Source organism: Salinibacillus xinjiangensis (assembly GCF_009649735.1).
Classification (GTDB): Bacteria; Bacillota; Bacilli; order Bacillales; family Alkalibacillaceae; genus Salinibacillus; species Salinibacillus xinjiangensis.
The window spans coordinates 461103-518773 of record NZ_WJNH01000002.1; the positions used below are offsets into that span (position 1 = coordinate 461103).

Here is a 57671-nt window from a genome sequence, read left to right on the forward strand (position 1 = left end):
AGCGAGCACTGTGGTCTATAGGATAAGCGGTTCCCCCAGGGGGGTTCGGCTACTCATAGTGAATAGACCTCACCCTAATAACTTTGTCGGGCTAATAGGGGGGTCTATTTTTCATGTCGATCGTGTTTGATTAACGTCACAATCAACGTGAGCAATCCGATAAGAAAGGTGCCAAATGCGAACAACACCATAAGCGTCTCAAATATGCTCAGAGGCATCACCCCCTTTCATCGGGGTTGAGCCGACCCACCCTAAAAGAACGTTATCCTTATTTTATTATACCATAAAAGGTTGGACAAGAACAAATGTTCGTTTGTGCAGCATGGTCGGGCGTTGATGATATGTCGCGAGAATTTGGCGTGGGGGGCCGTGGCGTGGATGCTGAAGATTGTGTCGAGGATGCTGAAGTTTATGGTGATTCTGCTAAAGATTATAAAATTATGATGAAGTTTTGAATAAATGCTGAAGTTAGGCTCCCACTCGCTAAAGAATGGAATGAACCTGCTGAAATATAGAAGGGTTATGCTGAAGTGAGAACGGGAAATGCTGAACCGCTTTCATTAGCGCCATCCATTAATGTTTTTAAGATAGAGCGAGTTTTTTCTAATGTGCGTGCCTTTAAATAAGCTCCAAATAGAAATAAAAATGTAACAGCTGCCGATTTCTCTATCTAATCTTGCTCGATAAAACAGGATAGCCTAATTTTTCGACGATTTCTCCTAAATCCTCTGCAGTTACCGCAGATTCATCAAAGTTTACTAGAATTAAAGAGTACCTTTGCCTCCTGAACAGCTGACTGCTTGCTTAAGGCTCCTTCTATTTTTTTAATGCATGACGGACGAGTTAATTCTTCTAATTGAATTTTCACTGTCTTTCATATTTGATCTATCCTTTTCTTTTTCTATCTTGATTTTAAGGGGAGATGGGAGAAAGTTCTTTGACATGCATCAATAGAAACATAAAAATTGGGCTATACCTAAATGAATTAGGTATAGCCCTATCATGTGATTATCGAAACCAAACCGCATTCTCATCCATATGTACAAACGGAATATCAGTATCAATCTCACCTTTAATTCGGTCTTGCTCAATATTTTTGCCATCCAGCCATGCCGCAAAATCAAACTCGACTGGTTCTTGATCTCCTCCCAGCACAAACCAACCCTTCATTTCTTGCGGAAAGTAGGCTGAGGTATGAATGGTACCTGCCCAGCTTTTGTAATCATTAGAAAATACACCTTTATCCGAATCATTCATGAAACGAAAAGCATCATAAGCCTCTGAAAACATAGCTTGATGCTTTTGTATATTTTCCATTCTGCGATAGGAATCAACAAGATGATTGCGGTTTTCTTTTTTCATGATTTCAAAATGATTGGTGCAAACATTGGACTGTCTTACTTCCACACCACGTGGTGATGCCTCGACAACATAGGTTTCACCGCTTTGGTCATATACGATATAGCTAAAGGAATGGCGATGGGGAATCTCCTTCAGCATCTCAACGGCTTCCTCAACATTGGCACAGGTCTCTAAAATGATTCGGCCAATCATACAACAAATAAACCCATCACCAGGCTTTTTTCGGTGCATAAAATTGTAGCCAAGGACAAGCCCCTTCTCGTTCATTCCATCTGACCTTCCCGTGATCCGTTGAGAGGGGCCCATGATGGCATAGCCTCGATCTGTTGGTTGATATAAAACATAACGTCCTTCATAGGTTTTCGGATGATAATCATAGTTTCGAATAAAATAATTGTCCCCGGTCACAATCGAACAGCCTGATTTGACATATTTGACCCGATATCCACCAAACTCTTTTAATACCCGGTCCACCGGCCAATCTAGTGCATCCCTTAGTCCCTCAAGCTCATCCCAAATGCCAGGGGCAAATTTGGTTATGACCTCTTTGGTTTCTTGTACGTTAATAAAGAAACGAGGCTTTCTCACCTTCCATTGTCGTTCTCGGTTTTTTAGAATCAATGAGTTTTTCAACTCTTCTCCTTGCTTATAGCCAAAATCATAATGAGTACCACGGAACTGCAAGATATCACTATGTACTGATTTCATGATTGATCCCTCTTTTGCTGAAATAATGGTATTTATAATGTTAACTGAATTAATTGTGAAAAGAAAGATTAAAAAAGCCCGCCCACCACAAATGGTAGACAGGCATCTTATGTATCTCTTTATCTCTCAAAAAATTCTTTTGCCTTCTGGAGATATGGGATATCTTCATCAAGCATGTCGTCCTCGTGATAGATGGCATCCACTGGGCATACCGCTTCGCAGGCTCCACAGTCAATACAAATATCAGGATCGATATAGAATTGATCTTTACCTTCTTCTATACAGTCAACCGGGCAAACGTCCACACATTCCCCAGCCTTTTCGTCCTTACATGGTGCTGTTATCACAAAAGCCATTCCATTCACTCCCTATCTATGAAGTTATCTAATCTTGACGTATCCATACCGTTTAAAAATATCACTGAACTTGACTCATATCAACTATGATGCCTATTTTCTTTTTGGAAAAACGGTAATCATTTTCCCAATTAACACATAAAGGATGATGATAGGAATTACGTTCACAAGCCCATTCGTACCCACATTGTGCTTTAAAAGTGTATATAGAATTAATGGTATGGTCAGTGCAAACGTTGTCATTTTCCAAAGCTGCTGATAAATAAGCTTTCGATTGAATATCATTTTGAGAAGATAGGAACCCAACGCTAAAAGCGAAATTCCGGCTACAGACAAAAAAATGATCAAAAATGGATACATAACCACTAATTGCAGGATATACATGCTTCGCGGGATATCGGTGTTTCCCTCAAAATGAATCACTGACTGAATGACATCAGGTAAAAATAACAGAAACAATAGAATGACGATATACGTAATCGTATTACGCATACTCACTCGATTTAGTCGAAATAATGCTTCTTTCTTAGGTAACAAAAAGCTATTTTTTAAAGAAACGAAAAATTCCACTTCTGGCCCCTCCCAACAAGGCGATCAACTCTATTTTACCTATAAATAAGGTGCCTGTCACTGAACAGGCACCTCAATTTGTTATTTCCGTTGAAAAAGTCGCTTAAGACCTTGCTTTGGTGTAGGAAAAGCGTTCATTTCGGTATACTCGGAATAAGCGTTTTTCCCTTTCTTTTTGGATTCGTATAACGCTTGGTCTGCCTCCTTCATAAGGGCATCTCTCGTTTTATCCGTTGATGAATAATAGGATATCCCAATACTAGTTGTAATTGAAAGCTTACGGTCACCTATGGTCATGGGTTCATCCATTTTATTTAGTATACGCTGAGCAATGCTTCTCGCATCGCCTTTCTCCTCAAGCTCAGGTAACACAATCTGGAATTCATCTCCACCCATCCTCGACACTGTATCCGTATTCCGTACACAGCCCCTGATCCGCTCAGCAAACTCCTTTAAAACCTCATCCCCAACATCATGGCCATACATGTCATTCAGACTCTTAAAGTCATCACAATCTAAAATAAATAATCCGGTTATATTCCCTTTACGATTGGATAGATTCATAGCAATTTCAACCTGTTGTTCAAAAAAGGTTCGGTTAGGTAGACCTGTTAGTTCATCAAATAAAGCCATCGTCGCCAACTCTTGTTCTTTTTCTTTACGCTCGGTAATATCACGGGATACGATAACAACTTGTTCAACTTCTCCCTTAGCGTTTACGACAGGTCCAGCCTTTGCATGGACCCAAATAAATTCACCATTTTTGTTTAATCGACGATAATCAATTTCGCGTGCTTCCTTTGACTCCATAATTTGTGTGAAAAAGTTTTCAACTGCAGCCATATCCTCTAAGTGAACAAAAGAAAGAAAGGATTTGCCGAGAAAGAAGCTTGGTTCAATATCGAGAATTTGTTTATGTGAAGGTGAAGCATACTCAATCTTCCCATTTTTATCGATGATCCTAATAAGGTCATTAGAATTTTCGACAATGAGACGATAACGATTTTCGGCCTCTGTCAATTGGTCTCGAAGCTTTTCTATGTTTGCTACATCCTTATAAACGGCAATTCCACCCTTCATCTCGCCATCTTCCATAATCGGTGCGTAGGAGGATAACACACGGATAGTTTTCCTCTGCTTTGTCTTATGCTCTGATTGGTGAGCTTCGATGACTTCTCCCTGTTTTAATCGCCTTAAAATGGATTCGAATTCTTCCTGTTCTTTTGGAGTAAGTATGCTTGCGTTTGGGTCTGATTGCAATTCTTCCATCGTCCATCCAAACATGTTAATGAAACTAGGATTTACCGTTAAGTAATCTCCGTTTTCATCAAAGGAAAAGACGGCATCGGCAACGTGATGAAAAAGTTGTTCAAGCTCCTCCTTCGTTCGTCTTAGCTCCTTTTCTCTTTGCTTCCTCTCTGTAATATCACTAGTCACAGCAATAATATGCTCACAGTTCCCCTCATCATCAAAGATGGGAGTTACCTTAGATTCAACCCAAAATTTTTTGTCCGTATCTTCAGGAAAAGCAAGCCTACTCTCATAGATTAAACTGTCTTTTGTTTCAATCGCTTCTTGGTATTTTTCTACAATGGTTTTAGCTGATGAAGACGGCATTAAGTCTTCTACTTTTTTACCACTATAATTTGTTGGATAGTGAAGAAGTTCAATTGCCTTTTGGTTCACTGTCACATAACGAAAGGAACCATCATCCTCAACCGAAATTAAAAACACCATATCCGAAATACTATTAAAAATTAAATCTAAATGTTTAATATTCCTAAGTTTTTCAAACATCTCAAGACTCCCCAATTATTAATGTTTATCTTTTACACTACTGTTAGTGAAGTACCAGTCGGTCGTTTTCATTTAGATGTGCTTTAATTTGAAACTGATTTGACTTTAAGGTATGTTGCACATTGCCTATTTTCAAGACCGTACCTTCCCACGCTTCCCCGATGATTATTTTTTGATCATGGGGAACTGAAATGACGGTTTTCGCCCCACTTTCAGATCCCACTTCATTGACGTTGACCCCGAGACGACCGTAAACCTCTCCCCCACGAACCATTCCTGCCACCTTTAGCTCTCCTCCAGCATGGATTTTCGTTTGAACACTGCCATGTCCAATAATATGAATATCCCCACTGCAGTAAAGGACGCTGTTCGATACATCTGAGATCGTAATGTAGGAATGAGGCTCCATTGGTAATTGTGACAGTTGATGTAATTGGTTCATTTTATCTGCTAACGCTGTCAGTTTTTCCATCGTTACGACCTGGTTAGATAGAGAAAGAAATATTTGATTTAGAGAAACAGATATGAAAGACCAATTTTCATGACCTAGGTATTTTTCACCCTTTGCCACAACTGCTTGATATTTTCTAGCTAATGGTAGGAAACTTTTAAACTTCTTCTCCAATAAAAGGCTAATGATCGGCTGTAGCCCATATATGGATAAATCCTGTGTGTAGCTTCCCTCATTGATTTGCTTAATCATGTTTACCATTTTTTCTAATTGTTCTTGTAAAATTCCTAGTAAATGACCTAATTCGGCTATAAAGATATTATTTTTGCCAGCAGCTAATTTAGCTCCCACTACATTCCCTCTAGCTACGATTGAGTGAGAGGTATTAACTGTTGCTTGTTTAATGGATTTGTGAACATAAATATCGCCGCCAGCCTCGACGTACATATGGTCATTGACGGCCCCTACAATTTCCACATCACCGTTAAAGCGAATATTTCCAGAGGTTAAATCGACATTTCCGTGATGAATAATTTTTGGTATGATCTCCGCTTTTATCCGCTGTCCTCTTTGCTCTATCGAAGGCCGCCCCGACTCTGTGGCGACTAATTTACCGTCCACTTCTACTACTCCACGTCCTAACAGCAATTGGATAGGAAATGTACGCTTAGGCGCGATTGGCTCATTCGTGACTGTAATACCTGGTTTTTCAGTAGTTGGAGGATGGACGTGAGCGATGATTCTCCCTTTTTCAACTGTAGGAATAAAGGTCGTTTCTCTAAAATCCACTCTTCCCGATTCATCCTCTACTAAGCCATTTCTTGTATCTATATCTACCTTTATTTCTAGCCAGCCATGATTGCCCTGCTCTACTTGTTTACCTTTAGCGATTACGTATTTACCCTTTGTGGTCGTTTGTAAAGCATTAATAATTTCTCCGTGAACAATTCCATATGTGACATGTAGATCCTTTAATTTTCCTACTACTTGTTCATATGTTAGGGTGTTATGAACTTCCTGTGTCTCTTCTAGGGTGAGGGAAATATGCTCAGCAGGCTCTACGTCTTTCACTTTACGTTTCATTAAATAGCCTGGTTCAACTTCTAAGACAGCTTCCACTTTATCTTGATCAAGGGTAATTTTCCAATTGGTTTCTTGCTCTAAACTATTCTCCTCTATTTTAACCTGTAGCTGGTCCTTTTCCGAAATAATTGTACTGTTATCTTTTACCACCTGCTGATTTTTCATTAACTGTATACCAGTCCCAATGGAAACCGTTGAATAATGAGAGTTAGAATCTCGAACAAAAATTTGATTGTTTTTTACCCATGCCTTGCCATTTAAGTTCGGGTCCGTGGAGTCCTGCTGTCCTAAGGGAAGGATTGTAGAGTTACTTTTTGTAGGCTTTCTTTTTAATTTCACAACTGCTTGCCTTCTTCCTAACCCCACAAATCCATTCGATTCTTCCTGCAAAACCTCAATTTTCACTTCACTTCGTGGAACCTGTAAAGATTTCAAACCCAAATGGATTGCTTCATCCCTTATTTTTCCCTTTAAAAACATTACTTGGCATAATTCTTCCCCCTAGAATGAGACATCAATTAATATTTTTGTACCTTTGAATAAATGTTTAGGAGTCGGTCAAGTTCTTGGCTGATGGCAACAATTTTTTCTCCTGTTAAATGATCGGTTTTATATAAGGAATAGAGTTCCTTCCGTTTATCCTCTATACACTTCTTTATTTTCCATTGTGTAAGGTCTGATATTTTCATGGTCCTATTCCACCTTCCTAGTAGAATGATTTAATAGGAAACCGTTCCTATTTTTTGAGTTGAATGACTGAAATCGTAGGACGCTTATATTTACAATACATTTGTCCATTGGAATAGATAGGATATAGCAATACATATCTCGTTAATTTTTTCATGAATGGATCCTGTCTTGTATCGGCATAAAACACGCTTACCCATCTTGAATTTCTGTCTAAGGTGTTAAGTCGATGAATATTTACTAGAGTATGAATGAGGGCTAAAGCCTCCTCATAATCCTCCAATTGTAATGGGTATATCATCTAGTCCTCTCCTTTACTAATGTGTAGCTATTTGTTCATTTTCAATTATTTGTCTTATCTGGTTTGTCTGTAACGGTTTATAAAAGTAGTAACCTTGAAACAAATGGCATCCCTTTTCTTTTAAAAAGGTATACTGAAGTTCTGTTTCTACTCCCTCAGCCACTACATCCATGTTTAACGTCCCAGCTAGTGATATGATGGTTGAAAGAATCGCTTTGGCTTTTCCATCTTCTGGATTTAAATTCATCACAAATGATTTATCTATTTTCAGGCGATCAACCGGTAATTGATGGAGATATTGTAAGGAAGAATATCCAGTCCCAAAATCATCTACAGCAATACTCAGACCTAAATCCTTCAATTGGTGGAGCTTCTTAATGCTATCTTCTATATCAAATACATTTAGGTTCTCAGTGATTTCGATTTGTAGACAACTCGGATGCAATTTTGTCTCTGTAAGTACTTTTTTAATAGTGGAAATAAACTGACCATCTGTTAATTGCGCTGGTGAAATGTTAATATGTAAGCTCATCGTTGGATAGTCTTCTTGAATGGTCTTGGTAAAATGGCATGCTTCCTGTAAAATCCATTTCCCTAGCTCAAAGATCAGATCATTTTCTTCAGCCATCTTTATAATCTGTTCAGGTGATATAAAATGATACCTAGGATGTTTCCATCGTAGAAGCGCTTCAATAGCCACCATTTCTTCGTTACTATTAAGAATAGGTTGATAGACTAAATACAATTCCTCAGCCTTCATGGCACTGCGTAAATCATTGATTAGCTTTTGATCCTCGCCCATACGATATAAATACATAAACTCACCACTTCCGTCCGTTGTTTGATTTGATGAGTTTATTTTGCCTGATATTGGTTGTCTTTCCTATCACCCATCGTTCTTATGTTTTGCTATTTTTGGATAATAGGAGTAGATTCCTATAGGCAAAAAAAGAACCTATCCTTTTAAATGAAGGATAGGTTCTTTACCTATTTAACAAGTGTTTCTCTGTTTGTTGCGCTATGTTGGTAGACTTTCGCAATCGCTTGTGCACGGTCGGTTACATTAAGTTTATGGAAGATATTTGTTACATGGTTTTTCACGGTATGGTCACTTATAAATAACTCGGAAGCAATCTCTTTATTACTATATCCTTGAATCACTAGATTTAGGACTTCCTTTTCCCGCTTCGAAATTGAAATATCCTTTGGAATCGAATCGATTAAATTTTTTCTTCCTTCCTGTGACGAGCTAGAAAGCTCAATCGTCACTTCTAGGGCATCCTGTTTCGAAACATACATTTTAAATTCAGATTTCCATTGATTTTGAACTGCACGTATGGAATCTAGCTTCTTTACATCTCGATTTGACTTTATGTAGGACCAAACGAGATATAAGAACTGACTCTCTTCACGGAACTTTGCATCATCTAGCTCCGGATTAGCCTCTAAACTTTGAAGTCGTTTAAATTCGTGAATAAATCCTAATGTAGGATGCCTAGTGAGAACCTCATGTAGGATTGTTTCCTCAATGCTCTTTAACTTAGCGGCATCTATAACCGGCTGTAGTTCATTGTAAGAATAGCCCTTCCAGATGAGGAAATCCTTGAGCAATTGCTGTTCCTCTTGAATAGAAGCAAATTCAACCGGTTGATGCTGAGAAATACTTAAATAAAGTGATTGAATCACTTTATCCGTTTTATCAGCCTCCTCGGTATTTTTGGAAATAATCACTCCTGTAGCCATGGCTAAATTGGATAAGAAATGGCTAATCTCATCCCATTTTTCAAACCCTTCAGCACCAATAGCTAAGCACCCTAAGACCTCATCCTGATAATGAATCGGAATGATGAATGCCTGATCTTCTCGATGTGAAGGCTTAATAAGGGTTGGGCTTAATTGTTTGGATTGCCCATCAGAATGAAAATACCTTTGAGCAAGCTCCGAACCCATTTGTTGAATCTCATCTCCATGTAATCCCCTAGAGATTACTGTTGCTTGGCTCTTACCATGGTTAGGCTTAAGGATGACAAAGGAAAAAGGAGTATTCGTTAGATTAATACTGATATCAACAAGTACAAATAAAACACGCTTTACATCCTTCATCGTCGTCATCAACTGTAAAATATCGTTGAAGGTAGAAATCTGCAAATCATATTGATTTAATTTCCCTTCTAAATGCTGCTTTTGTAAGTGTATAGTTACAAGTTGAGCAAGCCACTCACCAAAGCTTTGAAATTCATTCTGTTTGATTTCCCGCTCAAAGCTACCAGCGAATAGAACTCCAATTGTATGATCATCATGAATTAATGGATAAGCAACGATACTAACTGGCTTAAGACCATTCGCCATAAAAAAAGCAACTCTAGGGTCTTTAGATACATCCTTCCAAAGCTTCCCTTTACCTAAAGCTACAACTTCTCCTAAGAATCCTTCACCCGTTGAAAACTTCTTATTTTCAATCGAAACTTCATCAGGTCCACAAAAGAACTGAATTGAAAAATAATCGGTTTTCGTTCGTTCTGCTACGCCAATAAAACCTAGTTTCCCTTTCTCTTTTACCCGTCTTAAAAGGGTCGTCATTGATAAATGCTTGGTTGCTACATCTTTAAGCGTTTCTTGTATCAAAGAAGAGGAATGAATAGAATCATTTGTATCAGCTTCAAAATGCTTCGCAATCATCTGGCAAAGTGAGCCAATCCGCTCAAGCATTTGATTTTTTTCCTCATCCGTTACCTCAGGAACTTCATCAATAACCGATTTTAAGTCTTTGGATGGATCATTTTGCTCAAAAACTTGATGGATAAACTTTCTAGTACCCTCGTCAATGACGAAGCTTGTCCAAAGATAATATTTTTGACTGGTATTAACCGCAATAGGTGCGACAAAGGTTTTGATTCCAGGTTGAAAATCATAAATAATCGGACTTGAAATATTATGAAACTGCCCAATAATCCGTTTTCGCTCTTCAACTAGATCTTTTTGATCCAACAGGAAATCTACAAACCTAGAATCTCCGGAACGTCTAGTAACTTCCTCTCCCTGTTCATTCGATATCACAATCTGAATCCCTAGGAAGTTGGAAAAAGCATCTTGTAAAGTCTGAAGGTTTTTTTCCTTCTTTTCCATTAAACCTCAACCCCATGAACCAGCTCTGGCTGATTATAGTGATAAATGGCGGTAGCCCCTTTTCCGATTACTTCAACAATATTTAAGGACACAAGATGCTCCAGTATTTTTTCTAAATCTTCAGCCTTCCTTCCTAATCGAACAGAAAGGCCGTCCACAGTTTCATACGCGTATGGGTTGTTTTCAAAATATAATGTACATTCTAACTGTAAGGGTAACATCGCTTGAGGACCATTCATGTTTCATTCCTCCTAAACTAACCGAATGAACGGCTTTTCATCAATTTTTTCAACAAGCAGTGGTTCGGAAATAGTACCATTCGGCGTTTTAGTAATTTGTAAAAACTGATAATTTCCGTCTACCCAAGTACGTATCACACCATTACTAGATCGCTCCACAAAACCAGACGTTTCCTCACCTAACTCTTTAAAGTTGGTAAAGACTAGCGTGCTCACACCTAACGAACTAATTTTGGCTACTTCAACCCCGAAATACAGCTTCACAAATTCGCTACCCCTTTGTGAGGCAATCGTATTTAAATCATAATAAACAAACCATTTTTCACCGTTTGCAACGCCCTGCTCGATCATTGAGAAAATCTGTTCATTCATGACACGTCGATATTGCTCATTATCTAAATCAGATACATTGATGATTGCGTCTTTGTATTCTTTAGGTACATTACGGCGATAATGCTCAACGAAGGTAATGTTGCCTTCTTTTACAATTTGGGCTAAATCCAAGTCATATTTTTTGAAGTTCGATTCTAGTTCTGAAATAGTGGTTAGGCTAGAAAGGAAAATTAATAGTTTTTGACCTGCTTTAATTCGCCCCGACTTAATAGCAGTTACAATATACCTGTAATTGGATTTGCTGTTTGTATCAATGGTAAAGGTAGCTCCATCATGAATCCCTCCACCAAGGATTCGATCCATCGCTGGTATAGCAGTTGGGACAGTGTCTACAGGTGCTGTAATCACTTCATCCTCCACCATCGAAAGGGCAGGAATGAGGTAAATTCCTTCATCTGTAATTCGATATAGGTGTTCGCCCTCTTGTATTCTACTTCCGCGCATTTTGGTCACTTCCAAGGTTCGCTTTCGGTAGTTTTTGGAGTAAGGCTTTAAGGTAAGGGTAATGACACCATCCACTAGATAATTAATGAAAGAAACGTTTTCCTCTTCCACAGATGTCATTTCCTTTAGTAGAATTGAAGTTAATTGATACTTACGTAAGGTATTCCGGAATGAGTAAATCACCTTTCTCTGTTCCTCAATCGATGCGTAGGAATATTGAAATAAACTAATGCTGTCGACCACAATTCGTTTGCATCCGATTTCATGGATAAGGTGCTCAAACAGACCATCTGGTTTCATCATTTGATCCATAAGAACCTCAGGAGATAATGTAATGACGCGAAGTTTATTTTCCTCTTCAAGCTTACGAATATCCCATCCAAATGCTTTCATATCCTTATATATTTGATCAGGGAACTCTTCAAATGTGATATAAATACCAGGCTCGTCATGCTGAACAGCCCCCTGATATAAAAACTGCATTCCTAAGAGTGTTTTCCCAGTTCCCGGAAAACCCTCTACTATAACTGTATTCCCTCTAGGTATGCCACCATATAAAACCCGGTCTAACCCATTAACACCTGTATTCACAACATTGTTGTTCATAGTGGGCCTCCTAACTCATGTGCAAAATCATAGTTAACTAGATTATATACTAGAAATGGAAGAAAGTATATCTTTTAAAAATTCAGGTTTCATGCCTCCCATTGCCAAAATTATGTATTTTTGTTACAATATAATTCCAATATTCAGACTCTTTATTGCTTCTTTTTTCTTCTAACATACATCTGTTTCTGAGCTTGTACAACCATCCACAACAAGTGATTAGTTTTATTTTCATTTCATAAATATTAAATAGGCAATTATTCGGAAGGAGTGAGTTTATTTGAAAAGAATTTTATTCAATGAACTGGAAGAACCGTGTAAAAAATGTGAGGGAAAGGGTTACGTTGAGAACTTCTCCAATTACTTCCAAGAGATATTAGAGGATCTAGAATTACGATACCCGACCTATGAACAGGCCATGGCCATTGCCCGAGATAAATTTGGTGAAGAAATCTCTGAAGAAATTTGTCCTGAATGTAATGGAAACAAGGTCGTTCCAAACCAGAATGGTCAAGTACTTATATCGAACAAGGATCTAATTGTTGAGTTTTTGCAAAAACAGAATTTGATTTAATCTCTTTATGTAAAGAGGAGGTAAACTGGGCAATCAATCGTTACCTCAAAACAACCTCACATTTCCTCAAAATTTCCTCCCTCTTTATTGTCTTCTTTTTCCATAAGCCTTAAGATACAACTAGAGGTGAAAACAATGGAAAAAAGAATTGCTGTTTCATTCAGCGGAGGAAAAGACTCCACACTCGCATTACACCGCATAATCCAATCCCATGACCGGAAAGTTGATTGTCTATTTACAACCGTTACTGAGAACTATCAACGGACAAGCATGCATGGAGTAAGAGAATCACTTCTAGAACAACAAGCTCAAGCCATGCAAATACCGTTACGGAAAATCACCATTCCTTCCACCTGCACAAACGAAATCTATGAGTCTATCATGGGCGACGCTATTCAAAAGCTGGTTGATGATGGAGTCACACATATGATGTTTGGCGACATTCATTTAAAGGATGTCAAAGAATATCGTGAGAACATGCTGAGCCGTACACCTATTAAACCCATCTTTCCTATTTGGGGTGAAAAAACGGATGATTTAATGGATGAATTTTTGAACCTTGGTTATAAAACTGTCTCTACTTGTGTCGATAGCAAGCAGTTAGACCCTGCATTTGTCGGTAGAGTCATAGATGATCAATTCATTAAAGATCTTCCTAATGATGTGGATCCTTGTGGAGAAAACGGTGAGTTTCATACGTTTGTGTTTGATGGACCATTGTTTCAAAAGCCTATCCATTTTTCCGTTTCTGATGAACGAACGGTTAGAAAGGATCTATTTACGGGGGAAGACCGGTTTTATTATGTTGATTTACGACCGGAATGAATGAGGAAAGCTCCATTTGTGGATGGAGCTTTTTTTGATGCTTTTTCGGTTGCTTGGCATGGTGTGACTTGGGTGTGTTCAGCATTTTGTTCGTTAGGTCTAGCAAATGTGAAATGAACTTTAGCAGGCCACAGTGATTCTTCAGCAAACTCAACCGTAACTTTAGCACTCAGAGCAACCTTCAGCAATTTGCCCAGTACTTTTTAGCATATAACCATAAAACTTCAGCACTTGCGCCGCGCCACCGCCGCGCCCGCGACCCGCATCACACAGCACCACCCCCCAACCCACAGAATTGCCTACACCCTCAAACTATATTAAGATAAACTCAAATCAAAATCACGCTTAGAATGAGGTGGAAAGATGCAATTAAAAAACTGGCTCCAGCAATCAAATTATACGGTTGTTTTCACCGGAGCAGGCATGTCAACAGAAAGTGGCTTACCTGACTTCCGATCATCTAGTGGAGTTTGGAAGAAAAAGGATCCCAGTAAAATAGCAAGCACTGAGGCTTTAAATGATAATGTACAGGAATTCATTGATTTTTATCGCGAACGAGTGCTTGGGGTGAAGGAATACAAGCCACATCAGGGACATTACATTCTGGCGGAATGGGAGCAGCAAGGTTTGGTCCAGTCTATCATCACTCAAAATGTCGATGGGTTTCATCAGGAGGCTGGCTCGAAGCGTGTGGCAGAGCTCCACGGTACTTTGCAAAAGCTGCATTGCCAAACCTGCGGAAAGGTTTACAGTAGTGAGCAATATGTTCATGAAGAATATGAATGTGAGTGTGGTGGGATTTTACGTCCGTCTGTGGTTTTATTTGGTGAGTCCCTGCCGCAGGATGCTTTTCAGCTAGCCTATGAGGAGTCGGAAAAGGCTGAATTATTTATTGTACTTGGCTCTTCTTTATCGGTTACTCCGGCCAATCAATTTCCATTGATTGCAAAGGAAATTGGGGCAAGGTTGGTCATCGTCAATCGGGATGAAACAGAATTTGACAGATTTGCCGATTTGGTCATCCACAATCAACCTGTAGGGGAACTTTTAGCAGAACTTAAATAAAAAGAATATGGGTTTCTATCAATTAAATAGAAACCCTTTCTATTGTCCATTAATTCACTCGTTTTGGACCCATCCAATGCATTTCCCGCAAGCGAAATTTTTGTAGTTTACCAGTAGCTGTTTTGGGTAAGGCATCCACAAATTCTACGGCTTTTGGGGCCTTAAAATGGGCCATGTTCGACCGGCAATACTCAATAATTTCTGATTCTGAAACGTTAGCATTTGGCTGTAAAACGATAATTGCCTTTGGTACCTCACCCCACGTATCATTAGGGATGGCAATTACAGCAGCCTCCATGACAGCTGGATGTTTATATAAAACCCCTTCTACCTCTGTGGAAGAAATATTCTCACCACCAGAAATGATCATATCCTTTGCCCTATCTCGAATTTCGACATATCCATCTGGATATGTCACAGCTAAGTCACCCGTGTGGAACCACCCATCCCGAATAGCTTCAGCCGTTTTTTCAGGATTTTTATAATAACCATCCATGACGACATTCCCGCGAGTAATAATTTCTCCTAGCTCTTTCCCATCCCACCTTACTTCCTCTCCATTTTGACGAACCACCTTTGTTTCTCCATTAAAAGCTAGTTCAATACCTTGTCTAGCTTTAATCGTCGCCTGCTCATCTGCGGATATAGAGTCAAATTCTTTTTTCCACTCACAATAAAGAATAAATGGTGAGGTTTCGGTTAAACCGTAAACATGGATCATATTTAACCCAAGGATTTCCTGTGCCTTGTGAATGAGTGCTGCTGCAGGTGGTGCACCAGCAGTCGCCATTCTTGGATTGGTTTGAATCTTTGTTTCCTTTGCCTTTGGATCATTTACTAGCATATTAATCACTGTAGGTGCCCCACATAATAAGGAGATATTTTTCTTTTCAAAAAGATCTAAAATTACAGGTGGGTCTACCTTTCGTAAGCAAACATGAGTGGCTCCTGCTGCTGTGATGGCCCAGACGCCACCCCATCCGTTGGCATGAAACATTGGCAGGGTATGAAGATAGACATCATCATGCTGAACACCGAGGTGATACATGAAATTAGCTGCATTTAAATAATTCGCACGGTGGTTGAGCATGACTCCTTTAGGTTTTGATGTCGTTCCACTAGTATAATTGAGCGTAAGTAACTGGTTTTCATCTATTTCAACATCAGGAGGATCTACATCTGATGGAATCTTCCCGAAAAATTCTTCATAGTCCATCCCTTCAAGAGTGGTTGATTGTCCTTCCACTGATACAACAATATTTTGCTTTAGGGTAAGGTTTTCCGCCACTTCCTCAATCGGTCCGGTAAATTCTTCGTCAACAATTAACATTTTCGCATCACTATGATTGATAATATATTCTAAATCCTCAGCCGATAGACGATAATTAAGTGGTACCATCGCTGCTCCAAGCTGTGTAATCCCATAGAAGCATTCCAACATATAATGTGTATTCGGAAGCATCACCGCTACATGATCTCCCTTACCAATCCCTTCCTTTTGAAGGGCAGCCGATAACTGATCCGCTCTTTTTGCGAACTCTTGATAGGTAAATTGCTTATCACCATCTATGATTGCAACCTTATCTGGATAATATTTGACTGCACGACGTTTCCAATCTAATGGAGTTAGAGAAGCAAACAAATCTAACAACTCCTTTCTTGTAAAGAATTTACACCTATCTATGCTACCGTTTTTCGAATAAAGTGGCCTGAGCCAAGCCAAGTCGATAATGCGAAGATGAGATAAAGCGCTTGAGTAGCATATTGTCCTTGTAGGAGTAATTGAAAACCAATTCCAAGTCCAAGGGCAGGTATTACAATTAAAAACGTACGGGCAATACGTTCAAAACCCTTTTTTTCAGGTAAGGGCCAGATTCGTGAAAAAATAACGCCAATGGCCACACCTGATCCGACCACCACAATGATTTGTAAGATTACCTCTGGAGTGGGAAATGGCCATCCAGACATGTAATGACCAATCAAATAAAACACTTCCACAAACAGTGTGATCCCTAAAACCTTTTTCATCACAATTACATTTAAATGGGGATGAAAGATATACAAAGCACTAAGTAAAATAAGTAGAATAAGAACTAAATTCATGAAAACTCTCTCCCTTACTATAACTTTTGCGATGATGTCGAAAATTTTTTATGCCCCTCTCCCCTCAATTGGATATGAGAGGAGAAGGATTCAAGTTATTCTTTTTTCGTGACTTTTGGAACACGAACATCTTCAACCATTTGTGAAATTTCCTCTGGTGGTGCTTGGGTACTTCTCGAAATGATAAACGAAATGACAAAGTTAAGGATGGCCCCGACAACACCAATGCCTTGTGCATTAATGCCTAAGAAGCTCTCAATAATTTGTGATTCCGTACCAAATATCTCAACTGAACGCATGAGTAGAATCATAGAAACTGTAAAAATCAATCCTACGAGAATCCCCCAGGTTGCCCCTTCACGATTCATTCGTTTATCAAAAATACCGAGAAGAATCGCTGGGAACAAGCTAGCTGCAGCAATACCGAATGCAAAGGCTACCACCTCTCCAACAAAGCCAGGTGGATGGATTCCGAAATACCCCGCTACCAGCACAGCAAGGAAAATCATAATACGACCCACTTTAAGTCGTTGTTGTTCATTGGCGCCTGGTTTAAATATTCGATAATATAAATCGTGGGAAACCGCACTCGACATGGCAAGTAGCAAGCCTGACGCTGTCGATAAGGCTGCAGCCAACCCACCAGCTGCCACCAGCGCAATGATAAATGGGGAAAGCTGAGCTACCTCTGGCGTCGATAACACAATGATGTCTGGGTCGATGGTAACTTCATTCTGTGGTGATGTATCCTCAGCAAAGTTCAAAATACCATCGCCGTTTTTATCATCTAAGCCTAACAGCCCTGTTTCTTCCCATTTTTCAACCCAACTGATTTCCCGAACCTGTTCAATCGGTTGGTCATTAAAGGTATTGATCAGATTGTATTTGGCGAACACACCGATAGCAGGTGCAACGGTATAGAGTAATGCAATAAAGATTAATGCCCAGCCAGCTGACCAACGAGCTGAACGAACATCTTTTACCGTATAAAAACGAACAATAACGTGTGGAAGCCCAGCAGTACCTAGCATTAAGGCAAGTGTTACAGCAAATACATTCAGACCAGACATATTTTGAAACGGTGCTAAATATTCGGTCATGCCGAGATCAACTTGCAGCTGACTCAGTCGTTGAGCAATATCGGAGAAAGTAAGTCCTGCTTGAGGAATTGGTATACCGGTTAATTTTAAGGATATAGCGGCTGCAGGAATGATGATGGCAATAATTAATACAAAGTACTGTATAACTTGGGTCCAGGTAATCCCCTTCATTCCACCTAAAACAGCGAAGAAAGCTACAATGGCCATCCCAATAACAACACCCATTGTGATATCTACCTGTAAGTAGCGACTGAAGACAATACCGACCCCGCGCATTTGTCCAGCAACATAGGTTAGGGAAATAAAAATAGTCGCAATGGCTGCTACTGCTCTCGTTCCATTTGAATAATAACGATCCCCAATAAAATCCGGTACCGTATAGCGACCAAATTTACGCAAATATGGGGCTAGTAATAACGCCAGAAGTACATATCCACCAGTCCATCCCATTAAATAAATCGTTCCATCATAACCTAAAAAGGAAATGAGACCGGCCATCGAAATAAACGATGCAGCTGACATCCAGTCTGCTGCGATTGCCGCACCATTGGCAACAGCGGGAATTTCTTTTCCAGCTACGAAGAAATTACTCGTGTCTTTTACCTTAGCCCACCAACCGATATAAATGTAAATACCAAACGTAATGACAACGAGGGTAAGAGTAATCGCTTCTACTGTCATGACTCATCCCCCTTTGAATCCTTTTCTTCTGTTAATATGACTTCTTCTACACCAAATTCTCGATCAAGTCGATCCATTTTGATAGCATAAGTAAAAATGAGGAAAATGAACACAATGATCGAACCTTGCTGGGCAAACCAGAATGACAAAGGTACTTCAAAGAACATAATATTACTGAACGGCTTGGCTAAAATGATTCCAGCAAGCAATGATACGGAAGCCCAAATGATAAGTAACGTGACAATCAAACGAATATTTCTTTTCCAATATTCTCGTTGCTTTTCACTTAATTGTTCATTACTCAACATATATCCCTCCTTATTCAATTTTTCAAATCAACGTACACCCACTTTAGAACTAGTTCATCTCTGTCCACCCCCTTCTTTTTATACGTATTGATGACTCGTTTGGAATATTCAAAAAATTGTAAGGAATTTCAGTAATATTTTGGCATACGTTCAAAATAAAAGTGGAAATTAGGTTAACAATCTACACATTTTTTCAGTCGCTAGAGTAAGATACTGTAGTCCTTTTAAGGAGGTGCATTTGACATGAGTGATGGAGGAGGATACAGCTCCGGATTTGCGTTGTTAGTTGTTTTATTTATCCTCTTGATTATAATCGGCGCTAGTGGCTACGGTGGTGGCTACGGCGGCGGATATGGAGGAGGATATGGTGGTGGGTGGTGGTAAGTCGCCATCCGAGGATATCCACTATTGATAGGAAGTTTTTACTAAGGGTATCCTTATAGACCTCCACAAACACGAAAAGGGTAGGGAGCTTATCCCTACCCTTCTATACATATTATAAGAACAGCAATGCCTGTATAAGACCAATTATGATTGTTGCTGTTAATGGAATGACCTTTAACAGCAGAAAGCCATTCGTTGTTGTAACCATATTCTCAAGTGGATCCTTGGCTGGTGAACCCAACAACCGTATGAAACGTTCCCACGGACTTGGCTTATCAGGAAAATCAGGAACCTCGACATGATATTCATCTAGTTTTTGCTTTAATAGAGGATCCTTTTCAAAGGGATCTTGATTCATAATAGTCTACCCCCAATTCTTCTTTAAGTCGTTTAATGGCATGATGTAGTCTAGATTTTACCGTCCCACTCGGAATATTTAATATCTCCCCTATTTCTTCCTGGCTCATATCATGATAATAGAATAAGAGAATAACTGCACGATGCTTATCTGGAAGCTTGGTAATGGCGTCCCGAATCGTCATACGATCTTCATGATGATAATCCTCTTTCTCAAGTGGTGCTAAGAATGGAAGAAGCGAACGCCACTTTTTTCGTCGATTTAATTTGGTGATCATGATGCGGTATGCCATCTGAAAAAGATAGGACTTCAGCTTTCCCTTCTGTGGGTCAAAATCTTGTTTGTAATTTTGTAATTTCTCAAAGGTATCTTGAACAATATCAATGCTTAACTGCTCATCCCTTGTATAACGATAAATAAAAGTGTATATGGATGGCTTCATGAGGAGGTAGACACGGTCAAGTGCCCCCTCCTCCCCTTTCTGAAAGGCGAGCATCCATTCATCCTCACGCTCCATCAATTTCATCGCCCCACCGTACTTTAATCGCTTTTAATGTCATGGATAACCGACTTATTAAATAGGCAATCGTAACAATAGTCCATGCCTGTGATTGGTTAGTAAAAAATTGCACATATGGATTTTCTACGGTGTGACCATTCGTGACAAAAACATTTAAGACTTGAACGCAGATAATCGTATAAATGGCTAGGATTAAGGTCAGCGTGTCAAATACATTCCATCTTAAATAAATCGTCGTTTTCTTGTAATTAATTTTTCCATTTTCCCGAACTACATATTTGCGATCAAGCGGAATGGTAATGGCCATAATCAATATCCCTATTACCCCAGCTACAATTAATGAAACAATCCATCCTATACCCACGGTAACATCTCCCATCTGTCTTATTTACTAACTATACAAATGGGAGCATGAAAAGGTTCAATGGAAACAGAAAAAATTTTGAGAAGACGCTCATTTTGTTAAATAATGTATTTATATATAATACTATGAAGTGATTATACATTTCAATATTATTTGAAAACTCAATCTAATGATACAATTATTTCATTACATCAGTTGATATTTTTTATATAATAGACTTATATTCTGTAATTAAAAAGGATGTGGACTATGCTTTTTAAACCGCGCACTAAGTCGAATGAATTAGTAATTCAAGAAATATTAAATAAGCGAATGAATTTAATTAGCTAGGACAAGCATCACTATTTCAATCTAAAAAAGGGCTATGAAGGAGAGCTTATTTTTGATAGCTTAACAGAAAAGCTACAGTGTGAATGCTTAATTTTAAATGATTTGTTACTAGAAGTTAAAAGTACTACCTTCCAAATTGATTCCCTTATTATAACACCCTGAAAGATCTGCTTTTACGAAGTGAAAAACTTTGAAGGCGATTATTATTACGAATCTGATAAGTTATTCAAGAAACCCAGATTAAAAGTCATTAACCCACTTCACCAATTGAGTAGAAGTGTATCCTTACTACGCCAGTTACTCCTCCACCTCGGATACAAGCTCCAAATTGAAGCTTCCGTTGTTTTTATTAATCCTGAATTCACCTTATACTAAGCGCCTCTCGACAAGCCAATTATTTTTCCAACTCAAGTTAAACAATACATGAAAAGTTTAAATGGTGTTACTTCAAAATTAACGGAAAAACACAAAAAATTAGCTAACCAATTATTGCTAGCTCATAATAACACTTTCCCATTCAAACAGATACCAGCCTATGAATATGATCAACTTCGTAAAAGGATTTCTTGCTCAAAATGCCATTTGTTTTCAGTATCTGATGAGAAAACAAAATGTGTTTGTCACGATTGTGGGTATGAAGAACCGGCTACAAGCGCTGTAATTAGAAGTGTTAAAGAATTTAAGCTGCTATTCCCCAATGAAAAGATTACTACCAAGATCATTCATGATTGGTGTCAAGTGGTGCAATCGAAAAAGAGGATTAGAAGAATTTTGACAAGCAACTTTAAGATTGTAGGAGTCCATCAGTGGGCTTACTACGAATAAAATGTAGTGACTATGACTTTTTTTTGAGACGTTTCGGTGACTCACTGGATTCTGTTTTGTCCTTCATACAGCTGGTGAAGTACTTTTGCGTGGCTCACCGACTCCGTTTTGTCCTTCATACTCCTGATGAAGGACGTTTCGGTGACTCATCGGATCCGTTTTGTCCTTCATACTCCTGATGAAGGACGTTTGCATGGCTCACCGACTCCGTTTTGTCCTTCATTCACCTAATGAAGGACGTTTCGGTGGCTCACCGACTCCGTTTTGTCCTTCATACTCCTGATGAAAGACGTTTCGGTGACTCACCGACTCCGTTTTGTCCTTCATACTCCTGATGAAGGACGTTTCGGTGACTCCTCGGTTCCGTTTTGTCCTTCATACATCTAGATCCCTTGAAGTTTAATTTTTAATATCAGTCATTGGACCAAAGATTTCAAAGTGAATATCTGTTTCTTTAACTCCTTGGTGATTTAAGCTTTGATATATAGCATGCATAATGCCTTTTGGACCACAGAAGAAAAAAGCTGCATCGTTTGTACGTAAAATCGATGATAGCCATTCTTCCGTTATATAGCCCTTATGATCATAAACACCTTCATCCTCAGGCTCAGGGTTTTCATAAACGAAGAATTTATGGACTTGATTGTTTTGTTCGTTGATTTCCTCAGCTTGTTCTTTTAAGGCATGGAATTTTCCAGAACGTGCGGCATGAATAAAGTATACCTCACGATAGGCTGAATTGCTGTAACTCCTTCAAGCATGATGGCAGTTTTTTTGTGTGAAATATAGTATGGTATTAACTATTCGGTACTTTCACAGTATAATGATAAACCGAATGTATACATGTAAGGATGTGAAAATATGCAAAGCCTTGATCATACAGCGGTTCATTTTCGAGATGTACATTTTTCCGATGATGGTTTACATATTTTAAAAAACATCACGGGGTCTTTCCCTGAAGGTAAAATCACAACATTAGTCGGGCCATCAGGAGCTGGAAAATCTACTCTATTTAAATTATGTAATGGCCTAAGGTCCCCCGACTCAGGAGAAATTTTTATTCATGGAAAACGAATTCAAGACTATGAACCCGTAGAACTACGTCGTACGGTTGGGATTGCTCTACAAACCGCGACGATGATTGATGGTACCGTTCAAAAAAATCTCGAATTGCCTCTCGAGTTACAAGGAAAAACGCTTGAAAAGAAAAGAGCGAATGAATTACTACACCTCGTAGGGCTTGGTGAAGAATTTTTAGACCGAGATGCCAAGGATCTTTCCGGAGGGCAAAAGCAAAAGCTATCGATTGCTCGCACCCTTGTCAATCAACCACAGGTTCTGTTACTTGATGAAATCACTTCCTCTTTGGACCGGGTTTCTCAACAGGAGGTAGAGGATCTCATTAAACGAATAAACCGAAAATATGAAACGACGATGATTTGGATAACCCATAACCTCGAACAGGCCCTGACAATAGGGGATTATACGTGGGTGATGATGGAAGGGGAAGTTGTTGAAACGGGAACGAGCGACTTGTTGGAGAACCCGAAAAATGAACGTGTGAGAAAATTTGTAAAGGGTGAATTTGAATGAGCTATTTCACACTAGCAATCACCTTAATATTTGTTGTCATTCCACTCATATTATCAAGAACATTTCGTTTAGGTCTGGAAAAGGATACGATGATTGCGGCTATTCGTTCGATTATACAACTGCTAGCTGTAGGATACGTACTACAATTTGTATTTGATGCTGAACATATTATTTATATTTTATTGATGATTGCCCTAATGATTGGAGCTGCTACACATAATGCTCAGCGGAAAGGGGCATCCATTCGAGGGATTATATGGAAATTAATTGCTACCTTTGTGTTTATTGAAGTCTTAACACAGGGAATTTTGCTTGGCCTAGGGATTACGCCACCAACTGCTCAATATATTATTCCTATAAGTGGTATGGTCATCGGCAATTCGATGGTACTCTCTATTCTTTTCCTTAATCGTTTCACAGCTGAAATGAGGAACCGACAGGATGAAACCGAGCTCATTTTGTCACTTGGTGGAACTCCAAAACAAGCCATTCATAAGCAGTTAAAAACATCGATTAAGGCGAGTACTATTCCGACGATTGAAAGTCAAAAAACCATCGGACTTGTTCAACTTCCCGGAATGATGAGTGGACAAATCATTGCTGGTGCTGACCCTGTTCAAGCCGTTTTGTTCCAGCTATTGATTCTATTTTTATTACTAACCACAGCGGTTGTCACAAGTATTATGCTGGGCTACCTATCCTATCCAACTCTATTTAATGACCGAATGCAGTTTTTAGAAGGTCATTTAGAAAAATAGATATGAAAAAAAAGTGATAAGTCTTAGTCATGACTTATCACTTTTCATTAGCTTTAATGTACTTGATGTTTTTCTAAAAACTCAAGCATACGCTGATAGACCTTTATCTCGTTCTCTTTTTTCGAGAATCCATGACCCTCATCCTCTAATAAAAGATATTCCACTTCACGACCTTTTTCTTTAAGCTTAGCCACAATTTGGTCAGACTCCTCTTTTACTACACGAGGGTCCTTGGCTCCCTGAATAACCAGCATAGGCTTTTCCATTCCGTCTAAATAGGTAACCGGTGAATCTTTAACGAAACGTTCTTTGTCCTGTTCTGGGTCTCCAAGCCAGCGGTCCATAATCGGCTTCCAATGAGGTGGAACAGAATTGACAAAGGTAAACAAGTCAGATGGTCCGAAGATGTCGACTACAGCTTTGAAATATTCTGGGTGACGGCCATGTAATAGCAGTGCCATGTACCCTCCATAGCTTCCTCCTATTAGGAAGAGCTTTTCGCGATCCGTAATGCCATTATCAAATAACCACTCAATACCAGCTACACAGTCAAGGCGTGGTCCTTCTCCCCAATCCTGTTCAACCATTTTCACGAAGGAAGAACCATATCCCGTTGAACCACGGAAGTTCGGAGCGAAAATGGAGTACCCACGATTTAAAAAGCATTGGAACATCGCACGGAAAAACTTACGCTCTGAGGCCTGTGGTCCGCCGTGTGGCCAGAAAATCATATGTCCATTATCATACTCTGGGTTTGCTTTAAACAGCAAGGCTTCTATTTCCACCCCATCAAATGATGAATATGACACCACTTCCGGGTCAACCATTTGCTCTTGATTGACGCCCAACACACTGTTATTGGTTAGCTGTTTCCATTCTGACTCATTTGTTAGCTGAAAAATGTTATGTGGAATCGTAGCGCTTACTCCCAACAGAAAGACTTGTCCTGATTTGGTAATTTGGATTTGACCGATTGAGTCCACTGGGGTCTCCACCATGTCTAGTTTCTCGGGTTCTAGGCTATAGCGATATAAATTATCCTGGACTCCACTTTCTGTAACAAGATATAAAACTTGGTTGGCTTTATCCCATTTAATCGTATCCACGCTTTCATGTTCGATAGAAAGCACCTTTGTGAATTCCTTTGTTTCGAGATTAAATTTCGCCACATAGCTATATTCACTTTCATAATCTGTCACAAAATAGATTGTTTGCTCATCCACAAATACAGGATCAAAGGTGACGTGAACTTTTTCAGGATCAGGTGTTAAGCTATACTCCTCATCTCCTGCTTTTACAAATCCAATCACATATGTATTCGCATAGGCGCGTAAGTAAACAAATGCTTTCTCATCATCTGACACAGCTGTTAGCTCTGTTGGAGACTTTTGACCTTCGTTTAGGAGTTTATCTGTCTGATCTTCCAAATTGCGCACCCGGGCATTCAAAAAACTTGGATTGCCTTCAGATGTATTATAATAAACACGTTTTCCGTCTTTACTTAAGTGTGAATAGAAGTATTTTTCGCTCGGGTCCCCGGTAATCAGTAGCTGAGGCAGTCCACCTTCACTTGGGATAGCGTAAATTTGGTGGTTTTCGTCCCCGTCGTTGTCATATCCAGCAAGCACATAGCGGCTCTCGGGATCAAACTTAATAAAACTAATGGATTCATCCTTATGGGCAAATAAGTAAGGAAACGTATCCGGTAAATCCATTGCCCATACATTCATTTTCCCATTTAAATTGGTGCTGAAAAGAAGCTTCTTTTCATCTGGGCTAACTGTAAAATTTGAAATCACATATGTACGGAAAAACTGCTCAACGGTTGGCTTTGGAAAGCTAATCAAATAAAATTCCCCCTGTTCATTTTAATCTGAATACTATTTTAAATAATTCGATAAGTATTGGCAATTTCCTGCAAAATAAAAAACTGCCTCACGTATGAGACAGTTTTTAGCTTAAATACTTTTATCAATACAAGCGATTAAGCGTTTTTCTATATCTGCTGCAAATTCCTTTAGGGATTCATCGTTCACCATTTCGATTAGAGCCGTTGGTTTTGGCAGGCCGATTTTCGTATTCTTTGTCTCACGGTCTTCATAAACGACAATCTTACATGGTAAGAAATAACCTACAAGTTGATCTTCTGTTAAAACCCGTTGTGCTTCCTTAGGGTTACACACTTCAAGGACGAGGTATGGTTGATCAAACTCAAAGCCTTTGTTTTGTAGGGTTTCTTTAATATTAAACTTCCAAAGCACTCCAAACTTTTCTTCCTTTAAGCTTGCTTCGAGTGATTGAACCGCTTCCTCTAACGTTTGGTTGGTTTCAACTGTATAATGAAACATGAACATCATCTCCTTTGTTTATTCCAATTCGCCTTCCCATTGTTGCATCCCACCAAGCATATCTTCTACTTGGTAGCCTAAAGCTCCAAGAATCCCGCAGGCTGCTTTGCTACGATTGCCTGACCGACATACCACCACATAGGACTTATCAGGGTCCAATTCTTCTTTTCGAATCGCTAACTGACCAAGTGGGATATGTTTGGCTCCAGGTATTTTACCTTCTGCTACCTCACTATTTTCACGTACATCAATCACATAAACTTCTTCACCGTTTTGGAGTCGCCCCGCAACCTCTTTTGGTGTCACCTCTTTTGCCATGCTTTGACTCTCCTTCTTATATCCAAGCACTCATGCCGCCTTTGACATTGGATATTTGTTTAAAGCCTTGCTTTTTCAAAGTCTTAGCTGCCTTCATACTCCTCATACCACTTTGACAAATGACCACAACTTCTTTGTCCCTATCTAGTTCTGTGGATTTTTGAGCTAATTGGTTGAGAGGTATATTTTTAAACGGTTTACGGTGATTGGCCTTATATTCACCAGGTGTACGTACATCTACAAATTGAACCTTTTTAACTTTAAATTTAGCTTTTGCTTGCTCTGTGGTGATATTCTCAATTCCTTTAACAGGAATAAAGCGACTAACAACAAAATAAGCTGCGATGGCAATAATAATCCACTGTACGATATCCATGTTTTCTTCTCCCTTTTTATGAATTAAATATTTTATAGAAAGTCTAGCCAAATTTTAATGGCTGTACCTAAAATAAGAACATCGAGAATCCCTTGTAAGATTTTTGTATTTACTTTTTGTCCAACCTTTGCACCAAGTGGAGATGCAATGAGACTTGCAATAATCATAACTGCTGCTGGGACAAATAAAATCTGGCCAGTCAATATTTTACCAGCCGTGGAACCAATGGATGAAATAAAAGTGATAGCTAATGATGTTGCAATTGTCATGCGAGTAGGAATTTTTAATACGACAAGCATAATTGGCACTAAAATAAATGCACCTGCAGCACCTACAATACCAGCTCCAACCCCAACGATTAACGCGAAAAAGGCTGCTAGCCATTTGTTAAACGTAACCTGATCTAATGGGATATCATCCAAACCATTTTTCGGAATAAACATCATAATAGCTGCAATCGTTGCTAATATCCCATAAACAAAATTAATTTCATCATCAGTCATAAAACGAGAACCATATCCACCAATAAAGCTTCCGATCAAGATACTAATCCCCATGTAGATGATTAAGGTTTTATTTAAATATCCACCCTTACGATAAGCCCATACACCACCAACAGTAGCAAACAGAACTTGAATGGCACTGATACCAGATACTTCATGGGCTGAAAAACTGTCAAATCCTAGTAAGGTAGGTATATATAATAGCATTGGATATTTTATGATAGAGCCACCAATTCCAACCATGCCTGATACAAATGAACCGACAAAGCCAATAAGAAAGATGGTAATCATAAAGATCATGCTGTAATCCATGTTGCGTTCCCCCTTTTTATTGTAAAGGGGGTCCCTAAAAAGGGACCTCCATTAAGCTTTTTTAATCCAGAACTTTAGTACATTGTCTTCTTCTGTGTTTTGTACAATTTCATGTCCGCCTGATTTTGCCCAAGCTGTTAAGTCACTTTTGGCTCCTTTGTCGGTTGCATGAACCTCTAAAATTTCACCTGAGTTGATGTCTTCCATTGCTTTTTTCGTTTTCACAATTGGCATTGGACACGCCAATCCTTTGGCATCTAACACTTTTGCTGAATCCATTATATTCTCCTCCTTTTACCCCTCTACCGCACAACGGTTAGGGCCTGTTTCCATTTCTTTTTGTCTTTCTAATTCTGGATCCATTTTCCCCATGTTTGTTTGACGAATGTCTTGATAATCATTTGGCTGCGGTGGAAGATTTTCTGTCACCATTTTGCGGAATACATTTTCATCCTCCACTTGGAGACCTGAGTTATTTTGATAAAGGTCACCTAAGCGAGCTGATACTTCTCCGCCCTTACCTAGTTCCTCTGCAAAGGAATAGTGAGCTGGGAGTACAATTAAGTCCTCTGATAGCTCTTTGTATCGTCTATAGAGCGTATTACGAAGGTCACCTACCCAATCCTCTGCCAATCCAGCAAGGTCAGGTCGACCAATGGATTTCACAAATAGAATATCTCCAGTTAATAAATATTGATCGTCAATGATAAATGACGTACTGCCAATGGTATGCCCAGGGGAGTATATCGGTTTTACTTTAACAGTTGTGTTTCCGACTGTTATGTCATTCCCCTCTTCAAGTGGGGTATACTCAAAGGTTACTTCTGTTGCGTCCTTAGGGGGTAGATGATACGTTCCTCCTACTTTTTCAGCTAGGTGACGTCCACCTGAAATATGATCCGCATGTAAATGGGTATCAATTAGATGTTTAATCTCTACACCCTTTGCCTTAGCAAATTGTTCATATGGCTCTAGCATACGAGCTGTATCTATAATGGCTGCTTCACCGTTCGATTCGATGAAGTAGGATAGACAGCCCTTACCTAGGCGAACAAATTGATAAAGGGCTCCACCACCATTTAAATCGCCAACTTTTACTGGCTCTAGATGTTCACTCCAAGCCTTCATTCCACCTTCAAGGTTGTAAACATTGGTGAATCCTGCCTCAACCATAAGGTCTGCAACCATTTCAGATGATCCGCCTTTGGCACAAACAACGATAATCTCTTGATCATTATTCAGTTTTTCCGCTACAGGACCAACACCATCTAGTAGATTAAAGTAGGGTTCGTTAATGACTTCAACTTTTCCACCTTCAATTTTCCAATTATCAAATTCATCTGTGTTACGAACGTCCAGGATGAGTGTTTCTTCATGATTAATAACTTTTTGTGCAAGTTCCTTCGTTGTTATCGATTTTGACATAAGCTCTCCTCTCCTTTATTAAAATGTTAAGGTCATGTTTGCGTCTTTCGCGAATTCAATAAATGTAGCAGCTCCGCCAACTTCAATTCCTTCAACAAAAGCATCCTTTTCTAAGTTCATGACATCCATTGTCATTTGACATGCAATTAACTTCACGTTCATTTCTTGAGCAAGACTTACAAGCTCTTCAATAGAAGGTACATTTGCTTGTTTAAAGCCCTCTTGGAAATGTTCCTTTCCTTCTGGTAGTGGAAGACTTTTGTGTCCTTCTTTATGAATTAGATTTAAGCCTTCAAATGTGAAGAAAATGCCTACCTCTGCATCTGATGCTGCTGCCGCTGATGCAATGTTGAATACCTTATATGCGTCAAATAGTCCTCCGTTTGCTGCAATAATCGCTACTTTTGTATTAGCCATAATAAAATTCCTCCTAATTATTTTTTAAGATTGTTTTTCTGTAGGACCTTCCCACATAGTCATGCCAGGCACTACATTCTTTACGTTTTTATATCCTTTTTCTGTTAGCTTTTGAGCTGCTAAATCACTCCGAATTCCAGTACGACAAATAACATGTAGTTCCTCGTCTTGTTCAATTTCTTCCATTCGGTCATCAAGCTCACCAAGTGGAATATTTTTAGCACCAGGAATATGCCCAAACGCATATTCTGCAGGCTCTCTTACATCAAGTATGAAAATCTTCTCATCGCCTTCAATCCGACTGCGAAGGTCTTCTAAATCAACGATGTCTTCGTGTTTTGTTTCTTCTTTCGCTTCATCATCACTCGCCTTACGGATATAGTGATGTAATACCTCTCCATCTTCTTTTGTACCAAGATATTGATGTCCCGTACTATCAGCCCAAGCTTTAATATCAGCCGTAGAACCTTTATCTGTTGCTTCTACCCTAATCACTTGACCTGGTTCAAGGTTTGTTATTGCTTTTTTTGTTCTTACAATGGGCATCGGACAAGCAAGCCCTTTAGCATCTAATACTTCATTTGCTTGAATAATCATTTTATGACCTCCTATTATTCCACTTCGTCTTTCCAAGCAAGCATGCCACCTGTCATATTAATGACGTCATAGCCTTGTGCCTTTAAGAATTGACAAGCCTTTCCACTACGGCCACCTGAACGACAAACCATATAGTGTGGTTGATCCTTATCAATTTCGTCAAGCCGATCTGGGATAGTACCTAATGCGATGTGGCGCGCTCCAGGAATTTTACCTTGGGCAACCTCCTCATCCTCACGTACATCAATAATGCTAATGTTTTCGCCAGCTTTTAGTTTTTTCGCTAATTCTTCTGGTGTAATTTCCTTCATCAAAATCGCTTCCAAGTTTAAAATATTTTAATGCTTTATACCTGCAGGGGTATTAAACAATCTAAAAAAATATATCACTTACAAAATTTTTATTCAACCACCTCACACCTTTAGGGGTAGGGGTATCATTTTTGCGATAAATAATAGGGTTAATCTGTTACATTTAACCCTATACATTAGGTTATACAAATCATGATGGTTTTGTCACCCTCTAAAAATTATCGGCTACGAACGAGCAAGTCCACTGCTTCTTTAATCAAGTCCTCGGATTTTTCACCACTTTGCTTTTCCTCACGAATACACTGTTCTAAATTTTTACTCACAATTAACGCAGCCGTGCGATCAAGGGCACTTCTAACCGCAGACATTTGGGTAACGACATCACGACATTCTTTATCGTCTTCCATCATTTTAAGAAGACCTCTAACTTGACCTTCAATTCGTTTCATTCTATTTTTGACTTGTGCATCATATTTCATTGATGACCCTCCTCATTCTTATTCTTTGTCGAGGCAATAACCAATTACACACAGGCCTTTCCGGCGTAAAATGCGTGCACTTAAATTCATTTCAACATGGTCAGATGCGATAATAATCACATCTTTTTTGGGGATTTCGTACACATATCTACTTAAATAGGGTAGAGGAATGCAATGGATGTTTTCTACCATTTGCTGTGCAGATTTGTGAAAGCTACGAATATCGACAATTGCTACATCCTCTTTAGAATATGATACATAATTTTCATCTATCTTGCCAATACCTAAAACAGGCATGTACCTTTTATACATAAATAAAACCATTAATATGGCCAAAATGATGGAAAGTAGTGTGCTCATGATGATCTCCTCTTTCAAAAGGGATAATGTCATTTTATACCCCTATAGGTATATTGTCAACCTAAAAAAACACTTGCTTAATTTTAAGCAAGTGAGAAACAATCTTCAAACAATTAATTTGCGTTTTGAGGAGGGTAAGATGTTTAACTCCTCCCTGTATTTCGCAACGGTTCGTCTTGATATGGTGATCCCATGTTGTTTCTGTAAATAATCTGCAAGTTTTTGATCGGAGTAAGGCTTCTCTTTATTTTCCTCATCAATCAACTGCTTGAGAAGATATTTCACCTTTGCCGATGAAGTATGCCCCCCATCGTTATTACCGAGCTTTGAAGTAAACAAGCGCCTCATTTCAAAACAGCCTAATGGAGTCTGAATTACTTTATTTCCGACAGCTCTGCTTACGGTTGATTCGTGCATATCAATTTCATCTGCTACTTCTTTGAGCGTCATTGCCCGTAGGCCAGAAAAACCATTTTCCAAAAAGCCTCTTTGCCTCTTAATTATATAATTCGTTATTTTCAAAATGGTGGATTGACGTTTTTCAATACTTCTTACTAACCACACATACTTTTGATAATGATCCTTAATATATTGAGAACACTCTCTTTTTTCGTGAAGTAGATTCATATACTGCTGGTTAACATGGACAACGGGTAAGTAACGATTATTCATGGAGATCCCATAGTCCCCATCCTTTTTTTCTATGATTACATCTGGATATAAATAGTTAACCGAATGTCTGGTGAATTCTGCACACGGCTTAGGATTAAGCGTTTGGATACACTCAGCCAGTCTTTTTACTTCCCCTAAAGAGATATCTAAAATGGTAGTAATCTTATTCCACTTATGATCAGCAAGCATACCTAAGTAATGTTCAAGGATTTCCTGAAGCTTTGGCTCATCCGGATAATACTCCTTCGCCTGAATCATCAAGCACTCTTTGAGATTTCTCGCCCCTACCCCTAGGGGATCTAACTGCTGTAATAAGCCAATAGCCTCCTCCACTTCTTCATTTGAAATATCAAGTTGCTCTGCAATTTGGGAATTGGATAGTGGTAAATAACCCTTATCATCTAGATTGAGAATTAAATAGTTTAATATGGCTTTCCGACGATCATTTACGTTAAGCCATTGGAGCTGCTCGGTTAAATAATCAACCAGTCCCCCCTCTTCATTGGAGATAAAATCTAACGGACTAACCGAATCATCATTTGCTCTGGAATATGAGGATTTATTACGAATCGAGCTATAACTTTCTTCTAAGCGAATGGGTTGTTCACGCTCTTCTAATTCAATTAAGGGATTTTCAGCCGCTTGTTCCTGAAGAAATTGGGAAAGTTCAGTCGAAGAATATTGCAATAAAGAAATGGCTTGTCGTAGCTCTGTGGTCATCACGAGTTTCATCTTTTGTTTCTGAAACAATCCAAGCTCCAAACAATATCCCTCCCTTGTGTGTATGCGCTTACAAAAAGCAGAATTTTTAAATATTATGTTTAGCTTACTATATTCATGCATAATTAGCAACTTGAGTTTATCAAAGAAAAGGATTCTAATCGGATATGTTTTTCGACGGTTTGGTTATTTTTATGATTTTTCTCCCATGGATGGAGGCTTGGGTCAAATGTCTCTTGATGGTAACAAGTCTTTAATAGTAGTAATCTAGTCAGTTAGTTGTTGAATTTAGTCGGTATTTAGAAAAATTCAAGTCTAAAGGTTGAGGAATTCCGTCTATATTTTTGGGGAGGAATATGACACGTCAGTTATGTTTATTTACAAGTCTATCTTACGAGTAATCCTGTTACCCTAGTATTCTATCAAATCTAGCTGAATGCTAATCCAGTCGCTCCACTACATATTCACGTCTCTGTCACTTATTCCAGTCGGCTCACTCCATAATCAGGTCTATTTGGCCTATATTCACGTCTACTCAAAGTCTTTTCCTCCCCCCTCCACTCGCCATCAAAAAAGGATTAGCTCTCTTCACAAAAAGAGAACTAACCCCATAGCCTTAAGCATGAACAGGCTCACTCGCTACAATTCCATTCGCTTTCTCATAAGCCTCGAGCAGATAGTCCACGATATGAACGGCATCCATTTGATCAGATAAACCCTCGCGTTCGATGCCGAGCTTCATCTGCAGTAAGCAGCCTGGATTTGCTGTGACAATCGTTTTCGCTTTTGTTTTCTGGGCCTGCTCCATTTTATAATCTAAAATTTGCATGGACATTTCGGACTGAACGATGTTATAGATACCAGCTGATCCGCAGCAACGGCTGGCATCCTTCATCTCTACATAATCAACGTTATCGATTGATTGTAGTAGAGTTCTAGGTTCCATAAACGTTTTTTGACCGTTTTTCAGGTGACAAGAGTCCTGATAGGTGACAATCTGGACAGGCAATTCCAATGGTAGCTTATGGAACTCAAGCTCGACTAGCACACTCGTAATATCCTTGATCTTCTTCGCAAACGTATCCGCACGTTCCTTCCACTCAGGATCATCTTTTAGTAGATGGTCATATTCGACGAGAAAGGCACCACAGCCACCCGCATTTGTAATGATGTAATCAACCTCAGCCTCTTCAAAGGCCTCGATATTACGCTTAGCCATTTCTTTTGCTTGATTCACTTCTCCACTATGGCCATGCAGCGCTCCACAACAGGCTTGCTTTTCCGGTACAACAATTTCACAGCCAGCATATTGAAGGAGCTTTGTCGTGGCATCATTCGTTCCCATAAATATCGTATCCATTAGACAGCCAGAGAAAAAGGCGACCTTCTTCTTCTGTTCTGAAAGTGGACGCAGGTGACGAGGACGATTTTTCATTTCCTTTCGCTTCGGCACTTGTGGTAGCACCTTTTCCATCGTTCGCATACTTTCAGGAAATAGATTCATCACACCCGTTTTTTGTGCCAGTTTCTGCATACCCGAACGTTGGTAAACGCCTAGTAATCCAGTTAAACCAATCATGCGATTTTGATAAGGAAATAGATTCTCAAAAAATACCCCTCTAAGTAATTTAACTGGTAGGGATTGATTGTTACTTTGATAGATGGCATCCCGTGCCTGCTCCAATAAACGACCAAACTTCACGCCGGACGGACAGGCAGTTTCACAAGCACGACAGCCGAGACATAAATCAATGGATCTCTTCACTTCCTCACTAGGTTCAATGTCGCCATCGACAACACCTTTCATCAACGCAATACGGCCTCTTGGGGAATGGACTTCATCATGTCCTGTTTCGACATAGGTCGGACAGGATGGTAGACAAAAACCACAGCGCGTGCAATTCATGATTTCATCGTAATCAATTTTTTCCCGAAAAGCCTGTTGAATACGCTCTTTCTCTTTCGTATCCATCATTTGTTCACCACCACTCTTTCCCTTGCAAATACCTTACCTGGATTCATAATGTAGTTCGGGTCTAAGGCCATTTTAATATTCCGCATCGCTTCAACACCTGCTTCTCCTACCTTCATATGCAAGTATGGGAGCTTCATCATGCCGACACCATGTTCACCTGTAATCGTACCACCAAGTTGAACTGCTTTAGCAAAGATTTCTTCAAAGGCCTGTTCAACTAGTTCAATTTCTTCCTTATTTCTAGCGTCGGTTAAGCAGGTTGGATGTAGGTTTCCGTCTCCTGCATGACCAAATGTACAAATATTGAGGTCGTATTTGGCAGCGATTTCATTTATGGCTTTAACCATGTTAGCAATTTCCGAGCGTGGTACAGTTGCATCCTCTAAAATCGTTGTTGGTTTTAATCTGGATAATGCTGACAGAGCTGTACGTCTGGCTGAAGTTAATTGCTCTGCTTCTTCAGCAGTCTGCGCAACCGAAACATCGAAGGCTTTGTTTTCTCTACATAAAGCCGTTATTTTTTCAATATCACGTTCGACGACTTCTGGTGCTCCATCCTGTTCAATTAAAAGAATGGCTTTTGCTTCTGTTGGGAGGCCAACCTTGGCGTAGTCTTCTACAACCTTCACGGTGGATTGGTCTAAAAATTCTAATGTAACCGGAATGATTCGGTTAGCGATGATAGCGGAAACCGTTTCAGCCGCAGCTTCTAAATCATGATACAAGGCGAGCATCGTTTTCTTGGTTTCAGGCTGCGGAATTAATTTCAAAGTAGCCTCTGTTATCATACCAAGCGTACCTTCTGCGCCCACATATAATCGCGTTAAATCATATCCCGCCACATCCTTGGCAAGCTTTCCACCTGTACGAATAATTTCTCCGTTTGGAAGAACAATTTCTAGCCCGATGACATAGTCCCGAGTCACCCCATATTTCAGACCTCTTAGACCACCAGAGTTTTCACTAATATTTCCGCCAATTTGCGAAATGTGCTGGGAGCCGGGATCGGGTGGGTAAAATAAGCCAACAGATTTTGCCGCCTCATTGACATCCTTTGTATATACCCCTGGTTGTACTGTCATCGTTAAGTTTTCTTCATCAATTTCTAAAATTTGATTCATATGCTTAAAAATAAGAACGATTCCACCCTCAACAGGCGTTGTCCCGGCACATAAATTCGTACCTGAACCACGAGGAACAATCGGCACCTTATGCTCGTTGCAAACCCTTACAATTTCAGCCACTTCATGATTGTTACGTGGAGCTACAACCCCATCTGGAATAGCCTGATATTGTGTTGCAGAATCATATGAATAAGCAAGTAGACTTGCGTTATTATCCACAAAATTCTCTTCCCCAACAATCGATATAAAACGATCCTTCACTTCTTGTTTAAGCATACACATTCTCCCCTTGGGACAGAGGGACAGGTCCCGTGTCCCATTTTTGTATAATTGACCAAAAGGAAAATCTTAAATTCAGGTGAGTCTTTTCCTTAACTGCCTACACACTTGATGTCAGATTTTCCTCTTGAATGATGACCATGTACACATTTTATATAAATCTCGTACACAATCTCTTATTCTATTTTAATTGATTTCGTCATCGACAACAATATACGTTGCCTTAATTGGTCCATGCACCCCAACAATTAAGTTCATTTCAATGTCAGCACTGTTACTTGGACCAGTTACAAAACTTACACAAGAGGAAACATCCTGCCCCTCAAGATTACGTTCATGAATGAGCTTCGTAGCCTGCGTCATGCGCGGTACAATTGTACTTTTTGGAATAATAGCAATGTACGTTTTTGGAAGTAAACTGATTGAACGTCCATTGTATTTATTGTTAAAAAGTGTAACCGTACCTGATTCTGCTAAGGTAATATCACTAAAGGTGATTCCGACATCTGCACGTTCAGCGAAGACTTTATTTTCTTCACCTTTAGACTCATCCCATAAATGGATTTCCGTTCCCTTTTCCCCTAAGCTCTTATAAAAATCGTTAAGTCCGTACTGTTGAAGACGTTCGTCACTAGCAGAAACGACGGACTTGCCTTCAAAACCATCAATCGTCTCCTTTAACACTTTATGAAGTCCGTCTCGATCGGTCCGCTTAAACTCTGTATGAATAACCTTGCAATGCTCCTCTAACTTTTCAACTAATTCATCCTGAGATAGACCAGTGAATACCTCATACTGCGGCTGTACACTCCACTTAGGACGTTTAACCCCTTCCGTACGGCGATTACGCCCTAGATTTGCAGCTAAATTATCTAAAAACGAGTCACGATTTTGGATGGTCATTTGGCGACCCCTCCTTTTTGCCGTTCCTTAAACCAGGAGCGAAAACTTTGCTTGGCAGGAGCGGGGAAATCACGACTCTCCGTCCAGCCTTTTAATGGTCCAGGTCCATTTGTAATGTTTTCATCCTTTGACCATGGCTTTAAGGCTGTGCGTGCAGCCGCTGCACTCATCTTATAGGCAGCAGGACTTGAGGCCCACGCTGCAAAGCCTTTCATCGCTAGTTTTTCTGCTTTTGGTGCCATGCCTTTTTCTTCTACTATGATTTGTCTGTGGCGAATCAACTGTTCATGTAACGGGATTTTGACTGGACAAACCTCGTTACAAGCCCCGCATAATGACGATGCATAAGGAAGCTCTTTATGCTCCTCATAGCCTCCTAATAGTGGGCTGAGTACGGCGCCGATTGGTCCTGGATAAATAGAACCGTATGCATGCCCTCCTACTTGGCGATAAACAGGACAAACGTTGATACATGCCGCACAACGAATACAATGAAGAGCCTCCTGGAATTCGGTGCCCAGAATTTTAGAGCGTCCATTATCCACAATCACTAAATGATATTCCTCTGGACCGTCAGTTTCCCCCTCAAGACGAGTACCTGTAATCGAAGTCACATAGCTTGTTAGCTTTTGCCCAACAGCTGCACGAGTCAGTAAGCTGGTTAAAACGTCTAACTCCTCCCAAGTTGGAACCAGTCTTTCCATACCCATAACCGAAATCTGTGTATCAGGTAAAGATGTAACCATACGAGCGTTCCCTTCATTCGTTACAAAGGTAATAGCACCAGATTCAGCCACTGCGAAGTTACAGCCTGTAATCCCAACATCTGCAGATAAAAAATCCTGACGCAATTGTTCACGTGCAAATAATGCTAACTCTTCAGGGCTATCTGACTTATCATAGCCGCGCTTTTGGGCAAATGTCTCGCGGATTTGCTCTTTGTTTTTGTGAAGAGCAGGTGTCACGATATGGGAAGGCGGATCCTCATCAAGCTGCAAAATCCACTCCCCTAAGTCTGATTCAACTACATCAGCTCCAGCCTCTTGTAGTGCTTCGTTTAATCCAATCTCCTCTGTTACCATGGATTTGGATTTCACGACTTTTTTGGCATTTTTCTTTTTTATGACGTTTTGAACGTATTCATTAGCTTCTTCTGCTGTTTGCGCAAAAAACACTTTTCCTCCACGCTTGGAAACATTGTCACTTAACATTTGTAAGTAGTAATCAATATTTTCTAACGTATGTGTGCGAATCTCTGAACCTAGTTGACGCCAATCTTCCCAATTTCCGAGCTCATCTGCTTGTTTTTGCCGACCATCACGGAATCGTCCTTGAGCTGAAGCAACTGCTTGGCGCATAAAGTCATTTTCTACTCCTTCTTGGACGCGCTCTTTATACGGTGCATGACCGATTTTCATACTCATATGCAGTACCCTCCATTTTTAGGATTGATGATTGAGAATTTCTGTAATGTGAGCCACTTTGACGTTTTTACCCTCACGTTGCATTTTCCCACCAATATTCAGCAAGCAGCCCATATCTCCACCGACTAAATATTCCGCCTCTGTTTCTGTAACATGTCGGGATTTCTCTTCAACCATTTCACCAGAAATCACTGAGTTTTTCACAGCGAAAGTACCACCGAACCCGCAGCAATCTTCCTTAATAGGTAGCTCCACAAAGTCGACACCTTGCACATTTTTTAATAGTTCTATTGGCTGTTCCTTTATACCTAGAATTCTGGTCATGTGACAGGAAGGATGATAGGTTACTTTTCCTTTAAAGGTAGAACCTACATCAACAATTCCAAGTACATCTACTAAAAATTGTGTAATTTCATAGGATTTGTTCGCGAGCTTTTTCGCTTCCTCCTCCCACTCTGGGTCACCCTTAAAAACTTCCGGATATTCACGTAGCATTCCAACACAAGAACCAGATGGTCCAACCACGTACTCTGAATCTTTGAAAGCCTTCATCATTTGTTTCATAGCTTTCTTGGACTCTTGTAAGTAGCCACTATTGTAGGCAGGTTGACCACAACAGGTTTGAAGTTCTGGAAAATCAACCTCACACCCTACCCGTTCCAAAATTTCAACGGTATCCTTTCCAACATTCGATGACATAATATCGCACAGACATGTGATAAATAATGATACCTTCATCAGGTTCACCCCCAATTTGTTCCCCTTTTAAAGCGTTCAGTTAATAAATGCTTATGATAATAAACAGCAAATTAAAAGTAATCGACGTGTCTCACTTTTCTTTTCTATGATTATATCAGAAACACTCTTCATTGGATTCACCATCATTGGCTTTGCTAACTCCTATTTCAATACACAAAAAACAACCGCGTACATCCATAAGGAAAATACGCGGTTGCTCTTCACTTCCGAATCTGTTCCATCAAATATTGAACAAATTGTTCATCTCGCACCAGCCATACGGGTTCTCTTCTTTTCAAAAACCTCTCAGCCTCTTCAAAGCTAGAAAACGTCTCCTCTAACTTTGACTCATTCTGTTTAATCGCCCATCGATCATCGTTTACCTTATATAGTAGAAAAACATCCTCCTCATGATTTTGATAAAGGGTTCCAAAATCTGATTCCTTTACGTTGTAACGGTTACGTTTGGCATCCTCTTTTAACGGCGGTAGTGGAAATGTGTCCGCTACAAACTTTTGATAGGCATCCTCAGTCATGGAACAACCTGCCGCCTTGGCGTGTCCTCCACCTCCAAATAGAGCAGCGATTTCCGAAACATCCACATGGTCATGAATGGTGCGAAAACCGACCCGTTTACTGCTTATATTTAATATGGCTATAAAATCTAGATGTTCAAATTCCTTCACTAATTCATTCCCAAGCTCTGAATGATAGGATTCTGCATATACAATACCAGCTAAGTATTCACCGATATACGTTTGTACGGTTTCACGCTTCTTTTTACGAATATAACGATTGGCTTTCTTGTCCTCCATTTCAAGGATTTTGGTCTCAAATTCATCAAAATAGAAATAGTCACTACTAAAAAGACGGTCGATCATTTTGGCTTCAAATTCGTCTATTGAAATTAAGTAAAAAAGTGCATTTAGCCTGCGAGCAGCTTGGTTATCATTCTTTTCCCATTCCCACGTATCATATTGTCTTACAAGCTCCACAAACTCAGCAATCGCAGGAGAAGGTTCTAAGTATAGATGATTCACTAAGTAGTCATAGAGTATGGATGTTGCTGATGTTAATTTCCCCGCGGCATCCTCAACCACCACATGCCCCCAATCGTAATTATTAAAATGAAGGGCAGTTTTATGATGATCCAGCAGCTGCAATTTACCTCCTTCACAGCTAAACTCCTCTAGTCTCTTCTCGTTTTCTTCATTAACACTTAAATCCGTAATAAAGAGAAACGTATCCTTCTCGTCATTTTCTAAAAACCACTCCACTTCTCGGTCTAGTCCGGACACGGAATTGTAGCGAACCTTTACCTGGTCTCCGAATGCCAGTTTGGCTAAAATCCCGCATCCTACGCCATCTAAATCGTTATGGGACAACAATTTGTACATAATAATCACCTCTCCTAATTAGTATGGATTTGGCAGAGGTGAATTATATACTAAAATAAATGAAAACCGCAACAGTTATTACTTATCCTCTCTCCAGCATTCGATCAAGCGCTAACTTGGCAAGCTGACCAATTTGAGAGTCCACTTTAATTTGATTGATGACCTCTCCTTTTTCTAAGCTTTCTAATGCCCATAAAAAGTGAGGCAAATCAATTCGATTCATGGTTAGGCACGGACACATATGTGGATTTAACGAAAAGACCTCTTTATCCTTGTGCTGCTGAGTTAAGCGATTTACAAGGTTCATTTCCGTACCTACTGCCCATTTCGTTCCCGGTTCCGCATCCTGGATAGTTTTAATAATGTAGCTAGTGGAACCGGCATAGTCAGCTAACTCCACCACCTCCCTGCTACATTCAGGATGAACTATAATCTTAGTCTCAGGGCTTGTTTGACGGAGTTCTTCTACATTTTGAACTGTAAAATTGGCATGAACAGAGCAATGACCTTTCCATAAAAGGACCTTTATGTTCTCTAAATCCCCTTCATAAATCAAGGTTTCCAGCATCGGATCCCAAACAGCCATTTCTTCTAGTGAAATACCAAGGTCAAATGCAGTGTTTCGTCCTAAATGTTGGTCAGGCAAAAACAAAATACGTTCCTTTTGCGTAAAGGCCCATTCGAGCATTCTCTTGGCGTTAGAGGAGGTTACAGTTGCTCCCCCCTTTTCACCTACAAATGCTTTAATGGCAGCTGTTGAATTAATATAAGTAAGGGGAATGATCGTATCGCCAAACTGCTTTTGCATTTCAGCCCAGCCTCTTTCGGTTTGATTAATATCAGCCATATCTGCTAACGTACAGCCAGCCCGCATATCAGGCAATATCACTTTTTGGTCCTTACTCGTTAAAATATCGGCCGTTTCTGCCATAAAATGCACACCACAAAATACGATATATTCTGCCTCATGATTGGCTGCCGACACCTGTGCCAAGCGTAAGGAATCCCCGGTTTGATCAGCAAACTCAATCACCTCATCCTTTTGATAGTGATGGCCTGGAATAAACAGCTTATCCCCCATTTTCTCTTTAATCCGCTGAACACTCGTCTTCATATCATCAACACTTAGGGTTTTGTAATGCTCAGGCAACGTCTTGTTCTGCTCCACCATATCTAAAATACTCATTTTTTCTCCCCCTCTTTAACCTGTAAGCTGATATCTAAAGCCCTAACTGAATGCGTTAAAAATCCCAAAGATATATAATCTACGCCTGTATTACGATAATCTGGTAATGTGTCTAACTGAATGCCGCCCGATGCCTCCGTGATAATATGTTCAGGCACATAGCGAACAAACTCTTGCACCTCTTCGGGAGTTCGATTATCAAGCATAATGACATCTGCCCCTGCTTCGACTGCCTCTAACACCTCTGCCTTTGTTTCGGTCTCCACCTCTATCTTTACCATGTGACCGATATTTTCTCTTACTGCCTGGACGGCCTTTGTTATGGAGCCGCAATAGGCAATGTGATTATCCTTAATCATCACACCATCATATAAGCCAAACCGATGATTTTTTCCCCCACCAGTTGTAATAGCGTATTTATCGAACATTCTAAGACCTGGCATCGTTTTTCTAGTGTCACAAATTTGAATGCTTGAATCCTGCAATGCTTCCACACATTGATGTGTTAATGTTGCGATACCACTCATGCGCTGCAGCAGGTTTAAGATGACCCGCTCGCCAGTCAGAATGATTCCAACAGGTCCATAAATTTCGGCAATTTTATCGCCCTTATTAACCTGATCACCATCTTTATAGTGGATGATGACCTCGATAGAAGAATCGAGCATTTGGTAGGCGGTAGATATAATATCGAGTCCGGATATAATCCCATTATCCTTCGCCATCAAAACGCCCTTCCCTATTTGATCTCTTGGAAAGATAGCCTGACTGGTGACATCACGGTCCCCAATATCCTCCTCTAAAAAGTCCTGGAATGCCCTTCGTAATTTAATCGGATTCATCCCTTTTCCCCCTTAAACTAGATGCAATTTCGTTTCTGAAATGTCCCTTCGTATTTCCTCACGTATTGAATGAGTTTTGACATTCGGAAAATCGGATCGATAATGACTGCCAATACTCTCCTCTCGCACTAACGCTGATGTCGTAATGAGCCAGGCGACGGTTAACATATTGATCATTTCTATTTCCTCGTTTGTTAGCCCGTATAAATCAGCATGGAGAAAATCATACTGCTCAAGCCATTCCCTCATCGCTGTTAACTCCTGCTGATGGCGAACGACACCTACCTTTTCAGACATCATATGGTGAAGTTCCTTTTTGATAGGAAGGTTGACGGCCTTATGTACTTGATGATGTGTAACGTTTTCATAAATAGGTTGTAACGCTTCCTGTTTTGACAAAATTGATTCCGCCACTTTATTCCCAAACACAATCCCCTCTAATAAAGAATTGCTCGCAATTCGATTCGCTCCGTGCACTCCTGTACAGGCTACTTCCCCAACCGCATATAAACCATTTAGGGATGTTTGGCCTAAAGCATCCGTCTTTATTCCACCCATCATAAAATGAAAGCCTGGGATTACGGGGATTAACTGTTTATCTAACTGAATATGATGCTTGTTACAAAGCTTATGGATGTTTGGAAAGCGTTTCTGGAAATTGGGTACCTGTGAAATGTTTAAAAAGACCCTTTCTCCTTGCTGAATTTGTGCAAAAATGGCTCTTGCCACTACATCACGGGGTGCCATATCCTTTAACTCATGAACATCCTTCATGAATCGCTCCCCTTTTTCATTTTGCAGAAAAGCACCTTCACCTCGAACAGCCTCTGAGACTAATCCAAGTGTTCTTTTATTTTTATATAAAAGTGTAGGATGAAACTGAACAAACTCCATATCAGTCAGAACTGCTCCAACTCGGTAAGCCATTGCCAATCCGTCACCTGTTACCGTTTGGTCATTGGAAGTATAGGCATACAGCTGCCCACATCCTCCCGTTGCTAGAATGGTGACAGAGGCATAATAGTGTTGAAGTTCACCCGCTTGATTTTTGGTTTTTACACCGAGACACCTTCCCTCCTGCATAATGAGGTCAATGGCCATTTCATTTTCAACCATATGGACCTTTCCTCTCACTTGTTCGAGCATAAAGGAAATCAATTCTTTTCCAGTAGCATCGCCACCTGCATGCCATATTCGTCTTTTTGTATGACCACCCTCCATTGCTAAACAAAGCTTATCAGCATCATCTCGATCAAAATTCATACCCGAATTCAGTAAATGAGATATGTAGGCTTTAGCCTCACTTGTTAAAAGTTTCACATTCTTAGCATGATTAAAATAACTGCCTGCCCGTAACGTATCCTCATAATGAAGCTGCCAATGGTCATTATGAGCTACGGCAGCAGCAACCCCACCCTGTGCATAATACGAGTTACTTGCTTTCGTATGTGACTTTGTGAAAATAATCACATTCCTGTGTTTACTTAACCTATTCGCAACCGTTAAGGCGACAATTCCACTTCCAATTATGATTACATCGGGCATACGTTTAGCCTCCCCCACTTGGATGAGTTTATCTTAAAAGTGTATTCACCTGTCTTGACATCTATATTTACACAAGATTAGGATATTATCAAGAACAATTTTTAAATACAGAGGAGAGGGACTATGATTTATCTCGATTATGCGGCTACAACCCCGATTTCTAGAGAAGCCCTAGGGGTTTATTCACAGGCAGCCTCAGATTTTTTCGGAAACCCTAGCAGTTTACATGATACAGGCTCTAAGGCTTCTCAGTTACTAGAAACGAGTCGTGAACAGCTTGCACAGCTTATACATGGAGACAAAGAAGGCGTGTATTTTACTAGTGGTGGCTCTGAATCTAACATTCTAGCCTTACAATCCTTGATTGACGCCCATCAAGATAAAGGAAACCATCTTATTACCACCTATTGTGAGCATTCATCTGTTTATCATTTCTTTCAAAAGATGGAGAAACAGGGATACGAGGTGACCTATTTACCTGTAGATCATTATGGATTGGTAGACATCCATACATTGGAGAGTGCTATCCGAGATACGACTGTGCTTGTCTCCATCCAATTCGTTAACGGTGAAGTCGGTATTATGCAGCCCATTGATCAAATAGGGAAATTGCTGAAGCAAAAAAATATTTTGTTCCACTGTGATGCCGTCCAGGCTTTTGGAAAAATCCCGATTCATGTGACTCAAGCCCATATCGATAGCCTGTCCGTCTCCAGTCATAAAATTTATGGCCCCAAAGGCGTTGGGGCTGTATATATTAACCCGAAGAAAAAATGGAAGGCACAAATTCCAAAGACAACACACGAAAAAGGATTTCGCCCTGGTACCATCAACGTCCCTGGAATTGCTGCTTTTGTTACAGCTGCTAAAAGTGTTTGTGATAGAATGGAAGATGAAACAGAGAGAATTCGATCCTTACGTAAGTCATTTTTAGATCAAATAAAAACTCTCCCTATCAAATTTGTGGTCGAGGAGCACCCTTCCCAGACCCTTCCCCATGTTCTTGGATTACGTATTCCAGGAATTGAAGGGCAATATACGATGCTTGAATGCAATCGCTACGGTGTTGCTATATCAACTGGAAGTGCCTGTCAAGTTGGCAATCAAGAACCCTTAAGAACCTTGAAAGAGATGGGTCGAACTGACATAGAAGCGAAAAATTTCATTCGTTTATCATTTGGAAAAAATACAGAACATACTGATATTCAGCAGGCTGTCCAAGCCTTTCAAAAGCTGACGGAGAACTTTTTTTCCAAGCAAGGAGGCACAAAGTAAAGTGAGTGAAGAAACCAAAATGTCCTCAGCCGAGCGACAACAATTGATTATTGACACACTCAAAGCATCAACACAACCAATTACAGGAACTGAATTTGCCAAAAAAACAAATGTTAGCCGACAAGTGATTGTTCAGGATGTATCGATTTTAAAGGCTAAAAACGAGCCCATTATTGCGACAAGTCAAGGGTATCTCTATTTAAATCAGGATAGTGATAATCAACTGAAACAAAAAGTCATTGTATGCAAACATACCCCTGAGCAGACAAGGAAAGAACTAAACATCATTGTAGATTACGGTGTATCAGTCCGTGATGTCATTGTCGAGCACGCTGTGTATGGAGATTTGACCGCATCCTTGCACGTTAGCAATCGGAAAGAAGTCGATCAATTTATTAAAAGGATTCAAAACACCAATGCTCGTTATTTGCTAACCTTAGCAGAAGGATTACACCTCCACACGCTCGAAGCAGATTCCCTGGAAAAAATCGATGCAGCATGTCGGGATTTGGAGAAAGCTGGTATATTAGTACCAGAATAAGGAAAAGGCGCCTCATTTATTGGAGGTGCCTTTTTTAGCTTAAAGTCTTGGTTTAGCAGGGGCTTAAGCGAGTTTGTGAAAGCGCATTCATATTTTGTAGTAAAATTATTGATAACTTTGCAAATTTTTGTGCTACTATTCTATTACTATGTTATGATGAAAGAAAAACAAACAGAGGGATGCTACTATGTTACTAAAAAACTTCTTTATCGGATTATCGCAGAATCAATTGATGAATAACATGGCGCAGAAATACGGCTTTAAATTAGGAGCTCAATCTGTTGTTGCTGGGACCAATATTGAAGAGATGATCGAAAGCGTTAAAGAGCTTAATGCTGTAGGAATCTCTTGTACCATTGATAATTTGGGCGAATTCGTGTATCAACGAGAAGAAGCAACTAAGGCAAAAGAGCAAATCCTTGACGTTATTGAAGCCATCTATCAGAACCAAGTAGATGCGCACATTTCATTGAAGCCAACCCAGCTAGGTCTCGACATCGATTACTTTTTCTGTCTCGAAAATTTAACCGAAATTGTCAGAAAAGCGCATCAATATGATATTTTTGTAAACGTTGACATGGAAGATCATACCCATAAACAACCATCTTTTAATCTAGTAGATGAGTTAGCAAAGGAGTATGATAATGTAGGAACGGTTATCCAATCTTATTTCTATCGCGCAGAAGAAGATATTAAGAAATACAAGGATTTCCGACTCCGTCTTGTAAAAGGTGCCTATCAAGAGCCAGAAGAGGTCGCCTTTCAGGATAAAAAAGATATTGACCGCAATCTAATTAAATTAATCGGGTACCATTTACTTCACGGAAAATTCACATCCATCGCAACACATGACCATCACATCATTAACCATGTAAAGGAGTTTGTGAAAGCACATAACATTTCTAAAGAAAAATTTGAATTCCAAATGCTTTATGGTTTCCGAAAAGACCTACAATTTCAACTCGCCAAAGAAGGCTACAAATTTTGTACGTATGTTCCATTCGGCACCGATTGGTATGGATATTTCATGCGTCGCCTAGCCGAACGACCGCAAAATTTGAACCTAATGGCAAAGCAAGTGTTTAATAAGAAAACAAATACTGTTTTAGGTGTTGGTGTTGGGGCCTTTTTATTGGGTCGGTTGACGAAAAGGAAGTAACGATTTGAAGGGATGCGATGGCATCCCTTTTTGTATTTGTCTTGAGGAGGTCGCTGAAATGGATGAAGAAAAACAGAGAAGGCATTTAGCTATGATGCTTGGGCATATTGGTCTTTTGCTATTTGGACTGGCCATGATGAGATTTATGGAGGAGTTCGACGACACTTTAGGACAGGGACTAGTCTTGTTTGGAATCTTATTTCTTGGGCCATATTTGAAGTTTTTAGAAAAAAGAGCCGGGGTAACGAAAATGGAAGCGAACATTTTTTCAGGACTCTTAGTTTTGGGCATAACCATTAGTGGGATTCTCATACTTTTTTAGAAATGAATCATTTGAGGGTGGTTTTACATTCAGGTATGATACATGCAGGAGCGTGATGACCATGAAACTGAATCGATCTGGGAAAACGAGTAAAGAATTTTTTGTATCATACTTAAAGCTTGTGATGAATACGCAAAAGTGTTCCCTTGAAGTGGCTAAGGAAATTACCTTTGACCGCATTTTTGAGGGCCAGCCTCATTGTTTTGGGAAGGAGGTTTATGATAATTTTTTGAGTGCTTATGAGGAGATGAAGGAATCTGATTAAGGGAAGCGTGTGTTTGGGCGGTGTGAATAGACTAGTGCGGTGCTGGCGTATGCTGAAGGTTGGACCTGTTTTGCTGAACATTCCTTCGTTTTTGCTGAGGTAGTCGGTTTTTGCTAAAGTTTTGTTTTACTTTGCTGAAGTTTGTGTTTTGTATACTAATGTTCAAGGACTTTTTGCTAAAGTACAAGTATTAAATGCTGAAGCCTATACTGTCTCTCGGCAGATGCTGAAGTTCGCTGTACTTTTGCTAAAGTCCGCTTCTACATCGCTGAAAATCGCGTAGTATTTACTAAAACTAAGGACGGTGATTTCAATATGCTGAAGTTCACCCCACTCTCGCTAAACAATCCTCACTTATTACTGAAATAGATGGGGTAAATGCTGAAGCGACACAACAACACTCGGCTTATACTAGAGTTTACTCCTCTTTTGCTAAACATTCCTCTGCTTTTGCTGAAGGATGCTGGTTTTGCTAAAGTTCCGTTCTCCTATGCTGAAGTCAATGTTGAATTTACTGAAGTTCATTGACTTCATGCTAAAAAAGGAGCAGTAAATGCTAAAGCCCGGGCCGCACCAACCTCCTCCTCAAAAGTAAAAAGTCTGCATATCTGCCGCAACAGATACACAGACTTTACCATTAATAAATCCGCTTCGCCCCTTCATAATACTTCGACCAATAGCTATTATCCAATGAATAGATGGCGATGCCTTTTGAACTGGTTGCTGAAACCCATTGGTTATCGCCCATGTAAAAGCCAACGTGGGTTATGGATGAGCTGTTGACTGCATAGAACACCAAATCTCCCGGCTGCAAATCCCCTGTAGACACAGATGTGCCTTGTTTATATAGATTAGCAGAGGTCGTTCGCTGCATATTTACTCCATGCTTATTAAACATATAATACACGAAGCCTGAGCAATCAAAGCCTGATGGAGTTGTGCCGCCCCATAAGTATGGGACACCTAAGTAATTTTTAGTATCTTTAATTAAATCCTGTTTAACTACAGCATGCTCAATGGCGGTAGTTGTCGCTTGGTCCGCCTTCCCTGTAACGGCCAAGTTATAATCGTTTTGAAAATCTTTAATGGCTTGTGTTGTTGGTGTGTCTAAGTTTCCTGTCATGGTTTCAACAGCATCATATCCAAGACTTTGTAAATTTTTTTGGACTTGTTTGAGACTTTCATTGGTTTCCTTTGTTGGAGTCACACTTACTGGAGTTGCAGTTTCCTCACCTGGAATTTTTAACACCTGACCAACCTTAATTGTCTCACCTGATAAGTGATTGGTTGTTTGTATTTGATTGACAGATGTATTATATTTCCTGGCAATGCTATAAAGTGTATCTCCTGCCTTTACAGTATAACTTGAAGTTTCCTCCTTAGTTGCCGGAGTAATAGCATGTGCTACTACCCCGTTTTCTTCTTTCGGGATTATTAGCGTTTGGCCTATTTGAAGGTTATTGCTATCTAAATTGTTTGAGCTACGCAAGTCATCAACACTGACATCATATTTTTTGGAAATGCCCCATAATGTATCGCCTGAAGCTACTATATATTGAATGTTCTCGCTAGTTGGCACGCTCTCATCATTGTTAGAACTGACCGACTCTTGTGCTGGGATAATTAAGGTTTGTCCGACTTTCAATAAATTTGAATCTATTTCATTGGCATCTTTAATGGCATCGACGCTCACTCCATACCGATTGGCAATGGCCCATAAACTATCCCCTGATTCCACACTATAAATTGTGGAATGATTTTGATTATCCGTCTGAGATACGGGGGTTGTTGTGTTAGATTGACTAGCGATCATCGTTGGAATTACCAAGGTTTGTCCAATGCGAACGAAATCACTAGATAAGTCATTCGCTTCTTTTATCGCGTCCACCGGTGTATCATAAATTCTTGATAGCACTGTTAAAAAGTCACCACTCTCAACCTTGTGAAAGGCTTTTGGAATAATTAAGCGTTGATTTTTCTGTATTTGGTCTGATTTTAGTTCATTGGCTCGTTTAATATTATCTACTGAGGTTCCAAACTTGTGTGCGATACTCCATAGAGTGTCACCAGCAGAAACCTGGTGGTAAATGGAGCTTGAATCTACTACTTGTGTTGTAGGTGTATTGGATGGTGTCGTTTGAGCAAATGATGCATTCGCACCCATAAGAGGAATCGACGTGACCGCCATTCCACCAATCATGACTTTTATTACAGTTACTTTTACATTTGGATAACGTTGTGTAATCATATCTCGCACTGTCGTAACAAAATTTTTCCTTTCCTTAGATTCTCTTCCTAACTCCTCAGCAAACTCCGTGGAATAATTATCAAGATAAATGATCACGGCATATTCATCGCTGCTTTTGATTTTTCGGAGACCATGTCGATATTGACTCATGAATCGGCTCCCCTTTATAGCAAATGTAATTATACGTATAGTTTCATACAAAATTCATGAATCATTCTGGTTTAAATAAAGAAAACTTATCCACATTAAAGGAATTTTTTGAAAGAGTATTGTGCCTCTGTATCAGAAGTGGGGAATAAGCCATATTTTACTTTAAACCGTTGTATGATATTCATCCAGCTTTTACTAAACAGGAAAAGGAAAAAGACGTTTGAAAGGGCGTGAGCTAAGTCAAAATAAAAGCTTCCACTATAATATAGCAATATAGCCTGCCAATTAATCTCCTGCATCACACCGACAATAAACCAAAAATTCATAATCCAGCCAAATAAAAACCCCACAACAAAGCCATAAATACATCGCCCTAATTTACTTTGCATCAACCAGGTTTTCCCTAATAAGCCTGCCATTAGCCCAATCATGCCCCATGCATACATTTGCCATGGTGTCCATGGGCCTTGACCTAAAAACAAATTTGAAACCATTGCCGCTAATGTTCCAATAACAAATCCACTCTGTGGACCTAATGTAACAGCTGCCACAATAATGACAAATGTGGTTGGCTGAACACTAGGAAGCGAGGAAAATGGAACACGGCTAACCGCAGCAATAGCTGCCAAAATGGCTAAAACAACCAGTTCTCTAGTCAATATTTTTCTCCTTGAAAAACGAATCATAAAGGGCAAAAAAGAAGCGAGCATAATTATAAAGCTTAAAAGCATATAATGTTGATTGTTTAATAATGGGAAACTAACTAAAATAACAAGTAGAAATATGGAGATCCCAATCAAGAGTCCCTTATTATGTGCCACTTTTGCCTCGCCTCCTCTAAAGTTACGACAGGAGGGATATGACTATTTCGTGTAATTCGGTTCATAACAGTTGTATAGTAGTTATTTTCTTGAAAAAAGAGGCTCGTGTTTTCAGTAACTGTGATTTCCCCTTGAAAAAGCATACTACATCTTGTCGCATATTTGGCAGCAAATTCAATATCATGGGTTACCATGATGATGGTCAATCCTTCCTTCTTTAGTGTTAAAAGCAACTCCCCAAAGATTTCCTTAGCTTTTGGGTCTAATCCTTTTGTCGGTTCATCAATGAGAAGGATGGAGGGTTTTACCAACAACACCCCAATTAAAGCAGCTTTCTGCATTTCGCCCCCACTTAAATCATAAGGATGACGATCTTGTAGATGGTGTATTTGAAATTTATCCAAAAGAAATTCAATTCGAACATCTGCGTTCTCCAGCCTATGGTAATTCGCTATATATAAAAATTCTTTTTTAATCGTATCCTGCATGAAAAATAGTTTGGGATTTTGGGGTAAATAGCCTATCTTTTTTGGATCGATGTGTTTGACCTTTTTGCCGCAGTATTTAATCGTGCCGTGCTGAGCTTTTAAAATCCCACCTAAAATTTTTAATAGGGTTGTCTTACCCGTACCATTTGCCCCTACAATTGCCAGCCATTCGCCGTTATGAACAGATAATGATAAATTATGTAGTATAGGAGGGCTGCTTTTCGTATATTGAAAATCAATCTCTTTTAATTCTAAAATGGGCTTGGTCATTTTTGAGCTTGATAAAGCTTCGGATGACTCTTTTGAAGTAATCCTCTTCTTTTGTAACCAAGACCTTGCTTCATTGGCTGTGAGTGGTATGTCTCCTATATGTAGCCGTTCAGTATAATTCAAATATAATAATGACGGACTTGGTAAAAAAAGTCGCATCGTCTCATGTGACATTAATTCATATATAATCTTCCTAGGGGCTGTATCATATAGAATTCTCCCTTTCTCTAGCATGATAACTCTGTTAGCTATAGCAAATAAATCCTCTAGTCGATGCTCGACAATGACAATGGTGATTCCGAACTCGTCATTTAACCGTTGTAAAGTATACAAAAATTCTTTAGCAGCAATGGGATCAAGCTGAGCTGTTGGTTCATCAAGTAGGAGAACTGTCGGCTCTAATAATAAAACTGATGCCAGATTGATTAATTGTTTCTGCCCTCCTGAAAGCTCACTTACTTTTTGATTAAGTAAATGATTAATTCCAAAAAAGTGGACCATTTCAGCAACCTTTTTACGCATCTCCACGGTTGAATAGCCCAAGTTTTCCAAACCAAATAAAAGTTCCTCCATTACGTTATCCATTGCGATTTGATTTTCGGGGTCTTGAAATACCATCCCTATTTCTTTCGCCATTGTCAAAGGGGCATGTTCCTCGAGTTGTTTTCCTTGAAAACAAAAGGAACCATGCTTTTTTCCATGGGGGGCAATGTCTTGTTTTATTAACCGCAATAATGTAGATTTGCCACTTCCTGACGCTCCGATCAACACAACAAAATCCCCTTTTTGAATGTTAACGTTTATCTTTTTTAAGGCTGTAGTTGAAGATTCAGGATAAGTAAAACTTACGTCGTGCGCCGAAAGTATCTCCACTTCAATCGCTCCTTTCCTTCTGTCCAAATTGGAAACCCGATGAACAATAACCAAACTGCTAAATAAAACCATTCTCTCCCCTGTAACCAAACAGGTTCTAATATGGGTAATAGTGTTAGAACACCATCTCCAAGCCACCAACCAAATAGAACAGTCAAGCCAGTACATACAATATACCCTAATGCAACCAAGTCTCTTTTTCTCATATAAAATGGCTGGTATTTACTCCGTTTCCCAAATCCATATCCTCTTGCTGTCATCGAATCTCCAGTCTGAATGGACTCTTCCAAAGACCATGTTAATAAAATTTGTATGATTAGCATTCCATTCTTAGCGCGCTGTTTAATATTACCATTTTTGACTGATACGCCTTTAAGTTGCTGAACCTCTTGAATTTCTTTTAACCTTCTACGTAGTAAAGGAACAAATCGCATAGATAACATAATTAATAATGCCCATTGTGGAAACCATTTCGAGAATAGGAACAAGAATTTTTCTGGTGTAATCACCATGTTAAAGGTAATAAAAATCGCAATAATGCCAAATAAGGTGAAAGCAATCATTACACCCTGAATAATCCCTTCAAGCATTACTTGATTATTAAAAACGTAAAATAATATTTGATTCCCCCGCTGATTAAAAAGTGGTGTTAGAATTATGGAAAAAATACACATGATGAATATCATCAAGCCCCACTTTTTAATTTGCTTCCCCCCATCAAGCAGAAGATTGATAAGCGTAACGAAACATCCAGCAACAAATAAAAAGACTGGGTGTTGGTACAGCATGAGCCCAGCTATCAAAAAAATATAATATACTAATAGAACAATAGGATGAAAAGACTTAAACCCTCTTACCATTGCACTCATTCCTTGTTCTTATTATCTTCCAAATAATTGGTTGTATATCTCCAGGTAATCGTTTGATTTGGTTTTATAGAAAAAACCCCTGCACTTTTATCAATAGATTTTCCGTCAACCTGAACAGTCCAACCACTTAAAGGTCCCTCATCAAATTCATACAGATTGTCAATACCTTCTACATACGCTGTTGCATCAGATCCACGAACACTAATTTGAATGCTCTTTTCCTTCACAATTCTTTGGGTAACATCGAGCACTGTATCTCCATCATTGATTTTGACTTTGGTTGGTGACAAAATGGTGCCTTTTACTGCACCTGTTTCAATTGAAATCGTTACTTGTTGTGTTTGAGACTTTGTCTCTTCTTGTGTTTGCTCCTCTTCATCTGATTCTTTCTTGTCTTCTTCAGATGATTCATCTTGTTCATCTGGCGATTTAGTGTCTTTACTAATGTCTTTTGCGTCTTTTTTGGGCTTTTTCTTATTTGAATTTGACTGTTGTTTCTCTTTTGTTGACGATTTTTTAGTTTCTCCTTTATCGCCGGTACTTTTTGTCGTTGGGTGTTCATTCGTTGTACTTTTATTCGAATTGCCTTCATCATCATTGGTCTGTGGTCTCTTTTTGTTATCCTTTTTCGAGACTTGGTTATGGTCTGATGGATCTTGGTCTGAATGCTGTTCTTTTGTATCCGAACTTGCACTATCCCTCTTAATTTTGGGGTCTTCTACTTTATCCAACATCTCATTTGAATTTTCTACTGTTTTTTCAGAAGAATTTTGTTCCTCAACATTTGGCGTTACTTGATCCTTTGCACAGCCGACAACCAATATCAGGAACAAAGTAGTTAATACATACAGCAACAGCCTTTTCATTGTAAATGTAAACCCTCCTTCTTTTTAATATAGAGGTATAAAATTGGTTCGGTAGATTACTAGGTACACATCTGTTTAGCCTATCGTGATCTCCACTCGGGAATTTACTTAAAAGTTAGCGGGTAATCTAGCAATTAGATTACCCGAGTTTTCTTATGCCTATAATTGAGTTTTTCTACTTCTAATGAAAAATAGCACACCGCACATTAATAAGATGATTCCTAGGACAAGAAGATTATATGTTGATGTTGCCGTATCAGGCAGTTTCTCTCCGTTTCCATTTGTTGTTTCAGAAACCTCAGCCCTTACTGGTGCCGAGATATTTTCCGTCTGAACATTCTCAAACACTCCATACGTACTAAAATGATCCGTTTTTGCTTTTACGAGACCACTATCAGTATCGTATGTGCTATTTTCAATTATTTCCCATTCATTCGTTTCTTCATTAAAGTGAAAGGCTTTAATTTTGTTTGGATCAAGGCCCGCAACTAATGCAGGATTCACTTCAAATGTAAGGGTAACCTCTTGATTATTAAAATGTTGAATTTCGTTCGTTCCAGCCATAAAGGTAAAATCATAGACGGATCCGACTGCCCTTTTTACTTCTTGTTTGACAAGTTTAACTTCTATTTTTTGATCTTTTGATTCTTTAAGTAGTTGTTCTAAAACTTTTGTTGGAATAAGTAGCTGCGTATCCCCTTTATCAATTTTCAGGTCATTATTTTTTTCTACCAATCTCTGTAGAACACCATGATCAATTGCGGCTGTCAGAACAACTTGTTTTCGAGCCTGATTAGGTTCAATCACAACAATTTCGTTGTCTTCAACATTTTGAGTATCGGCTAATTTTACAGAGACGAGAATTTCCTGCTTTTTAGAATTGATTGTTGTTTCAGGATTTATCTTTACTTCTGTTTTTTGATCTTGTTTAGGTTCTTCATTTCCATGTTTATCCTCAGGATTGTCAGGATCTTGATTGTCATTACCATCCTCGGGATTTTCTGTTTCCTTGTCTTCTTCTTTTTTTATTGGAAATTGATAAACTAGTCCATCCTGATTCACGAATTTCTGATAGGCATTTAAGGCTAATAAAGCCTGGTATGTAGCCATAACACTTGAACTCTCATCGTCCTTAAGATGGCTAAATCCACCATCATCTTTCTTAAACTTGAATAAATGTTGAACTAGGTTCCCTTCCATTTTTGTAAAGTCTTCACCTGTTGGATCTACCCCTACAGAGCTTAAACCAGTGATAACTTGGGATACAGCTTCACTTGAATCACCACCATTAACTTCTGTACCATAACCACCTGTTTCGTCTTGCTCAGTAGACAAGTAATCAATTGCACGGTTTATGGCTCCCTTAACATTTTCCTGATCACGGTAAGGGGCTAATGCTGATAAAGCCATTCCCGTAATATCAGCAGTTGGTTCATTACCAAAAAACGCCCATCCTCCACCTTCGAGCTCATATTCAAGGATGGTTTGAACAAGTTGATTTCTAAACGTATCAGGAACGGTATACTGACCACTATCAATCGCTAAGAGTGCATAAATCAACATATTAACTGTTGGATTTTCTAATTGGGTATGATTCACTAGTTTGTCTAATAGATTTTGTCCTTCTATTGATGAAGCATCTTTCCCCGCAGCTGATAATCCAATAATCACTTTTTCCAAATCAAAAATGTTTCCGAAATTTCCGTCTAATTCTTTTACCTTTTGTTTCACACTCTTCACATATGAAGCTGGAACCTCTTGGTTGGTATTGGCTAAACCCCATAACCACCATTCATTACCATACTCGATGGTTACATTGTTTTTTTCCATATAAGAAAGAATTCCATCAATTCGCTCCTGCATAAGTGCATCCGTAATGGTTGGCTGAGGTGTTTTTTCATCCGCGTTTTCATCTTCCTCAGCTGGTGTTTCTTCATCCTCACTAGGTGGTTCGTAGGTTTGGATGGTTAATTGTAATTGTTCGTCTGGCTGAATCTTGTGGTCAACAATGCTAGCAGATAATGTTTCATCGTTTATTGCAATACTCCAATAATCGCCGTTTTCAAGGTTTGTTTCTCCTACATTATTAATAAAAGTAAAATATGTATCATCAATAGATGCATCAACTTGAACATTGTTTTTTTTAGCAGCTTGGATTAATGCACCATATGCACTTGCGCCTCTCATTAAGGTCACTTCTGTTTCTGGAATAATTTCATTTCCATTTTTCCCTATTGCTGAGACTTTCGCTGTAATAGATGGCTCAAAATCATCTGTTAGTGAAAAAAACAAGTGTTCACCATTTGATACTTGGTAGGAAGATGCCCCTACTTCAGGGCCTAATCCGTTTACATTAAAAGACCAAAAATATGGATCTGATTGAGTAGTTTCTCCTATCCCTGTAACCATATTTCCAAAATCATATTCATCATATGCAATTTCCACATCGTGTTTTTCCCCAGCTTGTAACAATACATCAAATGCCGTATCCCCTTCTTCAATACTAATAGCTGTCAAAGGTAACACTTCTTCCCCATCTTCATCCAAAGCTGTAATGGTAACAGCATTTTCAAGTGACGCTGCATCAACAACTTGTGGTTGCAAAAATGCTAGATTGCTAAGTACTAGTAAAATGGCCATAAATAAAGCAAACCGTTGATTGAATCTCTTTTTCATGGAATAAATCCTCCTGACATATTTGTTAAACAAAAAAAATACACCCCTAGCATTAGAGATGTATACGTGTACCTACTAAACGCTTATGTAAAGAAAAAACCATAAGTCGTTATCATGTGCTCGTACACCTCCCTATCCACGTAGGTTGAATGGCGTAAAAAATAGGCAGGTCTCCTGGCTCATGTTCATCGTTTTCTATCACCTTCCCATCTATGACAGTGGTATATGAATAGAAAACTCCCAATTACAGTGGCGGGACCGCGTCGGACTTTCACCGAACTTCCCTATTAATGATTCACTTTTGATTGTGAATCACCTATTTTTTCCATATTCAGTTTATACTAATAATAGTTAAATAGTTTCAAATTGTCAAACATTGTTTAACTATGCCGACTATGGTTTTATATTATGAAAATCTATCTAATTTATCATCACAACTCTATTTCATATTTGCAATGCTTGCTGTACTTATTGACAACGCCTTTGAATTCATAATGTTTCTGATAATAGCGATTTAATCCCTCGTTTGTTCCTAGACAGTCAAATCGAATATACCGTCCACCCTGTTCACGCATATAGTCCTTTGCCCAATCAATCAGTTGTTCACCAAGCTTTTGGCCAGCATATTCTCGATGAATAACAATTCGATGTAAATAAACAACACCCTCATCCTTTACTGCCTCCTC

The 57671-nt window shown here is 39.4% G+C and carries 59 protein-coding genes, 3 pseudogenes and 1 riboswitch (1 of these 63 only partly in view); of the genes and pseudogenes, 13 read left to right on the top strand and 49 right to left on the bottom strand.

All coding sequences use genetic code 11. The features are described from left to right. Nucleotides 1-104: 104 nt before the first annotated feature. From GH754_RS05055 to GH754_RS05110, 12 genes are all read right to left on the bottom strand, one after another. A complete protein-coding gene (locus GH754_RS05055) occupies nucleotides 105-218 on the bottom strand; it encodes a putative holin-like toxin (RefSeq protein WP_228550131.1) in 114 nt (37 codons plus the stop codon). Between the two features lie 790 nt (nucleotides 219-1008). Continuing rightward, nucleotides 1009-2070, bottom strand: coding sequence for a C45 family autoproteolytic acyltransferase/hydolase (locus GH754_RS05060; RefSeq protein ID WP_153727624.1), 1062 nt, complete (start codon nucleotides 2068-2070; stop codon nucleotides 1009-1011). A 119-nt stretch (nucleotides 2071-2189) separates the two neighbouring features. Further along, the gene (locus tag GH754_RS05065) at nucleotides 2190-2426 is read right to left on the bottom strand and encodes an indolepyruvate ferredoxin oxidoreductase subunit alpha (protein ID WP_153727625.1); all 237 of its coding nucleotides are present in this window, start codon (nucleotides 2424-2426) and stop codon (nucleotides 2190-2192) included. Between the two features lie 93 nt (nucleotides 2427-2519). Beyond that, the gene (locus tag GH754_RS19920; protein WP_153727626.1) at nucleotides 2520-2996 is read right to left on the bottom strand and encodes a DUF1189 family protein; all 477 of its coding nucleotides are present in this window, start codon (nucleotides 2994-2996) and stop codon (nucleotides 2520-2522) included. Nucleotides 2997-3077: 81 nt separating this feature from the next. Then, nucleotides 3078-4793: a sensor domain-containing protein gene (locus GH754_RS05075; RefSeq protein ID WP_153727627.1), complete on the bottom strand. Its 1716-nt coding sequence runs from the start codon at nucleotides 4791-4793 to the stop codon at nucleotides 3078-3080. A 43-nt stretch (nucleotides 4794-4836) separates the two neighbouring features. After that, entirely contained in the window at nucleotides 4837-6807 is a 1971-nt protein-coding gene (locus tag GH754_RS05080; RefSeq protein WP_153727628.1) for a flagellar assembly protein A, read from the bottom strand. A 38-nt stretch (nucleotides 6808-6845) separates the two neighbouring features. Then, nucleotides 6846-7016: an aspartyl-phosphate phosphatase Spo0E family protein gene (locus GH754_RS05085; protein ID WP_153727629.1), complete on the bottom strand. Its 171-nt coding sequence runs from the start codon at nucleotides 7014-7016 to the stop codon at nucleotides 6846-6848. 47 nt (nucleotides 7017-7063) lie between these two features. Continuing rightward, the gene (locus GH754_RS05090) at nucleotides 7064-7315 is read right to left on the bottom strand and encodes a hypothetical protein (protein ID WP_153727630.1); all 252 of its coding nucleotides are present in this window, start codon (nucleotides 7313-7315) and stop codon (nucleotides 7064-7066) included. A 16-nt stretch (nucleotides 7316-7331) separates the two neighbouring features. After that, complete coding sequence (locus GH754_RS05095; protein WP_153727631.1) at nucleotides 7332-8132, bottom strand: putative bifunctional diguanylate cyclase/phosphodiesterase; 801 nt, start codon at nucleotides 8130-8132, stop codon at nucleotides 7332-7334. A gap of 170 nt (nucleotides 8133-8302) precedes the next feature. Then, nucleotides 8303-10441, bottom strand: a complete 2139-nt coding sequence (locus GH754_RS05100; RefSeq protein ID WP_153727632.1) for a LuxR C-terminal-related transcriptional regulator — start codon at nucleotides 10439-10441, stop codon at nucleotides 8303-8305. Next, a complete protein-coding gene (locus GH754_RS05105) occupies nucleotides 10441-10680 on the bottom strand; it encodes a hypothetical protein (protein WP_228550132.1) in 240 nt (79 codons plus the stop codon). The genes GH754_RS05100 and GH754_RS05105 overlap by 1 nt, the downstream gene beginning before the upstream one ends. 12 nt (nucleotides 10681-10692) lie before the next feature. Then, nucleotides 10693-12123: an ATPase domain-containing protein gene (locus GH754_RS05110; RefSeq protein WP_153727633.1), complete on the bottom strand. Its 1431-nt coding sequence runs from the start codon at nucleotides 12121-12123 to the stop codon at nucleotides 10693-10695. 280 nt (nucleotides 12124-12403) lie between these two features. Here GH754_RS05110 and GH754_RS05115 point away from each other — a divergent pair, with 280 nt between their 5' ends. The 3 genes from GH754_RS05115 (at nucleotide 12404) to GH754_RS05125 (ending at nucleotide 14587) form a co-directional block, all read left to right on the top strand. Next, the gene (locus tag GH754_RS05115) at nucleotides 12404-12697 is read left to right on the top strand and encodes a hypothetical protein (RefSeq protein WP_153727634.1); all 294 of its coding nucleotides are present in this window, start codon (nucleotides 12404-12406) and stop codon (nucleotides 12695-12697) included. A 135-nt stretch (nucleotides 12698-12832) separates the two neighbouring features. After that, nucleotides 12833-13522 carry a Dph6-related ATP pyrophosphatase gene (locus GH754_RS05120; protein WP_153727635.1) on the top strand — a complete coding sequence of 230 codons (690 nt, stop codon included), beginning with the start codon at nucleotides 12833-12835 and terminating at the stop codon, nucleotides 13520-13522. A 363-nt stretch (nucleotides 13523-13885) separates the two neighbouring features. Beyond that, nucleotides 13886-14587 (top strand): NAD-dependent protein deacylase, encoded by a 702-nt coding sequence (locus tag GH754_RS05125; RefSeq protein WP_153727636.1) that lies wholly within the window; start codon nucleotides 13886-13888, stop codon nucleotides 14585-14587. A gap of 49 nt (nucleotides 14588-14636) precedes the next feature. On the opposite strand, the gene GH754_RS05130 is transcribed toward GH754_RS05125, so the two are convergent. From GH754_RS05130 to GH754_RS05145, 4 genes are all read right to left on the bottom strand, one after another. Then, nucleotides 14637-16229: a long-chain-fatty-acid--CoA ligase gene (locus GH754_RS05130; protein ID WP_153727637.1), complete on the bottom strand. Its 1593-nt coding sequence runs from the start codon at nucleotides 16227-16229 to the stop codon at nucleotides 14637-14639. A gap of 38 nt (nucleotides 16230-16267) precedes the next feature. Further along, the gene (locus GH754_RS05135) at nucleotides 16268-16690 is read right to left on the bottom strand and encodes a hypothetical protein (RefSeq protein WP_153727638.1); all 423 of its coding nucleotides are present in this window, start codon (nucleotides 16688-16690) and stop codon (nucleotides 16268-16270) included. A gap of 95 nt (nucleotides 16691-16785) precedes the next feature. Then, a complete protein-coding gene (locus tag GH754_RS05140; protein ID WP_153727639.1) occupies nucleotides 16786-18471 on the bottom strand; it encodes a sodium:solute symporter family protein in 1686 nt (561 codons plus the stop codon). Further along, a complete protein-coding gene (locus GH754_RS05145) occupies nucleotides 18468-18779 on the bottom strand; it encodes a DUF4212 domain-containing protein (protein WP_153727640.1) in 312 nt (103 codons plus the stop codon). Before GH754_RS05145 ends, GH754_RS05140 begins: the two co-directional genes overlap by 4 nt. 243 nt (nucleotides 18780-19022) lie before the next feature. Here GH754_RS05145 and GH754_RS19575 point away from each other — a divergent pair. Then, nucleotides 19023-19103 (top strand): annotated as a pseudogene (locus tag GH754_RS19575) (YjcZ family sporulation protein); the annotation flags it as partial. Between the two features lie 172 nt (nucleotides 19104-19275). Here the strand turns inward: GH754_RS19575 and GH754_RS05155 are convergent. Genes GH754_RS05155 through GH754_RS05165 form a run of 3 tightly spaced genes read right to left on the bottom strand, consistent with a single transcriptional unit; the run spans nucleotide 19276 to nucleotide 20348 of the window. Beyond that, complete coding sequence (locus GH754_RS05155; protein ID WP_153727642.1) at nucleotides 19276-19521, bottom strand: hypothetical protein; 246 nt, start codon at nucleotides 19519-19521, stop codon at nucleotides 19276-19278. Next, nucleotides 19502-20017 (bottom strand): RNA polymerase sigma factor, encoded by a 516-nt coding sequence (locus tag GH754_RS05160; protein WP_153727730.1) that lies wholly within the window; start codon nucleotides 20015-20017, stop codon nucleotides 19502-19504. The genes GH754_RS05155 and GH754_RS05160 overlap by 20 nt, the downstream gene beginning before the upstream one ends. A 10-nt stretch (nucleotides 20018-20027) precedes the next feature. Then, nucleotides 20028-20348 carry a group-specific protein gene (locus GH754_RS05165; protein ID WP_407690656.1) on the bottom strand — a complete coding sequence of 107 codons (321 nt, stop codon included), beginning with the start codon at nucleotides 20346-20348 and terminating at the stop codon, nucleotides 20028-20030. A gap of 426 nt (nucleotides 20349-20774) precedes the next feature. Between GH754_RS05165 and GH754_RS19925 the strand changes: the two are divergent. Then, a pseudogene (locus GH754_RS19925) lies at nucleotides 20775-21110 on the top strand (nuclease-related domain-containing protein); the annotation flags it as partial. Nucleotides 21111-21158: 48 nt separating this feature from the next. Beyond that, nucleotides 21159-21560: a hypothetical protein gene (locus tag GH754_RS19930; protein WP_323741860.1), complete on the top strand. Its 402-nt coding sequence runs from the start codon at nucleotides 21159-21161 to the stop codon at nucleotides 21558-21560. A gap of 399 nt (nucleotides 21561-21959) precedes the next feature. Here GH754_RS19930 and GH754_RS20080 read toward each other — a convergent pair. Then, nucleotides 21960-22277, bottom strand: a pseudogene (locus tag GH754_RS20080) (nitric oxide dioxygenase); the annotation flags it as partial. Nucleotides 22278-22421: 144 nt separating this feature from the next. Between GH754_RS20080 and GH754_RS05180 the strand changes: the two are divergent. Together GH754_RS05180 and GH754_RS05185 are read left to right on the top strand one after the other, a co-directional pair. Then, nucleotides 22422-23153: an ABC transporter ATP-binding protein gene (locus GH754_RS05180; protein ID WP_153727644.1), complete on the top strand. Its 732-nt coding sequence runs from the start codon at nucleotides 22422-22424 to the stop codon at nucleotides 23151-23153. Next, nucleotides 23150-23911: an ABC transporter permease gene (locus GH754_RS05185; RefSeq protein WP_153727645.1), complete on the top strand. Its 762-nt coding sequence runs from the start codon at nucleotides 23150-23152 to the stop codon at nucleotides 23909-23911. Before GH754_RS05180 ends, GH754_RS05185 begins: the two co-directional genes overlap by 4 nt. Before the next feature lie 53 nt (nucleotides 23912-23964). Here the strand turns inward: GH754_RS05185 and GH754_RS05190 are convergent, their stop codons facing one another. The 22 genes from GH754_RS05190 to nadB all read right to left on the bottom strand — a co-directional run bounded on the left by GH754_RS05190 (nucleotide 23965) and on the right by nadB (nucleotide 44162). Continuing rightward, on the bottom strand, nucleotides 23965-25758 hold the full coding sequence (locus GH754_RS05190) for a S9 family peptidase (RefSeq protein WP_153727646.1): 1794 nt from the start codon (nucleotides 25756-25758) through the stop codon (nucleotides 23965-23967). Between the two features lie 111 nt (nucleotides 25759-25869). Further along, on the bottom strand, nucleotides 25870-26259 hold the full coding sequence (locus tag GH754_RS05195) for a DUF302 domain-containing protein (protein ID WP_153727647.1): 390 nt from the start codon (nucleotides 26257-26259) through the stop codon (nucleotides 25870-25872). Between the two features lie 18 nt (nucleotides 26260-26277). Then, nucleotides 26278-26577: a rhodanese-like domain-containing protein gene (locus tag GH754_RS05200; protein ID WP_153727648.1), complete on the bottom strand. Its 300-nt coding sequence runs from the start codon at nucleotides 26575-26577 to the stop codon at nucleotides 26278-26280. A gap of 16 nt (nucleotides 26578-26593) precedes the next feature. Then, nucleotides 26594-26953 (bottom strand): rhodanese-like domain-containing protein, encoded by a 360-nt coding sequence (locus GH754_RS05205; protein ID WP_153727649.1) that lies wholly within the window; start codon nucleotides 26951-26953, stop codon nucleotides 26594-26596. Between the two features lie 32 nt (nucleotides 26954-26985). Next, entirely contained in the window at nucleotides 26986-27768 is a 783-nt protein-coding gene (locus GH754_RS05210) for a sulfite exporter TauE/SafE family protein (RefSeq protein ID WP_153727650.1), read from the bottom strand. A gap of 51 nt (nucleotides 27769-27819) precedes the next feature. Further along, nucleotides 27820-28047, bottom strand: coding sequence for a sulfurtransferase TusA family protein (locus GH754_RS05215; RefSeq protein WP_153727651.1), 228 nt, complete (start codon nucleotides 28045-28047; stop codon nucleotides 27820-27822). A 15-nt stretch (nucleotides 28048-28062) separates the two neighbouring features. Next, on the bottom strand, nucleotides 28063-29193 hold the full coding sequence (locus tag GH754_RS05220; protein ID WP_153727652.1) for an MBL fold metallo-hydrolase: 1131 nt from the start codon (nucleotides 29191-29193) through the stop codon (nucleotides 28063-28065). 18 nt (nucleotides 29194-29211) lie between these two features. Beyond that, nucleotides 29212-29610 carry a DsrE/DsrF/DrsH-like family protein gene (locus GH754_RS05225; protein WP_153727653.1) on the bottom strand — a complete coding sequence of 133 codons (399 nt, stop codon included), beginning with the start codon at nucleotides 29608-29610 and terminating at the stop codon, nucleotides 29212-29214. A 24-nt stretch (nucleotides 29611-29634) separates the two neighbouring features. Further along, the gene (locus GH754_RS05230) at nucleotides 29635-30207 is read right to left on the bottom strand and encodes a sulfurtransferase TusA family protein (protein ID WP_153727654.1); all 573 of its coding nucleotides are present in this window, start codon (nucleotides 30205-30207) and stop codon (nucleotides 29635-29637) included. A gap of 14 nt (nucleotides 30208-30221) precedes the next feature. After that, nucleotides 30222-30518: a rhodanese-like domain-containing protein gene (locus GH754_RS05235; protein WP_153727655.1), complete on the bottom strand. Its 297-nt coding sequence runs from the start codon at nucleotides 30516-30518 to the stop codon at nucleotides 30222-30224. A gap of 218 nt (nucleotides 30519-30736) precedes the next feature. Beyond that, nucleotides 30737-30997, bottom strand: coding sequence for a metal-sensitive transcriptional regulator (locus tag GH754_RS05240; protein WP_153727656.1), 261 nt, complete (start codon nucleotides 30995-30997; stop codon nucleotides 30737-30739). A gap of 18 nt (nucleotides 30998-31015) precedes the next feature. Then, nucleotides 31016-31357 (bottom strand): hypothetical protein, encoded by a 342-nt coding sequence (locus tag GH754_RS05245; protein ID WP_153727657.1) that lies wholly within the window; start codon nucleotides 31355-31357, stop codon nucleotides 31016-31018. A gap of 105 nt (nucleotides 31358-31462) precedes the next feature. Continuing rightward, the gene (gene rpoN / locus GH754_RS05250; RefSeq protein WP_194841286.1) at nucleotides 31463-32791 is read right to left on the bottom strand and encodes an RNA polymerase factor sigma-54; all 1329 of its coding nucleotides are present in this window, start codon (nucleotides 32789-32791) and stop codon (nucleotides 31463-31465) included. Nucleotides 32792-33365: 574 nt separating this feature from the next. Beyond that, nucleotides 33366-34724, bottom strand: coding sequence for a (Fe-S)-binding protein (locus GH754_RS05255; RefSeq protein ID WP_153727659.1), 1359 nt, complete (start codon nucleotides 34722-34724; stop codon nucleotides 33366-33368). Beyond that, a complete protein-coding gene (gene glcD, locus GH754_RS05260; RefSeq protein ID WP_153727660.1) occupies nucleotides 34721-36124 on the bottom strand; it encodes a glycolate oxidase subunit GlcD in 1404 nt (467 codons plus the stop codon). The genes GH754_RS05255 and glcD overlap by 4 nt, the downstream gene beginning before the upstream one ends. A gap of 189 nt (nucleotides 36125-36313) precedes the next feature. Next, nucleotides 36314-37030, bottom strand: a complete 717-nt coding sequence (locus GH754_RS05265) for a LutC/YkgG family protein (protein ID WP_153727661.1) — start codon at nucleotides 37028-37030, stop codon at nucleotides 36314-36316. Then, a complete protein-coding gene (locus tag GH754_RS05270; protein WP_153727662.1) occupies nucleotides 37027-38454 on the bottom strand; it encodes a LutB/LldF family L-lactate oxidation iron-sulfur protein in 1428 nt (475 codons plus the stop codon). The genes GH754_RS05265 and GH754_RS05270 overlap by 4 nt, the downstream gene beginning before the upstream one ends. An 18-nt stretch (nucleotides 38455-38472) precedes the next feature. Then, nucleotides 38473-39192, bottom strand: coding sequence for a (Fe-S)-binding protein (locus GH754_RS05275; protein ID WP_153727663.1), 720 nt, complete (start codon nucleotides 39190-39192; stop codon nucleotides 38473-38475). A gap of 221 nt (nucleotides 39193-39413) precedes the next feature. Beyond that, nucleotides 39414-40589 carry a DHH family phosphoesterase gene (locus GH754_RS05280; protein WP_153727664.1) on the bottom strand — a complete coding sequence of 392 codons (1176 nt, stop codon included), beginning with the start codon at nucleotides 40587-40589 and terminating at the stop codon, nucleotides 39414-39416. An 82-nt stretch (nucleotides 40590-40671) separates the two neighbouring features. Beyond that, a complete protein-coding gene (nadA, locus tag GH754_RS05285; RefSeq protein WP_153727665.1) occupies nucleotides 40672-41775 on the bottom strand; it encodes a quinolinate synthase NadA in 1104 nt (367 codons plus the stop codon). Beyond that, entirely contained in the window at nucleotides 41772-42617 is an 846-nt protein-coding gene (nadC, locus tag GH754_RS05290) for a carboxylating nicotinate-nucleotide diphosphorylase (RefSeq protein WP_153727666.1), read from the bottom strand. The genes nadA and nadC overlap by 4 nt, the downstream gene beginning before the upstream one ends. Before the next feature lie 12 nt (nucleotides 42618-42629). Next, nucleotides 42630-44162 carry an L-aspartate oxidase gene (nadB, locus tag GH754_RS05295; protein WP_153727667.1) on the bottom strand — a complete coding sequence of 511 codons (1533 nt, stop codon included), beginning with the start codon at nucleotides 44160-44162 and terminating at the stop codon, nucleotides 42630-42632. Between the two features lie 123 nt (nucleotides 44163-44285). Between nadB and GH754_RS05300 the strand changes: the two genes are divergently transcribed. The 5 genes from GH754_RS05300 (at nucleotide 44286) to GH754_RS05320 (ending at nucleotide 47724) form a co-directional block, all read left to right on the top strand. Further along, on the top strand, nucleotides 44286-45437 hold the full coding sequence (locus GH754_RS05300) for an IscS subfamily cysteine desulfurase (RefSeq protein ID WP_153727668.1): 1152 nt from the start codon (nucleotides 44286-44288) through the stop codon (nucleotides 45435-45437). Nucleotides 45438-45456: 19 nt separating this feature from the next. Further along, nucleotides 45457-45978, top strand: a complete 522-nt coding sequence (locus GH754_RS05305; RefSeq protein WP_153727731.1) for a transcription repressor NadR — start codon at nucleotides 45457-45459, stop codon at nucleotides 45976-45978. A 187-nt stretch (nucleotides 45979-46165) separates the two neighbouring features. Beyond that, entirely contained in the window at nucleotides 46166-47137 is a 972-nt protein-coding gene (locus GH754_RS05310; RefSeq protein WP_153727669.1) for a proline dehydrogenase family protein, read from the top strand. A 58-nt stretch (nucleotides 47138-47195) separates the two neighbouring features. Next, a complete protein-coding gene (locus GH754_RS05315) occupies nucleotides 47196-47459 on the top strand; it encodes a hypothetical protein (RefSeq protein WP_153727670.1) in 264 nt (87 codons plus the stop codon). 61 nt (nucleotides 47460-47520) lie between these two features. Next, nucleotides 47521-47724 (top strand): hypothetical protein, encoded by a 204-nt coding sequence (locus GH754_RS05320; RefSeq protein ID WP_153727671.1) that lies wholly within the window; start codon nucleotides 47521-47523, stop codon nucleotides 47722-47724. 637 nt (nucleotides 47725-48361) lie between these two features. On the opposite strand, the gene GH754_RS05325 is transcribed toward GH754_RS05320, so the two are convergent. The 7 genes from GH754_RS05325 to GH754_RS05355 form a co-directional block, all read right to left on the bottom strand. After that, nucleotides 48362-50122 (bottom strand): LysM peptidoglycan-binding domain-containing protein, encoded by a 1761-nt coding sequence (locus GH754_RS05325; RefSeq protein ID WP_153727672.1) that lies wholly within the window; start codon nucleotides 50120-50122, stop codon nucleotides 48362-48364. 95 nt (nucleotides 50123-50217) lie between these two features. Continuing rightward, the gene (locus GH754_RS05330) at nucleotides 50218-50853 is read right to left on the bottom strand and encodes an ECF transporter S component (RefSeq protein ID WP_153727732.1); all 636 of its coding nucleotides are present in this window, start codon (nucleotides 50851-50853) and stop codon (nucleotides 50218-50220) included. Between the two features lie 65 nt (nucleotides 50854-50918). After that, on the bottom strand, nucleotides 50919-52574 hold the full coding sequence (locus GH754_RS05335) for an ABC transporter ATP-binding protein (RefSeq protein WP_323741861.1): 1656 nt from the start codon (nucleotides 52572-52574) through the stop codon (nucleotides 50919-50921). Next, nucleotides 52547-53434, bottom strand: a complete 888-nt coding sequence (locus GH754_RS05340) for an energy-coupling factor transporter transmembrane component T (protein WP_153727674.1) — start codon at nucleotides 53432-53434, stop codon at nucleotides 52547-52549. The genes GH754_RS05335 and GH754_RS05340 overlap by 28 nt, the downstream gene beginning before the upstream one ends. Nucleotides 53435-53439: 5 nt before the next feature. Next, the gene (locus GH754_RS05345) at nucleotides 53440-54309 is read right to left on the bottom strand and encodes a DUF4430 domain-containing protein (RefSeq protein WP_153727675.1); all 870 of its coding nucleotides are present in this window, start codon (nucleotides 54307-54309) and stop codon (nucleotides 53440-53442) included. A 159-nt stretch (nucleotides 54310-54468) separates the two neighbouring features. Further along, complete coding sequence (locus GH754_RS05350; protein WP_153727676.1) at nucleotides 54469-56985, bottom strand: DUF4430 domain-containing protein; 2517 nt, start codon at nucleotides 56983-56985, stop codon at nucleotides 54469-54471. 147 nt (nucleotides 56986-57132) lie between these two features. After that, a riboswitch (cobalamin riboswitch) is annotated at nucleotides 57133-57320 on the bottom strand. Nucleotides 57321-57416: 96 nt separating this feature from the next. Next, a protein-coding gene (locus GH754_RS05355) for a GNAT family N-acetyltransferase (RefSeq protein ID WP_194841287.1) crosses the window boundary here: on the bottom strand, nucleotides 57417-57671 show its end. The gene runs 276 nt beyond the window's last position; only the last 255 of its 531 coding nucleotides appear in the window; its start codon lies beyond the right edge, outside the window — the gene reads right to left on this strand; it ends in the stop codon at nucleotides 57417-57419.

What these genes read in the sequence shown, in the direction of transcription:
- GH754_RS05230 (WP_153727654.1), bottom strand. Translation starts at nt 30,207, where the DNA reads ATGATTATTCAAGCAAATGAAGTATTAGATGCTAAAGGGCTTGCTTGT.
- GH754_RS05100 (WP_153727632.1), bottom strand. Translation starts at nt 10,441, where the DNA reads ATGGAAAAGAAGGAAAAAAACCTTCAGACTTTACAAGATGCTTTTTCC.
- GH754_RS05075 (WP_153727627.1), bottom strand. Translation starts at nt 4,793, where the DNA reads ATGTTTGAAAAACTTAGGAATATTAAACATTTAGATTTAATTTTTAAT.
- GH754_RS05320 (WP_153727671.1), top strand. Translation starts at nt 47,521, where the DNA reads ATGAAACTGAATCGATCTGGGAAAACGAGTAAAGAATTTTTTGTATCA.
- GH754_RS05065 (WP_153727625.1), bottom strand. Translation starts at nt 2,426, where the DNA reads ATGGCTTTTGTGATAACAGCACCATGTAAGGACGAAAAGGCTGGGGAA.
- GH754_RS05350 (WP_153727676.1), bottom strand. Translation starts at nt 56,985, where the DNA reads ATGAAAAAGAGATTCAATCAACGGTTTGCTTTATTTATGGCCATTTTA.
- GH754_RS05255 (WP_153727659.1), bottom strand. Translation starts at nt 34,724, where the DNA reads ATGATGGATACGAAAGAGAAAGAGCGTATTCAACAGGCTTTTCGGGAA.
- GH754_RS05330 (WP_153727732.1), bottom strand. Translation starts at nt 50,853, where the DNA reads ATGCTTTTAAGCTTTATAATTATGCTCGCTTCTTTTTTGCCCTTTATG.
- GH754_RS05315 (WP_153727670.1), top strand. Translation starts at nt 47,196, where the DNA reads ATGGATGAAGAAAAACAGAGAAGGCATTTAGCTATGATGCTTGGGCAT.
- GH754_RS05300 (WP_153727668.1), top strand. Translation starts at nt 44,286, where the DNA reads ATGATTTATCTCGATTATGCGGCTACAACCCCGATTTCTAGAGAAGCC.
- GH754_RS05220 (WP_153727652.1), bottom strand. Translation starts at nt 29,193, where the DNA reads ATGTCAAAATCGATAACAACGAAGGAACTTGCACAAAAAGTTATTAAT.
- GH754_RS05275 (WP_153727663.1), bottom strand. Translation starts at nt 39,192, where the DNA reads ATGAAGGTATCATTATTTATCACATGTCTGTGCGATATTATGTCATCG.
- GH754_RS05235 (WP_153727655.1), bottom strand. Translation starts at nt 30,518, where the DNA reads ATGAAGGAAATTACACCAGAAGAATTAGCGAAAAAACTAAAAGCTGGC.
- GH754_RS05205 (WP_153727649.1), bottom strand. Translation starts at nt 26,953, where the DNA reads ATGGATATCGTACAGTGGATTATTATTGCCATCGCAGCTTATTTTGTT.
- GH754_RS05090 (WP_153727630.1), bottom strand. Translation starts at nt 7,315, where the DNA reads ATGATATACCCATTACAATTGGAGGATTATGAGGAGGCTTTAGCCCTC.
- GH754_RS05155 (WP_153727642.1), bottom strand. Translation starts at nt 19,521, where the DNA reads ATGAATCAAGATCCCTTTGAAAAGGATCCTCTATTAAAGCAAAAACTA.
- GH754_RS05305 (WP_153727731.1), top strand. Translation starts at nt 45,457, where the DNA reads ATGTCCTCAGCCGAGCGACAACAATTGATTATTGACACACTCAAAGCA.
- GH754_RS19930 (WP_323741860.1), top strand. Translation starts at nt 21,159, where the DNA reads ATGAAAAGTTTAAATGGTGTTACTTCAAAATTAACGGAAAAACACAAA.
- GH754_RS05145 (WP_153727640.1), bottom strand. Translation starts at nt 18,779, where the DNA reads ATGTTGAGTAATGAACAATTAAGTGAAAAGCAACGAGAATATTGGAAA.
- nadA (WP_153727665.1), bottom strand. Translation starts at nt 41,775, where the DNA reads ATGAGTATTTTAGATATGGTGGAGCAGAACAAGACGTTGCCTGAGCAT.
- GH754_RS05215 (WP_153727651.1), bottom strand. Translation starts at nt 28,047, where the DNA reads ATGGATTCAGCAAAAGTGTTAGATGCCAAAGGATTGGCGTGTCCAATG.
- GH754_RS05185 (WP_153727645.1), top strand. Translation starts at nt 23,150, where the DNA reads ATGAGCTATTTCACACTAGCAATCACCTTAATATTTGTTGTCATTCCA.
- GH754_RS05120 (WP_153727635.1), top strand. Translation starts at nt 12,833, where the DNA reads ATGGAAAAAAGAATTGCTGTTTCATTCAGCGGAGGAAAAGACTCCACA.
- nadB (WP_153727667.1), bottom strand. Translation starts at nt 44,162, where the DNA reads ATGCCCGATGTAATCATAATTGGAAGTGGAATTGTCGCCTTAACGGTT.
- GH754_RS05105 (WP_228550132.1), bottom strand. Translation starts at nt 10,680, where the DNA reads ATGAATGGTCCTCAAGCGATGTTACCCTTACAGTTAGAATGTACATTA.
- GH754_RS05265 (WP_153727661.1), bottom strand. Translation starts at nt 37,030, where the DNA reads ATGACCATCCAAAATCGTGACTCGTTTTTAGATAATTTAGCTGCAAAT.
- GH754_RS05240 (WP_153727656.1), bottom strand. Translation starts at nt 30,997, where the DNA reads ATGAAATATGATGCACAAGTCAAAAATAGAATGAAACGAATTGAAGGT.
- GH754_RS05345 (WP_153727675.1), bottom strand. Translation starts at nt 54,309, where the DNA reads ATGAAAAGGCTGTTGCTGTATGTATTAACTACTTTGTTCCTGATATTG.
- GH754_RS05340 (WP_153727674.1), bottom strand. Translation starts at nt 53,434, where the DNA reads ATGGTAAGAGGGTTTAAGTCTTTTCATCCTATTGTTCTATTAGTATAT.
- GH754_RS05310 (WP_153727669.1), top strand. Translation starts at nt 46,166, where the DNA reads ATGTTACTAAAAAACTTCTTTATCGGATTATCGCAGAATCAATTGATG.
- GH754_RS05125 (WP_153727636.1), top strand. Translation starts at nt 13,886, where the DNA reads ATGCAATTAAAAAACTGGCTCCAGCAATCAAATTATACGGTTGTTTTC.
- GH754_RS05085 (WP_153727629.1), bottom strand. Translation starts at nt 7,016, where the DNA reads ATGAAAATATCAGACCTTACACAATGGAAAATAAAGAAGTGTATAGAG.
- glcD (WP_153727660.1), bottom strand. Translation starts at nt 36,124, where the DNA reads ATGCTTAAACAAGAAGTGAAGGATCGTTTTATATCGATTGTTGGGGAA.
- GH754_RS05245 (WP_153727657.1), bottom strand. Translation starts at nt 31,357, where the DNA reads ATGAGCACACTACTTTCCATCATTTTGGCCATATTAATGGTTTTATTT.
- GH754_RS05180 (WP_153727644.1), top strand. Translation starts at nt 22,422, where the DNA reads ATGCAAAGCCTTGATCATACAGCGGTTCATTTTCGAGATGTACATTTT.
- GH754_RS05280 (WP_153727664.1), bottom strand. Translation starts at nt 40,589, where the DNA reads ATGTACAAATTGTTGTCCCATAACGATTTAGATGGCGTAGGATGCGGG.
- GH754_RS05160 (WP_153727730.1), bottom strand. Translation starts at nt 20,017, where the DNA reads ATGCTCGCCTTTCAGAAAGGGGAGGAGGGGGCACTTGACCGTGTCTAC.
- GH754_RS05080 (WP_153727628.1), bottom strand. Translation starts at nt 6,807, where the DNA reads ATGTTTTTAAAGGGAAAAATAAGGGATGAAGCAATCCATTTGGGTTTG.
- GH754_RS05060 (WP_153727624.1), bottom strand. Translation starts at nt 2,070, where the DNA reads ATGAAATCAGTACATAGTGATATCTTGCAGTTCCGTGGTACTCATTAT.
- GH754_RS05225 (WP_153727653.1), bottom strand. Translation starts at nt 29,610, where the DNA reads ATGGCTAATACAAAAGTAGCGATTATTGCAGCAAACGGAGGACTATTT.
- GH754_RS05055 (WP_228550131.1), bottom strand. Translation starts at nt 218, where the DNA reads ATGCCTCTGAGCATATTTGAGACGCTTATGGTGTTGTTCGCATTTGGC.
- GH754_RS05135 (WP_153727638.1), bottom strand. Translation starts at nt 16,690, where the DNA reads ATGAATTTAGTTCTTATTCTACTTATTTTACTTAGTGCTTTGTATATC.
- nadC (WP_153727666.1), bottom strand. Translation starts at nt 42,617, where the DNA reads ATGAATCCGATTAAATTACGAAGGGCATTCCAGGACTTTTTAGAGGAG.
- GH754_RS05165 (WP_407690656.1), bottom strand. Translation starts at nt 20,348, where the DNA reads ATGGCCATTACCATTCCGCTTGATCGCAAATATGTAGTTCGGGAAAAT.
- GH754_RS05095 (WP_153727631.1), bottom strand. Translation starts at nt 8,132, where the DNA reads ATGTATTTATATCGTATGGGCGAGGATCAAAAGCTAATCAATGATTTA.
- GH754_RS05140 (WP_153727639.1), bottom strand. Translation starts at nt 18,471, where the DNA reads ATGACAGTAGAAGCGATTACTCTTACCCTCGTTGTCATTACGTTTGGT.
- GH754_RS05200 (WP_153727648.1), bottom strand. Translation starts at nt 26,577, where the DNA reads ATGGCAAAAGAGGTGACACCAAAAGAGGTTGCGGGGCGACTCCAAAAC.
- GH754_RS05325 (WP_153727672.1), bottom strand. Translation starts at nt 50,122, where the DNA reads ATGAGTCAATATCGACATGGTCTCCGAAAAATCAAAAGCAGCGATGAA.
- GH754_RS05270 (WP_153727662.1), bottom strand. Translation starts at nt 38,454, where the DNA reads ATGAGTATGAAAATCGGTCATGCACCGTATAAAGAGCGCGTCCAAGAA.
- GH754_RS05195 (WP_153727647.1), bottom strand. Translation starts at nt 26,259, where the DNA reads ATGTTTCATTATACAGTTGAAACCAACCAAACGTTAGAGGAAGCGGTT.
- GH754_RS05110 (WP_153727633.1), bottom strand. Translation starts at nt 12,123, where the DNA reads ATGAACAACAATGTTGTGAATACAGGTGTTAATGGGTTAGACCGGGTT.
- GH754_RS05210 (WP_153727650.1), bottom strand. Translation starts at nt 27,768, where the DNA reads ATGGATTACAGCATGATCTTTATGATTACCATCTTTCTTATTGGCTTT.